Source organism: Rhizobacter sp. (assembly GCF_032229685.1).
Lineage (GTDB): Bacteria > Pseudomonadota > Gammaproteobacteria > Burkholderiales > Burkholderiaceae_C > LMDS01.
Genome location: NZ_JAVTWP010000031.1, coordinates 115,344 through 171,355, shown reverse-complemented (window position 1 = coordinate 171,355; position 56,012 = coordinate 115,344). Strand labels below are relative to the sequence as shown.

The window sequence follows — 56,012 nt, the reverse complement described above, 5'->3', positions numbered from 1 at the left end:
TGGATATTGCTCGCCAGAGGGCCATTGATCTAGCAGTGCGACTCGGCGGCTCTGGTGTGATGCCTGGAAAGAGGCTGCGCGTGCATTCGGTGATGCGAGCCAGGAAAGGAATTGTGTACTGCATGGGCAGCGCCATCAGACGTAATGAATCAAGCGATCCAGCTTTGAATGCAAAGAGCTGACGGACGGAGAATGGGTAGGTGTGTACATGCTGCGAGAGTTGCATAGTGACAGCGGTGTAGTAGTCGTGATCGACTTCTGCCGCAGCACACATTTCGCGCTGGCTCAGGTGGTAGGCAGGTGGCTCACCCTCTCGGACTTTCTTCTGTAAGTCCTTGCGCATGACGCCAAAGAACGAGTGGTCGATGAGCTTGGCTACGTATTCGTCTGCTTCGCGAAACAGTTGCGTGTTTCGAGAATCAGTGGAACCGATCGCCTTGAGCATCTTGGCTCGACGAGACTTGTCATGCGCTTCCCAAAGCAACACCCTAAAGCCAGCCTCATCAGCCTTACACTCCATGGCCGCGACATAGAAGAAGGCATCGTGCGCTTCGATCACGCACCTCGCAATTGCACTGATCGAGGGAACGTCCCACAGTTCTTGCGTGCGCGTGCGCGTCGGGTCAGGAGCTAGTTGGCGGACCACCAGGCAATGGGAAAGCGCTTTGACAAAGATTTGCTCAGCGTAAGACGCGTTGGTACTGGATGGGTTCTTGCCGACTAACGCGGCCGATACGGCCTTTGCGTGCTCCAAGACAGCATCGAATTCCCGGATCGCCGCGCGATAGTCGTCCCAAGAGTGCAGGCTTTGGCGCGGCATGGAGGTTTTGCAGCCTAAGTTCTTGAAGAGGGCAAGAGCTGTCCAGCTTCATCGCCGTTGACCTGCCATCGTAGCCGGTCGATCAACAACAACGTTGCCCTGATCGCTTCGCACTGAGGCACTGGCTTGCGAACGGTCCGTGGCGACGCTGGGCCCTCTCTACAGCCCGACCAGCGGCCTACCCCGTCAATCAACCCTTCTCCACCGGCCACACCAACTCAAAGTACTCCAACACCAATTCACTCCGCTCACTCACCTCGAACCCCTCCGCCTCGGCCCGCTCCGCAAAGTCCTGCCGATGCGCGGTGAGCCACCAGCGCAGCGTCAGATCCCCCTCACCCGCCTCGAACGCAAACGCATCGTCGATCTGGTTGAACAAGCGCTTCTCCACGTGCGTGCAGCGCACGATCGCACGGGCCGTTCCATCTCCGTCGAGCACCACGAGGTGGTCGCCGGGCTGGGGCAGGGGTTCGAGGTCTTTCTCGAAGTCACGCAGCAGTGTGGCGTGGGCGCGCTTCACGCCCGAGAGGATCAACTCGGCGAGCGTGTCGGCCACTTCGCGGCTGTGGCCGAGTGCGCTGGCCGAAAAGCCTTCGACCTTGACGTTTCGTGCGCGCTGGTAGGCGAGCCACAGCGCTTCGATGTCGGCCGCACGGCCGGGCAAGGGTTCGCGCACTGGCGACGCCTCAGTCGGCCGCGCGCAGCTGCGCGCGCAGCGCGGCGCCCACTTCGGGCTTCTGCGCGAAGGGGTCGGTCGGGTTGCGCAACGTGAGGATGTCTTCCATGCGCACCTGCACGTTGCCCAGCGCGCGCGGGTGGCTGAAGATGTAGAAGCTGCCCTCGGCCACGCCGTCGAACACGAACTGCGCCACCTGCGCGGCGGTGAGCTTGCCGCTGCTCACGGCCTTTTCGCTCATCGCCTGCGCAATGATCTGGCTCTTGGTCGGCTGGCCGTCGTTGGCCAGCTCGGCGGCGCGGTTGCGGCCGCTGTGAACGATCCCGGTCGGCACGAAGTACGGGCACAGCACCGAAGCGCGCACCTGGTCGGTGACGAGGCACAGGTCGTGGTACAGCGTTTCGCTCATCGCCACCACGGCCGCCTTGGTGGCGTTGTAGACGCTCGAACACGGCGGGTTCAGCAGGCCGGCCATCGAGGCGGTGTTGACGATGTGGCCTTCATAGGCCGGGTCTTTGGCGGCAGCTTCGAGCATCATCGGCGTGAACACGCGCATGCCGTGCGCCACGCCCATCAGGTTGACGCCGACGACCCATTCCCAGTCTTTGAGCGTCGTTTCCCAGATCAGGCCGCCGGCGCCCACGCCGGCGTTGTTGAACACGAAGCTCGGCGCGCCGAAGCGCTTGAAGGTGGCGGCGCCCAGTGCCTCGACTTCAGCGGCCTTGGCCACGTCGAGGCGGAAAGGCAGCACCTGGGCGCCCAGCGCTTCGATATCGGCCACCGACTTGTCGAGCGCGTCTTGCTGCACGTCGGCCATCACGACGTTCATGCCCAGCTTGGCGGCGATGCGCGAGGCTTCGAGGCCGAAGCCCGAGCCTGCGCCGGTGATGACGGCGGTGCCGCCCTTGAAGTTCTTCATGCGTTGGTCTCTTCGATGCTCGTTCAGTGAGCGGGTTGTTGCTTCTTGATCTGGAACGCGATGCGCGGAAAGTGCACGTGCAACTCGCCGGCACGCGCATCGCTGCGCGCGATGACCACTTCGTCGGTGCCCAGGCCGACCAGCCGGCCGGCCACCGCATCGTGTGCGTAGTCGGTGGGCGTCACGGTCACTTCGTCGCCTTCTTCGAGCCCGGGTTCGGCTTCGAACGACAGCGCGGCGTGCGAGCCCGAGGCGGCCACCTCGATCGCCTCAGCGCTCGTCATCGGCGTGGGCTGGCCGTGGCCGAAGGCGGTGACACGTTCGTACCAGGCCAGCAGGCGTGTGAACGGTTCCAGCACGGTGGCGACCGGCGGCGCGCGCTTGATGAACCAGACCGACTGCACGGTCGAGAAGTCGGCAATGCTGGGCAAGGCACCGAGCAGGAAGGGCCGGCCGTCGGCCAGCATGTGCTCGACGCGCGCAAAGTAGGTGTTGAGCGCCGCGGCGCCGTCGGCGAGCGTGGCGCGCCGCAGGTTCGGCGACATGGCGGCGCGGTCGGCGGCAAAGGCCTTCAGCGTGTCCATCGTGGCGCCGGGCATCAGGTGCATGGCACCGGCGGGCTGCATCGTGTAGGGCGCGGCGATCCAGAACAAGGCGCTGTCGGCCCACTGCGCCACGATCTCGGCGAGGCCGGCCACATCAATGGGGTACAGCGCCGGTGCGGGCTGCAGGCGGTCGATCACGCGGCACATCAGCGCGGTGTCGCAATAGATGTCGGCACCGATCTGCATGAAAGGCGTGCGGCGGTAGCCGCCGGTGAGCGCTACCACGTCGGGCTTGGGCAACACGCTCGGGATGTTGACCGAGCGCCAGGCCATGCCCTTGAAGCCGAGCACGAGGCGGGCCTTTTCAGAGAACGGCGAGATCGGGTAATGGTGCAGGATCAGTTCGGGCATGGTGGCCTTTGGGGTAAGCGTTGAAAGCCCGGTCAGTGCGGCATGGCGCGCTGCACGATCGGCTCGAAAGCGGTGTTGGGCGGCAGCGTGCCGAAGACCTGCGGGCCGCTGCCGGCCAGGCGCGAGCGGCAGAAAGCGTCGAACACACAATCGGGCGCGTGGCGGCGCAACAGCGAAGCCTGCACCGCGAGCGCCACGTCTTGCGCCAGGCGGCGGGCGCCGGCTTCGTCACCGCCGCCGTCGGCAGCGTCGGGGAAGCGGGCCAGCAGCGCGTCGGCGAAGCGGTCGTAGGTGCCCGCCGCGCCGCGCGCCGTGGCCAGCTCGGCTTCGAGCGCCTGCAGCACGTCGGCGTTGCGGCCGTCGCGTTTGCGCAGGGCGCGCAGCAGGTCGAGCGCCATGATGTTGCCCGCGCCTTCCCAGATCGAGTTGAGCGGCATCTCGCGGTAGATGCGCGCCATGCCGCCTTCACCGTGTTCTTCCACGTAGCCGTTGCCGCCCAGGCATTCCATGGCTTCTTGCGCCAGAAGCGAACCGCGCTTGCAGACCCAGAACTTGGCGACCGGTGTGAGCACGCGGCGCATCAACGATTCGAAGGGGTCGTCTTGTCTATCGACAGCGCGCGCCAGGCGCATCGCCAGCGCGGTGGCGGCTTCGCTTTCGAGCGCCAGATCGGCGAGCACGTTCTGCATCAGCGGCTGCTCGATCAGGCACTTGCCGAAAGCCTGGCGCTGCGCACAGTGGTGCAAGGCGAGCGACACCGCGCCGCGCATCAGCCCGGCCGTGCCGAGCGCGCAGTCGAGCCGCGTGAGCGTGCCCATCTCGAGGATCTGCGGCACGCCGCGCCCTTCTTCGCCGACGAGCCAGGCGAGCGCGCCGTTGAACTCGACTTCGGAGCTGGCGTTGGCGTGGTTGCCGAGCTTGTCCTTCAGGCGCTGGATCGCGATCGCGTTCAACGACCCATCGGGCAAGACGCGTGGCAGAAAGAAGCAGCTCAAGCCCGCCGGCGTTTGCGCGAGCACGAGAAAAGCGTCGCTCATCGGCGCCGAGAAGAACCACTTGTGGCCCACGAGCCGGTAGCAGCGGCCCCAGGGCGTGTCTTCCACATATTCAGCGCGCGTGGTGTTGGCGCGCACGTCGGAGCCGCCCTGCTTCTCGGTCATGCCCATGCCCATGGTCACGCCGCTCTTGTTGCCGACGAACGCGAGACGCGGGTCGTAGGCCGTGCTCGCGAGCTTGCCGAACCAGTCGCCGAACACGGCAGCGTTGCCGCGCAGCGCGGGCGTGACGGCGTAGGTCATCGACACCGGGCACAGCACCGAGGGTTCGAGCTGCGTGAACATCAGAAAGCCCGCCGCGCGCTCGATGTGCGCGCCCGCGCCTTTGGACCAGGGTGTCGCGTGCAGGCCGGCCTCGACCGCCGCTCCCAGCAGCGCGTGGTAGCTCGGGTGGAACTCGACGCTGTCACTGCGGTGGCCGAAACGGTCGTGCGTGTGCAGCGCCGGCTTGTGCAGGTTGGCCAGCCGTGCGTGCGTCTGCATGGCATCGCTGCCGAGCAACGCACCCAAGGCAACGCGCCCGCTGTCGTCAGCGCCGGGCGCATGAAAGGCCAGCGCGTCGCGCAACGCACGGTCGCCGCTGTAGACGTTGTGGCCGGTCAGCGCGGTGCTCTGGTTCAGCACCTCGTGCGTGGCGGCGGGTGCGTTCATCGCGGGCTCAGACGAGCTTGACGACCTGCTTGCCGAAGTTCTTGCCCTTCAGCAGCCCGAGGAAGGCCTCGGGTGCCGCCGCCAGCCCTTGCGCCACGCTCTCGCGGTACTTGAGCTTGCCGGTGGCGACCATGGTGCCAAGCTCCTTCAGCGCTTCGGGCCAGTGCTGCATGTGCTCGCTGACGATGAAGCCTTCGATCGTGAGCCGTTGCGTGAGCAGCAACTGCGGGTTCTTCATCGGGATCGGCTCGCCGTCGTAGCCGCTGATCATGCCGCACAGGGCGATGCGCCCGAAGGCGTTCATGCGCGCGAGCACGGCGTCGAAGACCGCGCCGCCCACGTTCTCGAAGCAGCCGTCCACGCCGTCGGGCGTGGCCGTCTTCAGCGCTTCGTAGAGCGCCTTCGGGTCTTTGTGCGCCTTGTAGTCGACGCAGGCGTCGAAGCCGAGTTCGTTCACCACATAGGCGCACTTGTCGGCACCACCGGCGATGCCCACCGCGCGGCAACCGCGCGCCTTGGCGAGCTGGCCGACCGCGCTGCCCACCGCGCCGCTGGCCGCGCTGACCACGATGGTCTGCCCCGGCATCGGCTTGCAGATCTGCGTGAGGCCGTACCACGCCGTCACGCCCGGCATGCCCACCGCGCCGAGATAGGCCGAGAGCGGGATGTGTGTGGTGTCGACCTTGCGCAGCACGCCCGGCGTGGCGGCGTCGGCCACGCTGTACTGCTGCCAACCGCCGAAGCCCACGACCTTGTCGCCGACCTTGTAGTGCTCGTTCTTCGAGGCCACCACTTCACCGACCGTGCCGCCCTGCATCACCGCGTTCAGCGGCTGCGGCACGGCGTAGCTCTTGGCGTCGTTCATGCGGCCGCGCATGTAGGGGTCGAGGCTCATGAAATGGTTGCGCACGAGCACCTGGCCGTCTTTCAACTCGGGCACGTCGGCTTCGACGAGCTTGAAGTTGTCGGCCGAGGCTTCGCCGCTCGGGCGCGAGACGAGGTGGATCTGCTGGTTCTTGGTCATCGTGGTTCCTTGGGGACTCTCAATCGGTGGACAGCGGCGGCACCTGTTGCGCGTTCGCGGCGCTGGCGCCCACCGGCAGGCGCTTCACGTACTTGAAGGTGCCGGTCGAATGCGAGCAGGCGCGGCCTTTCGCGTCGTAGACCGTGGCTTCGGTGAAAGCCATGGTCGCGGTGCGGTGCATCAGCCGGCCCTTGGCCACGAGCGGGCCGATCGCGGGTTGCATGAAGCTCGTCTTCATCTCGATGGTGACGACGCCCATGTCTTTCTGCACGCTGCGGGCCGCCACCGCCATGGTCACGTCGAGCAGCGTCATGCAGGCACCGCCGTGCGTCACCTGAAAGCTGTTCATGTGCTCGGGCAGCGCGGTGTAGTGAAGTTCCGACGCGCCGCCCTCGAAAACTTCGATCGTGAAACCGAGGTGCTCGACGAACGGGACGACGATGCCCGTGGTGATGCTCATGCTGCGCTCAAGCCGCGCCGAGCACGACGCTCACGCCACCGTCGACGGCCAGCCACTGGCCGGTGATGTGCTTGCCGGCCTCGCTGGCATACAGCAGTGTCAGGCCCTTCAGGTCGTCTTCGTCGCCCAGGCGGCCGAGCGGCGCCTTGGCGGCCATCTTGTCTTCACCCAGCTGGGTGATGAGGCCGGCGGCCATCTTCGTCATGAAGAAGCCGGGGCAGATGGCGTTCACGTTGATGTTGTACTTGCCCCATTCGGCGGCCAGCGTCTGCGTGAAGCCGATGACCGCGGTCTTCGAGGTGTTGTAGGCCAGCGTCTGCATCTCGGGCGGGTTGCCGTTCAGGCCGGCGATCGAGGCGATGTTGATGATGCGGCCGTGTTTCTTGGGGATCATCGCGATGCGCGCGACCTGCTGCGCCAGGATGAAATAGCCGCGCACGTTCAGGTTCATCACCTTGTCCCAGGCCGGCACCGGGTGGTCTTCGGCCGGAGCCCCCCAGCTCGCGCCGGCGTTGTTGACGAGGATGTCGATGCCGCCCAGGCGCTTGAGCGTTTCGTCGGCCAGCTTGCGGGTCTCGTCTTCCTTCGAGCAGTCGGCGGCGATCCACTGCGCGTCGATGCCAGCGGCCTTCAATTCGGCCGCGGCCTGTTCCAGGTCTTCGGCCTTGCGCGAGCTGAGCATCAGTTTCGCGCCGGCTTCGCCGAGCGCGTGGGCCATCTGCAGGCCCAGGCCGCGCGAGCCGCCGGTGATCAGCGCGGTCTGGCCGCTCAGGTCGAAGAGTTTCTTGATCGATGTGCTCATGGTGTCTTTTCCTTTTTTCAGTGCCCGTGCTCAGGCGTCGTCGTTCGCGCGCGAGCGCAGCCAGATCAGCACGACGCCGAGCGCGTCGAGCACGATGCCGGCCACCGTGATGCCCCAGCCGAGCGTGGCGTCGCTGCGCTGCACCGCCATGCCGATGCCGATCAGGATCAGGCCGAGGTAGACCAGTATCCAGACCCAGGCTTCGACACGTTGGTTGTTCATCAGAACCACGCCTCGTCCATGGTGCGGCAGGTCGCATCGCGTGTCTCGACCACCTTCAGCCAGGCGCCGATGCGCGGCAATTCGTAGTGGAAGAAGTAGCTGCAGGCGGCGAGCTTGCCGTTCAGCAGCGCGGCGTCTGCCCTCGCCTGGCCGAGCCGCGCCTGCGCGCACAGCGCCACGTCGAGCCACACCCAGGCCAGCACCGTGTGGCCGAAGGCCTGCAGGTAGGGCGTGGCATTGGCGAGCGCTTCTTCGGGGTTGCCGGTGGACCACGCGGCCTTCGTGGCAGCACCCAGCTCGGCGAGCGCGGTGGCCAGTGCGGCGGCATGCGCGGCGAGCGCCGGCACGGCCTTGGCGCGCGCGATGGTCGAGCCCACGGTGCGCGCCAGCAGTGCGAGGCCGGCGCCTTCCAGCATCACGACCTTGCGGCCCAGCAGGTCGAGGCCCTGGATGCCGTGCGTGCCTTCGTGGATCATGTTCAGGCGGTTGTCGCGCCAGTACTGCTCGACCGGGAAGTCGCGTGTGTAGCCGTAGCCGCCGTGCACCTGGATCGCCAGGCTGTTCGCTTCCAGGCACCACTCGCTCGGCCAACTCTTGGCGATGGGCGTGAGCATCTCCAGCAGCAGCGTGGCGTCGGCCGACGCTTCTTTCGTGCCGGTGTGCTGCTCGTCGACGAGCTTGGCGCAGTACAGCTCGAGCGCGAGCGCGCCTTCACAGTAGCTCTTCTGCGCCAGCAGCATGCGCTTGATGTCGGCGTGCTCGATGATGCGCACCTGCGGCTTGGCGGCGTCTTTGCCGCCCACACCGGTGGGCCGGCCCTGCGGCCGGTTCTTCGCATACTCGAGCGAAGCCTCGTAACCCGCGTAGCCGAGCATCGTGGCGCCCATGCCGACCGCGATGCGCGCTTCGTTCATCATGTGGAACATGCAGCGCAGGCCTTCGTGGGGCTTGCCGACCAGGTAGCCGATGGCGCCGGGCCCGCCACGCACCGGGAACTTGCCCTCGCCGAAGTTCAGCAGCGTGTTCGGGATGCCGCGGTTGCCGAGTTTGTGGTTCAGGCCGGCGAGTGCCACGTCGTTGCGCTCGCCCGTGAGTTCGCCGTCGGTGCCGACCAGCTTCTTCGGCACGATGAACAGCGAGATGCCCCGTGTGCCGGCGATCAGCTTGCCGTCGGGCCCGGGAATCTTGGCGAGCACGAGGTGGATGATGTTCTCGGTGAGCTCGTGCTCGCCGTTGCTGATCCACATCTTGTTGCCACGCAGGCGGTAGCGCGCACCGAGCGGGTCGGCTTCGAAATCGGCGCCATCGGGCGTGGCGCGGGTGGCCACGTCGGACAGGCTGGAGCCGGCCTGCGGCTCGCTCAGGCACATCGTGCCCGAGAAGCGACCGGCGAATTCCTGCTTGGCGAACACGGCTTGCTGCAACGGCGTGCCGTGCACCATCAGCAGGTTGGCGTTGCCGCTCGTGAGCATGGCGCCGCCGGCCACGTTGCCGCCGGCGTGCGCGAAGAAGCCGTTGGCGGCCATCTGCACCACGCAGGGCAGCTGCATGCCGCCGATCTCGTAGTCTTGCGCGGCCGCGAGCATGCCGGTCTCGGCGTAGGCGCGTGAGGCCTCGTGGCTCGCCTGAGGCAGGTGCACACGTTCGCCGTCGAAGCGAGGTTCTTCGGTGTCTGCTTGCCGGTTGAAAGGCGCGAATTTCTCGCGCGCCAGGCGTTCGCAGGTGTCGAACACCGACGCGAAGGTTTCGGCCGAGTGGTCGGCGAAGCGTTCGCGCTGCGTGAGCGACGACACGTCGAGCCAGTCGTCGAGCAGGAATTCGAGGGTCTTGCGGTAGCTCATGCCTTCGTTCCGTTCTGTTCGCCCAGCCGGGCGATCGTGCCCTGCGCGATCGCGCAGAGTTTTTCTTCAGTGCCGTTCACGGCGAACACCTCGCACTGGCACACCGCCTGCGAACGGCCCACGTGCACCGCACGGGCGCGTGCGACCAGCCGGTCTCCGACGCCCGGCCTCACGTAGTTGATCTTGAATTCTGCGGTCACCACCGGCACGTGCAGCGCGGTGCCACCGGCAAAGGTGAGCGCGTTGTCGGCGAGGTAGCTCAGCACACCGCCATGAGCGAAACCGTTTTGTTGCTTGACCTGTGCGGTGATCGGAACCTGAAGTTCGCAGCGCCCGGCCTCCAGCATCGACAGCTCTGCGCCGAGCAGCATGCTGAAGGGCTGGCTGGCCAGAGCCTCGCGGCCCATCTCGAGAAACAGTTTCGGATCGATGCTCACCATGGCTCCCGGCCGCGCCGCTCAGCGCAGCAATGCGTCATGCTCTGTCACCACGAAGCGCGCGCCCGTTTCGTGCTGCACCGTGATCGGCAGCGTGACCCGCGCGGCCACGCGATAGCGCGGGTCGGCAGGCGCCATGCGCAGCAGCGCCTGCGCCACGGCTGCGTCGATCGCGCGATCGATGGGGCGCGCCAACCCTTCGGTCTTGGCGGCAGGCTCGCCGGTGAAGCGCCAGCCGATCTTGCCGGGGCGCTGCGTATCGGCCTCGATGGCCAGGCTCAGCGCCAGGCCTGCCGGCCATTCTTCTTGCGGGTAGCGCAGTTGTTCGAGCGACGCAGCGATCAGCGTGTAGGCCAGGCCGATGGAGTAGTCCCAGGGCTCGATGCGCTCGTCGCTCGCGCCCTTGCCCGCCAGCCAGGCACCGGCGTTCGCGTAACTCTGAGGCACACCGCGGCCCGCACCGAACAGCAAGGCGAGGCGGCGTGCCGCGGCGGCGTTGCCGCTCCGCGCGGCCTGGCCGTAGAACTGCGCAGCCCGCGCGTCGTTGCGCAGCACGCACTCGCCGGACTCGAGCATCTGGCCCACGGCCAGCAGGTCTTCGGGCCGGGGCTGGCCGGCGCCGCGGTTGACCTGCTCGAGCTTCGCCGCGCAGTGTGCCGGCGCTCCCCAAACAGGCTCGAGAAACCGCACCGGCGGGGGCACCTGCGCGCGCGACTCGGCAGCGATCGCGCCCACCAGCAGGGCAAGCGCCGACAAGTTGGCGAACCATCGCGGCATGACCCTGCCCTTGCGCCGTCACCTCACAGAACTTCGAACACGCCCGCGGCACCCATGCCACCGCCGATGCACATCGTGACCACGACCTTCTTCGCGCCGCGGCGCTTGCCTTCGATCAGCGCGTGGCCGGTCAAACGCTGGCCGCTCACGCCGTAAGGGTGACCGACCGCGATGGCGCCGCCGTTCACGTTGAGCTTGTCCATCGGAATGCCCAGCGTGTCGGCGCAGTACAGCACCTGCACGGCGAAGGCTTCGTTCAATTCCCAGAGGTCGATGTCGGCGACCGTCAGGCCGAGCTTCTTCAGCACCTTGGGCACGGCGAACACCGGGCCGATGCCCATCTCGTCGGGCTCGCAGCCGGCCACGGCGAAGCCGAGGAAGCGGCCGAGCGGCTTCAGGTTGCGCTTGGACGCGAGCGATTCGTTCATCAGCACGCAGGCGCCGCCGCCGTCGCTGAACTGGCTGGCGTTGCCGGCCGAGATCAGGCCGCCGGGCAGCGCGGAGCGCAGGTCTTTAATGCCGTCGTACGTGGTGCCGGCGCGGATGCCTTCGTCGTTCTTGATCGTGACTTCTTTCGAGCGCAGGCCGAGCTGCGCGTCGGCCACGCCGGCCATCACGGTGCAGGCCACGATCTCGTCGGCGAACTTGCCGGCTTCGAGCGCGGCCGCGGCTTTCTGCTGGCTGCCGGCGCCGTACTCGTCCATGCGCTGGCGCGAGATCTTGTAGCGCTTGGCGACCTGCTCGGCCGTCTGCAGCATGTTCCAGTAGATCTCGGGTTTGTGCTCCACGAGCCACGGGTCGGCGCCCATGTGGCGGTTGGCTTCGTTCTGCACGCACGAGATGCTCTCGACACCACCGGCCACGAGCACGTCGGACTCGCCGGCGATGATGCGCTGAGCGGCCATCGCGATGGTCTGCAAGCCGCTCGAGCAGAAGCGGTTCACGGTCATGCCGCTGGTGGTGATGGGCAGGCCGGCGCGCAACGCGATCTGGCGTGCGATGTTGCTGCCGGTGGCACCCTCGGGCGTGGCGCAGCCCATGATCACGTCGTCGACCTCGGCGGCTTCGATGCCGGCGCGCTCGACCGCGGCCTTCACGGCAAAGCCACCCAGCGTGGCGCCGTGTGTCATGTTGAAAGCGCCCTTCCAGCTCTTGGCGAGCGGTGTGCGGGCGGTGGAAACGATCACGGCGCTGGTCATGCTTTTTCTCCTGTCAGTCAAACGGTGGTGGCCGCCGCGCCCGAAACGGCGGTGGAAGCCTTGTAGATGCTGTTCTTCGGCTGCGCGAACACACGCCGCACCATCGGCTCGAACTCGCTCATCGGCAGCGTCTCGGCCTTCGCGTCGAAGGCCGGGTTGTCGTAGAGGTCGCAGAACTCGGCCGTGCGGTCGAAGTGCGCGTGGCCCTTGAACTGGTCACGCAGGTTGCGGTCGAGCCCGATGTGGTGGAAGAAGTAGTAGCCCTGGAAGATGCCGTGGTTCTGCACCATCCAGAGGTTCTCTTCGCTCACGAAGGGCTTGAGGATCGCCGCGGCGATGTCGAAGTGGTTGTAGGTGCCGAGCGTGTCGCCGATGTCGTGGAACAGCGCGCACACCACGTACTCTTCGTCGCGGCCGGCGCGCAGCGCGTTGGTGGCGGTCTGCAGCGAGTGGGTGTAGCGGTCGATCGGGAAACCGCCGTAGTCGCCTTCGAGCACTTTCAGGTGCGCCATCAGGCGGTCGGGCAGCCGGCTCGCGAACGGCATGAATTCACCGCCGATCTTCTGCCAGTCGGCCTGGGTACTGGCTTCCATGCGCGTAAAGGTGGCGCGGTCGTTCATGGCGAGACTCCTGCAATGGGTGGGGCGTGCAATGTCAAGAAGTGGCCTGCGAGACCAGCCGGTGATAGAAGCGGATCAGCTCGGCCAGGTTGGCGGTGGTGATGCGCTCGTTGGTGCCGTGAAAGCGTGGCAGGTCTTCGGCCTTGGCGCGCACCGGCGAGAACTTGTAGATGTGGTCGGCCACGATCTCGTAGTGCTGCGAATCGGTGCCGCCGATCATCAGCCCCGGTGCCACGATCGTGCCCGGGAACAGCTCGCGCACCGTGCGTTCGACCAGGCGGTACGAAGCACTGTCGGTGGGCGCCACTTTCGACGGCTCGGTCGCGCCCGACAGCATCTTCACTTCGACCTTGTCGTTCGCGACCGTCTGCTTCACGTGCGCCATCACGCTCTCGCGGCTGTCGCCCGGCAGCAGCCGAAAGTTCACGGTGGCCTCGGCGCGTCCGGGCAGCACGTTTTCCTTGTTGCCCGCGTTCACGATCGTCAGGGCGGTCGTGGTGTGCATCATGGCGTTGGTGCTGGCGCCGGCTTCGAGCTGCTTGCGCACGATGGGGCCGAACAGCCACAGGTTCGACAGCGCCACGCGAGAGAAGCCGCTCATCTCGGGCGCCACGGTCTCGAACATCTCGCGCGCCACACCCTGAATGCGGGCCGGGAACTGGTTGTCTTCGAGCCGGCTCAGCGCCGCGCTCATCACGGCGATGGCACTCGTGCCACGCGCCGGCGGCATCGAAGAATGCCCGGGCGTGGCCGGCACGCCGAGCGCCACCGACATGTAGCCCTTCTCTGCAATGCCGACGATCGCAGCCGGCGCCTTCAGGCCCGGCAGCACGCCTTCGGTGATGAGCAGGCCTTCGTCGATGACAAAGTCGAGCTTGACCTGGCGCTCGGCCAGCAGCTGGGCGGTGGCCTTGGCACCCCGCAGGCCACCCACTTCTTCGTCGGCGCCGAAGGCGAGGTAGACCGTGCGCTTGGGCTTGAAGCCGGAAGCGACCAGCATCTCGATGGCTTCCATCTGCGAGACGAGGTTGGCCTTGTCGTCCCAGGCGCCGCGGCCCCACACGAAGCCGTCGCGGATCGTGCCGGCGAAAGGCTCGGCCTGCCAGTCGGCTTCGGTGCCGGGCGCGACGGGCACCACGTCCTGGTGCGCCATCAGCAGGATCGGCTTGGCGGCCGGGTCGCTGCCGGGCCAGGTGTAGAGCAGGCTCAGGCCCGCCACCACTTCGCGCTTCAGGGTGGCGTGCAGCTTCGGATAACGCGCCTGCAGGTGGGCGTGAAGCGCCTCGAACTGGTCGGCATTGAGCGTGGCATCGGTGGCCGACGAAATCGTCTTGGCCCGCACCGCTGCCGCCAGCGACTCGCCGGCGGCTTTTTCGTCGACCGCGATCGGTGCGAGCGCCGGCACGTCGACCTGGCGCGAGCCCTGGCGCCAGGTGTTGATGGCCACGGCCAGCACCAGCACCCCGACCAGCGCGAACAACCCGATCAATGCACGCTTGAGCACAGCGGCGCTTCGTTCAGCTGAACGACTTGCCTTCGGCGGCCAGCTTGGCCAGCAGCGGCGCCGGCTGCCAGAAAGAAGCGTCGTCGAGCGGGTTGGCGGCGAAACGTTTCATGGCGCCGACCACGTTGAACAGGCCGACCGTGTCGGCGTAGTTCATCGGCCCGCCGCGGTGCAGCGGGAAGCCGTAGCCGGTGAGGTAGACCATGTCGATGTCAGAGGCGCGCATCGCGATGCCTTCTTCGACGATCTTGGCACCTTCGTTGACGAGCGCGAACACGAGGCGGTGAACGATCTCTTCGTCGCCGATCTTGCGCGGCGTGATGCCCAGGTCAGCACGGTGCTTCTCGATCATGTCGGTGACCACCTTGCTCGGGATCGCATCGCGCTTGCCCGGCACGTAGTCGTACCAGCCGGCGCCGGTCTTCTGGCCGAAGCGGCCCAGCTCGCACAGCAAGTCGGCGGTCTTGCTGTAACGCATGTTGGGTTTTTCGAGGTAACGGCGCTTGCGGATGAACCAGCCCACGTCGTTGCCGGCCAGGTCGCCCATGCGGAACGGGCCCATCGCCATGCCGAATTTTTCCATCGCCTTGTCGACCTGCGCCGGCGTGCAGCCTTCTTCGAGCAGGAAGCCAGCCTGGCGCGAGTACTGCTCGATCATGCGGTTGCCGATGAAGCCGTCGCACACGCCCGAGACCACGCAGGTCTTCTTGATCTTCTTGCCCAGGGCCATCACGGTGGCGAGCACGTCTTTGGCGGTGGCCTTGCCACGCACCACCTCGAGCAGCTTCATCACGTTGGCGGGGCTGAAGAAGTGCGTGCCGATCACGTCTTGCGGGCGCTTGGTGAAGGCTGCAATCTTGTCGACGTCGAGCGTGCTCGTGTTGCTGGCGAGAATGGCGCCGGGCTTCATGACCTCGTCGAGCGTCTTGAAGACCTTTTCTTTCACGGCCATGTCTTCGAACACCGCCTCGATCACCATGTCGGCGTCTTTCAGGTCGGCGTAGTTCAGCGTGGTGCTCAGCAGCGCCATGCGGGCGTCGAGCTTGTCTTGTTTGAGCTTGCCTTTCTTGACCTGGGCTTCGTAGTTCTTCTTGATGATGCCCACGCCCTTGTCGAGCGCTTCCTGCTTCATCTCGAGCATCACGACCGGCACGCCGGCGTTCAGGAAGTTCATCGCGATGCCGCCACCCATGGTGCCGGCGCCGATCACGGCGAGCTTCTTCACCTCACGCACGGGCGTGTCGGCCGGCACGTCGGGGATCTTGGTCGTGGCACGTTCGGCCATGAAGGCATGGCGCAGCGCCTTGCACTCCGGCGTGACCATCAGGCCGAGGAAGAGCTCGCGTTCAAGCTTCATGCCGTCGTCGAACTTCAGCTTGAGCGAACCGGCGACCGCTTCCACGCACTTCAGCGGCGCCGGGAAGTTCTTCGACATGCCGCCGACCATGTTCTTCACGAACTGCACGTAGGCATCGGCGCTCGGGTGGCTGACCTTCAGGTCGCGCACCAGCGGCAGCGGGCGCGCGTCGGCCACCTCGGCGGCGTAGGCCAGCGCACCGGCCATCAGGTCGCCTTCGATGATCTTCTGGAACAGCTTCTGGCCCGGCGCCATGGCCAGCATCTCGCTCTTCACCGGCTCGCCGCTGACGATCATGTTCATCGCGTTCTCGACGCCCAGCACACGCGGCAGGCGCTGCGTGCCGCCGGCCCCGGGGATCAGGCCGATCTTCACTTCGGGCAGCGCGACCAGCGTGCCGGGCGATGCCACGCGGTAATGGCAGCCGAGGGCCAGCTCCAGCCCACCACCCATCGCCACGCTGTGCACGGCGGCGACGATCGGCTTGGTGCTCGCTTCGAGCGCCAGGATCACGCTGATCAGGTTGGGCTCGGCCAGCGCTTTCGGCGAACCGAACTCGCGGATGTCGGCGCCGCCCGAAAACGCCTTGCCGGCGCCGGTGATCACGATCGCCTTCACGGCCGCATCGGCCAGCGCGCGCTCGAGGCCGGTCGTGATGCCGAGGCGCGTTTCGTGGCCCAGGCCGTTGACCGGCGGGTTGTTCATCGTGATGACGGCGACGTTGCCGCGAATCTCGTAGGTGGCGCTCATGCGTTTTCTCCGGAAAAGGTCTGCCGAATCACAAAAAAGAACGATCGTTCGATTCTAGGCTGCGACGAAAAAAGGGCGCTGTCCCGACCGCGACAACGCCCTGGGTGTCGGTGGTGCGTGGGCTCAGACTTCGAGCCACTCTTTCCGAATATAGGCGTCTGCGCGCAAGGCGGCAGGCGTGCCCTCGAAAACAATGCTGCCGTGGCCCATCACGTAACAACGCTCGGAAATCTGCAGCGCGATCGTGAGCTTCTGTTCCACCAGCAGCACCGACACGCCGCGCTCCTTCAGCGTCTTCAGGTATTCGGCGACGAGCTCCACGATCTTCGGTGCCAGGCCCTCGGTGGGCTCGTCGATCATGATCAGATCGGGGTCGCCCATCAGGGTGCGGCACAGCGTGAGCATCTGCTGTTCGCCGCCCGAGAGCACGCCGGCTTCGGTGTGCTCGCGCTCCTTGAGGCGCGGGAACATGCGGTACATGTCGTCGAACGACCAGCGCGGCTTCTTCTTGCCGCGCTTTTCACCGAGCTGCAGGTTCTGGTGCACCGTGAGCTTGGGGAAGATGTCGCGGTTCTCGGGCACGTAGCCGATGCCGCGGTGCGCGATGTCGAAGGTGTGCTGGCCAAGGATTTCCTGGTCGCGGAACTTGACCGAGCCTTCGCCCGTGACCAACCCCATGATCGACTTGACGGTGGTCGAACGGCCCGAGCCGTTGCGCCCGAGCAGCGCCACGATCTCGCCTTCGCCGACCTTCATGTCGACGCCGTGAAGGATGTGGCTCTTGCCGTAGTAGGCGTGCAACCCGCTGATTTGAAGCATCTTTCGACCCGGGCTCAGTGCCCGGCCTCCGCCGCCTGTTGATCGGCCAGCACCGAGCCGAGGTAAGCCTCTTGCACGCGCGCGTTGGCGCGCACCGCATCGGGCACGTCGAAGGCGATCACCTCGCCGTAGACGAGCACCGCGATCTTGTCGGCCAGGCCGAAGACCACACCCATGTCGTGCTCGACGGTGAGCAGCGTCTTGCCGACCGTGACTTCGCGGATCAGCTCGATGAAACGCGCGGTTTCGCTCTTGCTCATGCCGGCAGTGGGCTCGTCGAGCAGCACCACGTCGGCACCGCCGGCGATGGTCACGCCGATCTCGAGTGCGCGCTGTTCGGCGTAGGTGAGGTTCATCGCCAGCGTGTCGCGCTTGCGGCCGAGCTTGATCATTTCCATCAGCTGCTCGGCGCGTTCGTTGGCGTCGCGCAGGCCGGCCAGGAACTTCCAGAAGGCGTACTTGTAGCCCATGGACCAGAGCACCCCGCAGCGCAGGTTCTCGAACACCGACAGGCGCCCGAAGATGTTGGTGATCTGGAAGCTGCGCGCCAGGCCGCGGCGGCTGATCTCGTAGGGCGCCAGGCCGGCGATGTTTTCGCCGTTCAGCAAAATCTCGCCGCTGGTGGCGCCGAAGCGCCCGCTGATGAGGTTGAAGAGCGTCGACTTGCCGGCGCCGTTCGGCCCGATGATCGCAACGCGTTCACCGGGGGCCACGGCCAGGTTGGTGCCGCGGATGATCTCGGTCTTGCCGAAGGACTTGCGCAGGTCCTTCAGTTCGACTGCGTACTGGGCTGTGCTCATGCGGCCTCCCGAGCGCGGATCGCCGCTTCGATCTGGCCTTGCACTTCACCCCAGTGGCCGGCGAAGCGCCTGCGCACGAGCTCGAACAAGACGAAGCCGACCACGCTTAACACCAGTGCGCCGAGCCAGCTGGTGACCGACTTGGCGTCGAGGCTGACCCCCATGAAGCGCATCACCGGCCCCATCGCCTCGTTGAGTTGCAGGTGGTAGACCATCTCGATCATCGCGGCCACGCCGCAGAACGTGGCGAAGCCGGTCAGCGCCAGCAGCACGTACCAGCCGAGCAGGCCCTTCAACTTGCCGAACATGTAGACGCGCAGGTTCATCATGATCAGGCTGGCGATGCCGCCGGGCGCATACATCACCATCAGCAGGAACACGAGCCCGAGGTAGAGCAGCCAGGCCTTGGTGAATTCCGACAGCAGCACGAAGGCCACGATCATCAGCACCGCGCCGATGATCGGCCCGAAGAAGAAGGTCGCGCCGCCGAGAAAGGTGAACAGCAGGTAGGCGCCGGAGCGTGCCGCGCCCACGACTTCGGCGGTGGCGATCTCGAAGTTGAGTGCGTACATGCCACCCGCGATGCCGGCGAAGAAGCCGGCGATGATGAACGAGATGTAGCGCACCCGCTGCGTGTTGTAGCCGATGAACTCGACCCGCTCGGGGTTGTCGCGCACGGCGTTGAGCATGCGGCCGAGCGGCGTACGCGTGAAGGCGTACATCAGCGCGGTGCAGACGATGGTGTAGAGCGCGATCAGGTAGTACACCTGAATCTGCGGGCCGAAGGTGATGCCGGTCGTGCTCTTGCCGACCACGCGGTTCGCGGCCACGCCACCTTCGCCACCGAAGAACTCGGGGATCATCAGCGACATCGCGAACACCAGCTCGGCGATGCCGAGCGTGATCATCGCGAAGGTCGTGCCCGACTTCTTGGTCGTGACGAAGCCGAACAGCACTGCGAAGCCCAGGCCCGCCACGCCGCCGACCAGCGGGATCAGGCTCACCGGCACCGGGAAACTGCCCGCACCGGCCGCCTTGAGCGCGTGGATGGCCACGTACGAGCCCAGGCCCGAGTAGACCGCGTGGCCGAAGCTGAGCATGCCGCCCTGCCCCAGCAGCATGTTGAACGACAGGCAGGCCACGATGGCGATGCCGATCTGCGAAAGCATCGTGACCGCCAGGCCGCTGGTGAAGACCTTCGGCGCCGCCAGCAGCACGAGCGCAAAGACGCCCCAGATGACGAAGTCGCGTGGCCCGAGGGCGCCGAATTGTCTGGCTGATTTATTCATGTGTCAGCCCTCGCGCGTGCCCATCAGGCCCTTGGGCCTGAAGATCAGGATCAGCACCAGGAACAGGTACGGGAGGATCGGCGCCACCTGAGACAGCGTGAGCTTCAGGAAAGAGTTGTCGGCCGCAGCCGCCGAAAGCGTGAAGCCCACGCCCTTGAGCGCGCTGAGCACCGAATAGTCGAGTGCGACCGCGAAGGTCTGCAACACGCCGATCAGCAGCGAAGCGACGAAGGCCCCGGCCAGAGAACCCATGCCACCGACCACGACCACGACGAAGATCACCGAGCCCACGGTGGCGGCCATGGCCGGTTCGGTCACGAAGGTGCTGCCACCGATCACGCCTGCCAGACCGGCCAGGCCGGCGCCGGCGCCGAACACCAGCATGAACACACGCGGCACGTTGTGGCCGAGCGCCTCCACCATTTCAGGGTGCGTGAGCGCGCTCTGGATCACCAGACCGATGCGCGTGCGCGTGAGCATCAGCCACAGCGCCACCAGCATCACGAGCGCGATGAACATCATGAAACCACGCGTCGCCGGGAACGGCGAGCAGACGATGCGCACCGCGGCGTCGGCGCTCGAGCACATCGCAGAAGGTGCCGCGCCCCAGAGCAGGCGCATGCCGTCGACCGACGAGGTCACGAGCGTGAACAGCGGCCCGCGCAAGACCTCGGGCGGCTGGAACTCGACCGCGTTGCGGCCCCAGATCAGCTGCACCAGCTCGAGCACCACGTAAGACAGGCCGAAGGTGATCAGCAGCTCGGGCACATGGCCGAACTTGTGAACGCGGCGCAGGCAGTACTTCTCGAACGCTGCGCCGAGCGCGGCCACCACCAGCGGGGCGAGCACCAGCCCGGGCCAGAAACCGGTCAGCCGCGTGATCGAAAAGCCCACGTAGGCGCCGACCATGTAGAAGCTCGCATGGGCGAAGTTCAGCACCCCCATCATGCTGAAGATGAGCGTGAGGCCCGAACTCAGCATGAACAACAACAGCCCGTAGCTCAGGCCGTTGAGCATCGAAATCGTGAAGAACTCCATCGTGCGGGGCAGGTTCCGGGTCTGGTGACAAACAGGGCCCGCCGAGTCATCCCCGGCGGGCCCGATGCGCTTTCAGGAAGGGGCTGGGTCAGCCGCCGGCAGGCCGCGTCATCTGGCAGCTGGTCGGGGTGCTCGACACGTACGGGGCGTACTCGGCGACCGGCGCCAGCGTCATGCCGGTGTTTTCGGGCGAGTACGGATACTTCTTGTCAGCCTTCTGCCACACCGTCATGTAGAGCGTCTGCTGCAGTTGGTGGTCGCTCTTGCGCATCTCGATGTCGCCACCGAACGCGCTCTTCATCTTCAGGCCTTCGAGGGCGAAGGCCACCTTCACCGGGTCGGTCGACTTGGCCTTGAGCATGGCGGCACCCAGCGTCTCGTAGATGCGGATGATCGAACCGGTGTAGAAGTCGTCGTTGTTCTTGGCCTTGAATTCCTTGCCCCAGGCGTCCATCTGGCCACCCATGTTGTAGTGCACATAGGCCACCTGGAACACCTTGCCGGCGCCGTTGGCACCGAGCGCCGAAGGCGTGCCGGTCACGCCGGTGTAGTAGGTGAAGAACTTGCCCGTGTAGCCACCTTCATTGGCCGCCTTGACCAGCAGCGCCAGGTCGGAGCCCCAGTTGCCGGTGATCACGCTGTCGGCGCCCGAAGCCTTGATCTTGGCGATGTAGGGCGCGAAGTCACGCACCTGCGCGAGCGGGTGCAGGTCTTCGCCGACGATCTGGATGTCGGGGCGCTTGCGGGCCAGATATTCCTTGCCGTACTTCGCGACCTGCTGGCCGTGCGAGTAGTTCTGGTTCAACAGGTAGACCTTCTTGACGTCGGCCTGGTCTTTCATGAAGGTCGTCATCGCCTCCATCTTCATGGTGGTGTCCGCATCGAAGCGGAAATGCCAGAAGCTGCACTTGCTGTTGGTCAGATCGGGATCGACCGCCGCCTCGTTCATGAAGATGATTTCTTTGCCGGGGTTGCGCTCGTTGTGCTTGTTGATCGCGTCGACCAGCGCGAGCGCCACCGACGAGCCATTGCCCTGGATCACGTAGCGGATGCCCTGGTCGATCGCCGACTTCAGTGCGTTCAGGCTTTCGGTCGGGCTGAGCTTGTTGTCGACGGCGATCACGTCGAACTTCACGCCGGCCGGGTTCGAAGCGTTGAACTTCTCCTGGAAGAACTGCCAGCTCTTGTACTGGTTCGTGCCGACCGGGCCCATCAGGCCGGTGAGCGGGTCGATCCACATCATCTTGACAGTCTGACCTGCGAGCGGCTTGGCCTGCGCCAATGCGGAGCCGGCCGAGGCGACCAACGCGGCCCCCACGGTGAGGCTGAGAAGGCTGCGGGTCAGCAAGCTGGTCTTGAACTTCATGCGGTGTCTCCTGCGACAAAAAGTGAACGCCGCAACGGTAACGGATGCGCGATGCCGGGAGTTACAGGGACTACCCCGAAGGCTTGTCGCACCCGCGACAAGCCGGGAGCACACCGGCCTCCGACCCGGTTGCGCACAGGGGCATTGCGATGGCCAGACCCCACCCCGATCGGGCCGCGCAGCGATCGCTAAACTCGACCCGATGAGCATTGCCCTTCAAGCCGCCCCGATCCATACCGCCGGCGACGCTGTGGCGTGGCCCAACCGGTTCCTGGAACTCGGGCCAGCTTTCTTCACCGCCTTGCCCGCCGAACACCTTACCGAGCCGCACTGGGTGGCGCGCAGCGAGCACTGCGCCGAACAGCTCGGCCTGCCGGCCGACTGGTGGCAACGCGCCGACCTGAACGCGCTGCAGGTTCTGAGCGGCAACGGGCTCTGGCCCGGCATGCACCCGCTGGCCAGCGTCTACAGCGGGCACCAGTTTGGGGTGTGGGCCGGGCAGCTCGGCGACGGCCGCGCGCTCTGGCTCGGCGAGATGGCCACGCCCAACGGCCCGATGGAATGGCAGCTCAAGGGCGCGGGCCGTACGCCCTATTCGCGCATGGGCGACGGCCGCGCGGTGTTGCGCTCGTCGATCCGCGAGTTCCTTTGCTCCGAAGCGATGCACGGCCTGGGCATTCCGACCACACGCGCCTTGTGTGTCACCGGCTCGCCCTTGAAGGTGCGGCGCGAAGAGGTCGAGACCGCGGCGGTGCTGACCCGCGTGGCGCCGAGTTTCATCCGCTTCGGCCACTTCGAGCACTTCTCGCACCACGACCAGCACGGCAACCTGAAACGCCTGGTCGACTTCGTGATCGAGCACCACTGCCCGGGCTGCCTGGAGGCCGCACACCCGGTCGTGGCGCTGCTGGAACAGGTGACACGCCGCACGGCCGAGCTGATGGCCGGCTGGCAAGCGGTCGGCTTCTGCCACGGCGTGATGAACACCGACAACATGTCGATCCTCGGGCTCACGATCGACTACGGCCCGTTCGGCTTTCTCGACGCGTTCGACCCGGGCCACATCTGCAACCATTCCGACCACCAGGGCCGTTACGCCTGGGCGCGCCAGCCGAACGTCGGCTTCTGGAACCTGCACGCGCTGGCGCAGGCCTTGCTGCCGCTGATCGGTGATTCCGACCTGGCACTGGCGGCGCTCGAAACCTACAAGAGCGCGTATTCGCAGGCGATGCTGCAGCGCTGGTCGGCCAAGCTCGGCCTGCAGACCAGCGCGGCCGATGACCAGACGCTGGTCGACGACCTGCTCAAGCGCATGGCCGCCGACAAGGCCGACTTCACGATCACTTTTCGCCGCCTCGCTTCGTTCGACAGCACGCCCGGCGCGCCCAACACGGCGCTGCGTGACCTGTTCCTCGACCGCGAAGCCTTCGACGCCTGGGGCGCTCGCTACGCGGAACGTCTGCGCATCGAGGCAAGCAGCGATTCCGAGCGGGCCTTGCGGATGAACCGCATCAACCCCAAGTTCGTGCTGCGGAACCATCTGGCCGAAGTTGCGATCAAGAACGCCCAGGCGGGTGACTTCGCCGAGGTCCACCGCCTGCTGAAAGTTCTGCAGCGTCCTTTCGACGAATCTCCGGCCGGGGCGACCGAAAGCGACGCCGGCTTCCCGCCCGAATGGGCTCAGACGATCGAGGTGTCCTGTTCATCATGAGCGACTACAAAGTCAAGAAGACCGATGCCGAGTGGCGCGCCCAACTCGACCCGATGCAGTTCGAAGTGGCGCGCAAGGCCGCGACCGAGCGCCCCTTCACCGGCAAGTACTGGGACCACTGGAGCGACGGCAATTACAACTGCGTCGGCTGCGGCACGCCGCTGTTCAAGTCCGACACCAAGTTCGACGCCGGCTGCGGCTGGCCGAGCTATTTCGAGCCGATCAACAGCGAGGTCGTCGAACGTGTGGTCGACAAGACCCACGGCATGGTGCGTGTGGAAGTGCGCTGCAACAACTGCGGCTCGCACCTCGGCCACGTGTTCGAAGACGGCCCCGAGCCGACCGGCGAGCGCTTCTGCATCAATTCGGCCGCGATAGACTTCGCCCCGAAATGAGCTGCCGGGCGCCCCGGCGCCCGACCTGGCGAACCGCAAAACCAACATGAAGCTGCTGCTCGACTTCCTGCCCCTGCTGCTGTTTTTCGGCACCTTCAAGTACGCCGAAGGCCACAAGGACTGGGCCGCGACCTTCGCCACCGACCACTTCGGCGCGATCGTCTCCGGCGGCGTGGTCGGCCCCGACGAAGCGCCGGTGTTGCTGGCCACGCTGGTGGTGATCGTGGCCACGCTGGCGCAGATCGCGGTGATCTTCGCGCGTGGCAAGAAGCCCGACATGATGTTGTGGATCACCTTCGTGCTCGTGGTGGTGCTGGGCGGCGCGACCGTCTGGTTCCACAACGCGACCTTCATCAAGTGGAAGCCGAGCGTTCTGTACTGGGCGATGGGCCTGACCTTCTGGATCAGCCAGGCGTTCTTCCGCAAGAACCTGCTGCAGTCACTGATCGGCGACCAGCTCGAACTGCCCGCCGCGGTGTGGCAGCGGCTGAACTTCGCCTGGATCGGCTTCTTCGCTTTCATGGGCCTGCTCAACCTGTACGTGGCCTACAGTTTTTCGACCTCGACCTGGGCCACCTTCAAGGCCTTCGGCGCGACCGGCCTGATGCTGGTGTTCATGCTGGCCCAGGGCCTGTACCTGAGCCGACACATCAAGCCCGAACCCGAAGGCGCCACGGCGCCCGACCAGGCACCCTGAGGTGAGCACGATGAGCGTCTCTGCCGCACAGATCGAAGCCGAACTGAGCGCGGCGCTGCAGCCGGCTTCGCTCGACGTGCAAGACGACAGCCACCTGCACGCCGGCCACGCTGGCGCGCGTGAAGGCCGGCATTTCAGCGTGCGTGTCGTCAGCGCGCGCTTCAACGGTTTGTCACGTCTTGCCCGGCACCGCCTCGTATATGATTCGCTCGCATCGCTGATGCCACGCGGCATCCACGCACTCGCCATCGACGCCCGCGCGCCTGGCGACTCCTGAACTCTCCTCCCCACACCGCTCACACCATGAAGAAGACTCTTCTCGCCGTCGGCGCCGCCGTGCTGCTGTCTGCCACCTTCGCAGCCCAGGCACAGAACATCGCCATCGTCAACGGCAAGGCCGTGCCCAAGGCGCGCGCCGACGCGTTCATCAAGCAGATCCAGGCCCAGGCTGCGGCGCAGAACCAGCAGTTGCCGCCCGACCTCGACGTGCGGGTGCGCGACAAGCTCGTGATGGACGAAATCTTCACGCAAGAAGCCGAGCGGCGCGGCCTGGCCGGTTCGGCCGAGTACAAGCAGCAGATGGAACAGGCGCGCCAGGCCGTGCTGATGCAGGCGCTGATGGCCGACCAGGCGAAGAAGAACCAGATCACCGACGCCGAGATCAAGGCCGAGTACGACAAGTTCAAGGCGCAGTCGAGCGGCACCGAGTACCGCGCACGCCACATCCTGGTCGAGAAGGAAGAAGAAGCCACGGCGCTGATCAAGCAGATCAAGGCGGGTGGCAATTTCGAAGACCTGGCCAAGAAGAACTCGAAGGACACCGGCTCGGGCGCCAATGGAGGCGACCTCGACTTCGCGGCACCGGGCGGCTTTGTTCCCGAGTTCTCGCAGGCCATGGTCAAGCTCAAGAAGGGCGAGATGACACAAGAGCCGGTGAAGACGCAGTTCGGCTACCACATCATCAAGCTCGAAGACACGCGCGAAGCCACCTTCCCGCCGCTCGAAGAAGTGAAGGCGCAGATCAAGCAGCGCCTGGAACAGCAGAAGATGACCGCCTTCCGCGACGAGATTCGCGCCAAGGCCAAGACCGACTACAAGTTCAGTCAGTAGAGCCTGACGCTTCGAGAACCGAGCGCTTCGCTACTGCTACAAGGGCGCCGTTGGCGCCCTTGTTCTTTTGCTTCTACAAGAGCTGCTCTGTACCCAGGTCGACACGGCCGGCTTCGATCCGCAGTTGGCGGTCGCAGCGCGCCGCGATGCCGCGGTCATGGGTGACGAGCACGAGCGTGGTGCCGGCTTCGCGGTTCAGGTCGAACATCAGGCTCATCACGGTTTCGCCGGTCGCGAAGTCGAGGCTGCCAGTCGGCTCGTCGGCGAGCAGCACGGCGGGCTGCACGACGAAAGCGCGGGCCAGCGCCACACGCTGCTGCTCGCCGCCCGACAGCACCTTCGGGTAGTGGCGCAGGCGCTCGCCGAGGCCCACACGCTGCAACATCTCGGTGGCCATCGCGCGGGCGTCGTGGCGACCCTGCAGTTCGAGCGGCAGCATCACGTTTTCCAGCGCATTCAGGTTGCCGAGCAACTGGAAACTCTGGAACACGAACCCCACCTTCGCTGCACGCACGGCGGCGCGGGCGTCTTCGTCGATCGTGAACAGGTCGGTGCCGGCCAGCTTCACGGTGCCGGTGGTCGGCGTGTCGAGCCCGGCGATGATCGACAGCAGCGTGCTCTTGCCCGAGCCCGATGCGCCGACGATCGCGGCCGATTGCCGCGCCGCCAGGGTGAAATCGATCTCATGGAGAATGGTCAAGGTGCCGGTGGAGTCTTGCACTTGTTTGGTGACACGCTCGACCGCGATGATGGGTTCAGACATGGATGAAGTGGTGCTTTCTTCGAAGACCGCCGCGCGGCGCGAGGCCACGCGCAGGCAATGGCTGCTGCACTGTAGCGTGCTCGCCATGGCCGCGAGCCTGGCGCTGCCTCAGCCCTCACGGGCGCAGGCCAATGCAGCGGCAGCGCCTTCGACCGCAGGCAAGGTCGTGCTCGTCGTGGGCGACAGCCTGTCGGCCGAGTACGGCCTGGCGCGCGGCGCGGGCTGGGTCGCGCTGCTCGAAGCGCGCCTGGCGCAGAAGAAGATCGCGGCCCGCGTCGTCAACGCCAGCATCAGCGGCGACACCACGTCGGGCGGGCGCTCGCGCCTGCCGCAGTTGCTGAAGCAACACCGGCCCGCCGTGGTCGTGCTCGAACTTGGCGGCAACGACGCCTTGCGTGGCCTGCCCCTGGGCACCAGCCGCGACAACCTGGCGCTGATGGCACGCAGCGCCAAGGCGGCCGGGGCCAAGGTGCTGGTGCTGGGGATGCAGGTGCCGCCGAACTACGGGCGCCAGTACAGCGACGAGTTTTTTGCGCTGTTCGCGGCCGTCGCGAAGGCTGAAGGCACGGCGCTCGTGCCCTTCATGCTCAAAGGTGTGGCCGACGGGCCGCAGGCGACCGAGCTGTTCCAGGCCGACCGCATTCACCCGAAGGCCGAAGCCCACCCGTTGATCCTCGACAACGTGTGGCCGGCGCTGGAGCCGCTGCTGCGCTGAGGCCGTGCACCGCTGCCGTTGCGGCAGCGGCCTGGATCAGTCTTTCTTGTCGCCGCGGTCACGCGCGTCGTTGCGCCGCTCGTCACGGCGATCGTCGCGCACCGCTTCGGCACGCGCGCGCTGCGGCGGCTCGGGGCGGCGCGCGTCGGGCACCGCAGGTCGCTGCACTTCGGCCGCAGGCCGGGCAGGCGCCTCGACCGCCCTGGGCTGAACGGGCGCCGGCTCGGGGCGCTGTGGCGGCCGTGGTGCCGGTGGTTGTGCCTGTGGCTGCGGTTGCGGCTGCGGCTGCACTGCTTGACCGCCTGGTCGACGCCCCGGCGCGTCGGTGCCGGGCGCCTGATTGGCTGGCCGATCACCGGCATCGCGCTGCGGCGCGGGCCGATTCACGGGCGCCACCGGTGGTGGCGGGGCAACGGGCCGGGCCGGAGCCACGGCAGCAGGTGCCGGTGCCGGGGCAGCAGCGGGCGCAGGAATCGGCTCGCGCCCCGGGCCGCGCCGGTCGTCACCGGCACCCGACGGGCCTGGCCGGCGATCAGGGCCCGGTGCACCCGGGCGAGCACCGGCGTTGGCCGGCGGCGTGGCAGGCGTGCCCACGCTCGGCGCGGCGGGCGACACGGGCGACGGTGCCGCAGCACGGTTCGGCGGGCCCTCGGGGCGGCCTTCGTCGCGCTGGCCAGGCGGCCGGCGGTCGCTGCGGTCGCCACCACGGCCACCGTCTTGGGCTTGGCCCGGGCCACGGCCAGCATCGGCACCACGCGGCGGGAAGCTGTCACGCGCGGGGCGCGGGTTGCCGGCCACGCCGGGCGGCGGTGCGACCGGGCGGCGGTCGTTGGCCTGGGCACGCCCGGGCGCGACCGGCGCCGCGATCGGTGCCACGACCAGGGCCTCGCCGCGCCGCGGTTCACGACTCAGGTCACGCACCCACGGTGTGTTGCGCATCTGCGCGGCGGCGGGCGCGACCGGCTGTCGGGCGGTGAGCACGCTGCCCGGAACCACCGTCAGCGCATTCGGGAAGCGCCGGTTGCCGAAGTCACGCGGCGCACGCGGGTTGTTCACCACGGCGTTGATCGTGGTGATGTTGGTCACGTGCGTGATGTTGATGTTCTGCACGTAGCGCTGGCTGTAGCGGTACGAAGGCACATAGACCTCGCGCGGCGCGAGCGGGAACCAGCCGACCGCCGGCCCGCCGCCGATGTTGACCGACACGCTCACGTTCGGGCCGCCCACCCACGCCACGAGTGCCGGCGCATAGACCGGTCGCACCACGCGCGCGCCCGGCGCCCAGCCCCAGCGATCGCGGTGGTAGACCCAGCGGCCATAGTGGAAAGGCGCAAAGCCCCAGGGCGCGTCGTCGACCCAGGTCCAGCCCCAGGGGCGCACGTAGGCCCAGTGGCCGGTGCTGTAAGGCGCCCAGCCGACCGCCACGCCGCGCGGGTACCAGAGCGCGCCGTACTCGGTGTTCTGGTCCCAGTTGCCGTAGCGGTCGAGCTCTTCGACGCCGGTCATCTCGGCCGAGACATAACGCGGGGCCACCACGCGGTCGGCGGCGCGGTCACGCTCGCCGTTCCAGCCGGCAAAGTCGTCGTTGACGGGCGAGCTGAGGCTGTACTGGGCGGCGTTGCCGGAATCGAGCCAGAACTCGGCGCGCTGGCCGGCGGTGACGGTGAGCGCGCTGTTCGGCCCTTCGTACACGGCCTCACCGGTGTAGACCGTGAGGTGGCTCGCGGGCCGGTCGCGGTCGATGCGATAACGGCCAGCGCGTTGCAGCACGAAGCGGCCTTCTTCGGTCAGCACGTCGACCTCGCCGGCGTCGTTGAAGTTGCGAACACGGGCCGTCATGCTGCCGCCGTGCAGTTGCAGCGAGATGGTGTCGTCGTCGAGTTGCACCACCTCGAGCTCGGAAGCAGCGTCGAGGCGCAGGATCGTCGAGCCCACCTGCAGTTCGGCGCGCGCGCCGGGGTCGGTGGCCAAGCGGTCACCGCTGGTCAGCGGCCGGTTGCGATCAGCGGCGATCCATTCGGCGCTGTCGGGGCTGTAGAACCAGACCTGGCCGTTGAGGTCGGACAAGCGGGCCACACGGCCGGGCGGGTCGGCCTCAGGGCCGCTCTGGGCGCTGGCGCTGAACGTCGCCGCGAGGCCGGCCACGGCGATCAGCATCGACCCCAGGACGGCGAAGAACGGGCCGAAGAATCGTGGCGGTTTGAAGGTCATGGTGCTGTACTCCTGTGAGGCGCGGCGTGCGCTCTGCTTCTCGCAACGCCACCTTGCGGCAACATGCTGCCCTGCTTCAACGCCCCTGCCGATCATCCGGCCGACTCGGGCGGCGTAGGAGAAACGCCCGTTTACACAACAGCAACGTGCGGCTCAGTCGTCATCGCCGGCATCGAGCCCGGGGAAGAGCACGCTCGTGAAGCCGAAGCGGCTGAAGTCGCGGATGCGCATCGGGTAGAGCTTGCCGACCAGATGATCGCATTCGTGTTGCACCACGCGGGCGTGAAATCCCTCGGCTTCGCGCTCGATCGGGCGCCCTTGCGGGTCGAAGCCGCTGTAGCGGATGCGCGCGAAGCGTGGCACCACGCCGCGCAGCCCGGGCACCGAGAGGCAACCCTCCCAGCCCTCTTCTTCGGCGTCGCCCAGCGGCGTGATCACGGGGTTGATGAGCACCGTTTCGGGCACCGGCGGTGCGTCGGGGTAACGGGTGTTCTGCTTGAAGCCGAAGATCACCAGCGCCAGATCGACGCCGATCTGCGGCGCGGCCAGGCCGGCGCCGTTGACGGCATGCATGGTCTCGAACAGGTCATCGACCAAGGTATGCAACTCTGGCGTGTCGAACGCCCGCACCGGTTGCGCCACGCGCAGCAGGCGCGGGTCGCCCATCTTCAGGATCTCTCGAACGGTCATGGTCGGGCGCACAGTGGGTGGACGCCCCACTGTAGCGCCTGTGGTCAGCCCCAGTCCCCGGTGGCGGCCAGTTGCGGCGCGGGCTCGGGCGCCGACCAACGCAGCGGCAGCGCCTGCGGCCGCCACATTCCTTCGTCGACCCGAAAACGCAGCAGGCGCAAGGCGCCGGCAAAGCCTTCGAGCTCGGCGCCGCTCGTGATGACCTCGGCCATGCCAGTGAGCTGCAGCACGCCGCCCGACTCGTGGTCGACGAACAGCAACCCGGCAAGCGGGTTGGCGACGATGTTGCCGAGCGTGTTGAAAAAGAAGTTGCCGCGAAAGTCGGGCAGCGTCAGCTGCGTCGCGCCGTCGACCTCATCGACCCGAACGAAGCCGGGCTTGCCGCCGCGGTGCGACACGTCGGCGCCCTGGCCTGGCGCGGCGGTAGCGATGAACAAGGTGTCGGCCCGCACGATCAGCGCCGAAGCCTCGGCGGACAGCAGCGAGCCTTCGAGCCGCATTGCCGGCAGCTCGTCGGGCAGGCCGGCCCATTGCGGCGCACGGGCCTGGATGTACTGCGGGCAATTGCCGAAACTCTGGTCGACCTGCAGCTCGAAACCCCCTTCGTCGACCCGCACGACCGTCCCGTTCATGCGGTTGCGCCGGCGGGTCTGCGGCTCGATGCCGAGAAGCCCGAGCGCTGCCCCCACGTGCAGCTGCCCGCGCAGCGGATCGGCCGCAGACGGCAGCCCGTCCACCCGCAGGTGCTGCGCATCGGGCGTGTGAATGAAGCCCGGCAGCGCCGCGAGCATCGAAGCCCAGGGCCGCCCGCGTGCGTCGACGCTGCCGACCAGCAGCGTCGGCAGTTGCTCGAAGAACTCGCGGTGCTGCTCCGGCATGTGGTCGCGGATCACACGCGGGCCGATCTCCTGCATACGCTCGAACACGCCCGCGGCGCGTTGCAGCGCGAGCTCGCCCGCATGAAACGGTGTGGTGGTCATCGCAGCGCCCTCAGGCTGTCGCTTCCGGCACCGGGCTGCGCACCAGATCCACAAAACCCGGCAAGGCTTCGATGCGCGCGAGCCAGGCCCGCAGGCGCGGGTAAGGCGCGAGGCTGACACCGCCTTCGGGCGCGTGCGCGGTGTAGCTGTAGAGCGCCACGTCGGCAATAGTCGGGTGCGCGGCGGCCAGATGGTCCTGTGTCGAAAGGTGCTTTTCCATCACGACAAAAAGCCGCGCGGCGGCTTCGCGCTGCGCCTGGTCCACCGGCCGGCCGAACAGCACGCATACCCGCGCGGCCGCCGGCCCGTAAGCCAGCGGCCCGGCGGCGATGCTGAGCCAGCGCTGCACGTGCGCTGCGCCGACCGCGTCACGCGGCAGCCAGGTGCCGCTGGCGTCGTAAGTCAGGGCGAGGTAGGTCAGGATCGCGTTGCTGTCGGCAAGCACGAGATCACCGTCCTCGATCACCGGCAGTTGCCCGAACAGGTTCAGCGCAAGGAAGGCCGGGCTCTTGTGCTCGGCCTTCATGAAGTCGACCGGCACGCGCTCGAACGGCAGGCCGAGCAGCGACAGGAACAGTTCGACGCGGTGGGCGTGGCCCGACACCGGGTTCCAGTGGAGACGGATCGGGCGCGACGGAGAATGGGTGGGCGTGGGCGTGGGCATGGTGCAGCGGGCTTCGTTGACAAGGCCGCCAGCGTATCCGCCGCCAGTGCGCAGCGGAATCACCGCCACCGACACTTGAGTCTTGCAACCCGTGGAATGACAAGATGGACCATCTGGACTCGCTCAAGGTTTTTGTCGCCGTCGCAGAGGCGCAAGGCCTGGCGCCGGCAGCGCGCAAGCTCGGCCTCTCGGCGCCCGCGGTCACGCGTGCGATCAGCGCGCTCGAGCAGCGGCTGGGTGCGCAACTCCTGCAGCGCAGCACACGCAGCGTGCGGCTCACCGAGATCGGCGAGCGCTTTCTCGGCGATTGCCGGCGCATCCTGGCCGATCTCGACGAAGCCGAAGCCTCGGCCGGCGGCGCGCACGCAGCACCGAAAGGCGCACTCGCGATCACCGCTTCTTCGATGTTCGGGCGCTTGCACGTCGCCCCGATCGCGCTCGACTTCCTGGCGCTGCACCCCCAGGTCACGGTGCGTGGCATGTTCGTCGACCGGGTCGTCAACCTGATGGACGAGGGCTTCGACGTCGCGGTGCGCATCGCACGCCTGCCCGACTCGGGCATGACGGCGGTGCGCGTCGGTGCGATCCGTGTCGTCGTGGTCGCGTCGCCCGCCTATCTGGCCGAGCACGGCGTGCCGGCCCACCCCAGCGAACTGGAACGCCACGAAGCCTTCGGCTTCGCGCAGACCGGCCTGGCGCCGCCGACCTGGTCGTTCCGCGGCGTGAGCAGTGGCACGCAGCCCCGGATGCGCCTGGCCACCAATGCCAACGAAGTGGCGATCGACGCCGCCGTGCAGGGCCGCGGCCTCGCGCGAGCGATGCGCTACCAGGTGGACGCCGACGTGCGCGCCGGGCGCTTGCAGATCGTGCTCGAGGAGTTCGAGCCCGAGCCCATTCCAGTGCATCTCGTGCACGTGGCCGGGCGCATGGCGCCGGCCAAGCTGCGCGCGTTCATCGACTTCGCGGTCGAGCGCCTGCGCAGCGAGCCCGTGCTCAGGTCGTAGTTCAGCTCAGCGCGGCGATCACCTCGGCCGGCGCCTGCACGAGTTCGATCAACACCCCTTCGCCACCGACCGGGAACTCGTCGTTGCTCTTGGGGTGCACGAAGCAGATGTCGAAGCCGGCCGCGCCCTTGCGGATGCCGCCCGGGGCGAAGCGCACGCCGTTGGCCGACAACCACTCGACCGCTTTCGGCAGGTCGTCGATCCACAGGCCGATGTGGTTCAGCGGCGTGGTGTGCACCGCCGGTTTGCCATTGGGATCGATCGGTTCCATCAGGTCGACCTCGACCTTGAACGCGCCCTTGCCCATGGCGCAGATGTCTTCATCGACGTTCTCGCGCTCGCTGCGAAAGTTACCAGTGACCTCGAGCCCGAACTTCTCGACCCACAACGTGCGCAAGCGCTCCTTGCTCGGGCCGCCGATCGCCACCTGCTGGATGCCCAGCACCTTGAACGGGCGCGCACTTTCCAAAGCGCTCATGCGGCCTCCGAGCGTTCGAATTCCATGATGACCTGATCGACCGCCAGGCTCTCGCCCTTGCTCGCCATGACCCTGGCGACCACACCGTCGCGCAAGGCAACGAGGATGTTCTCCATCTTCATGGCCTCGATCACCGCGAGCTTCTCGCCGGCGCGGATGGCCTGGCCCGGCTGCACCGCCACATCGACCAGCAAGCCCGGCATCGGCGAGAGCAGGAACTTCGACAGATCGGGCGGCGCCTTGAAGGGCATCAGCGCGTTCAGTTCGGCGGCGCGCGGCGAGAGCACGCGCACCTCGACGGTGGAACCGTGGTGCGTGACGCGGTAGGCCAGCATCAGCCGTTCGATCTGCGCGCTGAAGGCCTTGCCGTTGACGGTGCCGTTCACGGCCACGTCGCGCAAGTCGCCCTCGAAACGGATCGCATACGTCTTGCCGCCGATCACCACGTCGAGTGCCTCGCCGTGCAGCGCCACCGTGGCCGGCGTGTGCTCGCGTGCGCCGGCGGCGTCGGTCTGCACGACGACGAACTCGCTGCCGATCTGCAGCTCATGCCCGCGCAACTGGCCGCTGATGCCGGCCGAGCGCGCCAGCACGCGGCGGTTCAGCGCCACCGCGAGCGCAAGCAGGAAGTTCGGCTCCTCGTGTTTCACCGAAGCGAGCGTGAAGCCCTTCGGGTACTGCTCGGCGATGAAGCCGGTGTTGAAGTCGCCCGCAACGAACTTCGGGTGCGCCAGCAACGCCGCCTGGAACGGGATGTTGCTCGAGATGCCGCGGATCACGAACGCGTTGAGTGCCTCGCGCATCTTTCGGATCGCGTCCAGCCGGTCGCTGCCGTGCACGATCAGCTTGCAGATCATCGAGTCGTAAAACATCGGGATCTCGCCGCCTTCGTACACGCCCGTGTCGACGCGCACGCCGCCTTCCGCGGGCACCGGCTTCGAGGCCTCCATCGTGGTCGCCGGCGGCTCGAAGGCGATCAGCCGACCGGTGCTCGGCAGGAAGCCACGCAGCGGGTCTTCCGCATTGATGCGGCACTCCATCGCCCAGCCGTTGCGCGGGATCTGGCTCTGCGTGAACGCGAGCTTCTCGCCGGCCGCGACAAGGATCATCTGCTCGACCAGGTCGAGCCCGGTGATGCACTCGGTGACCGGGTGCTCGACCTGCAGCCGCGTGTTCATCTCGAGGAAGTAGAAGCTCTGGTCCTTGCCGACGACGAACTCGACCGTGCCGGCCGACTGGTAGTTCACCGCCTTGGCCAGCGCCACGGCCTGCGCGCCCATCGCGGCGCGCGTCGCCTCGCTGATGAAGGGCGATGGCGCCTCCTCGATCACCTTCTGGTGGCGGCGCTGGATCGAGCATTCGCGCTCGTGCAGGTAGACGCAATTGCCGTGCGCGTCGCCCAGCACCTGGATCTCGATGTGGCGCGGCTCCTCGACGAACTTCTCGATGAAGACGCGGTCGTCGCCGAAGCTGTTGCGGGCCTCGTTGCGGCACGAGCCGAAGCCATCGAACGCTTCCTTGTCGTTGTACGCGACGCGCAAGCCCTTGCCGCCGCCGCCGGCCGAGGCCTTGATCATCACCGGGTAGCCGATGCCCTTGGCGATCTCGACCGCCTGCTCGGGCGTGTCGATCGCCGCGTTGTAGCCGGGGATGGTGTTGACCTTGGCCGCGCCGGCGAGCTTCTTCGACGCGATCTTGTCGCCCATCGCCGCGATCGACGCGTGCTTGGGGCCGATGAAGACGATGCCTTCTTCTTCCACACGCTTGGCGAACGCCTCGTTCTCGCTCAGGAATCCGTAGCCCGGGTGCACGGCCTGCGCGCCGGTCTGCTTGCACGCAGCGATGATCTTGTCCATCACGAGGTAAGACTCGCGGCTGGGCGGCGCGCCGATGCAGACGGCCTCGTCGGCCAGTTCCACGTGCAGCGCATCGCGGTCGGCGTCGGAATAGACAGCCACCGTCTTGATGCCCATCTTCTTCGCCGTCTTGATGACACGGCAGGCAATCTCGCCTCGATTCGCGATCAGGATCTTTGTGAACATCTTCAACCTTTCAACCAACGCAACCGGGCGCGCGAAGCGCGGCCCGCCATCAAGCTACCAACGCGGAGCCGGCTTTGCCGGGCCGCCGTTGGGCGCCCCTTGGGGGCAAGAGCGAAGCGACAGGGGGGCCTCATAACGGGATGTTGCCGTGCTTGCGCCACGGGTTGTCCATCTTCTTGTCGCGCAGCATCACCAGCGAGCGGCAGATGCGTTTGCGTGTCTCGTGCGGCTGGATCACATCGTCGATGTAGCCGCGTGCACTCGCCACGAACGGGTTCGCGAACTTGGCCTTGTATTCGGCCTCGCGCGCCGCCAGCTTGGCCGGGTCGCCCTTCTCTTCGCGGAAGATGATCTCGACAGCGCCTTTCGCGCCCATCACCGCGATCTCGGCGTTCGGCCAGGCAAAGTTCACGTCGCCGCGCAGGTGCTTGGAGCTCATCACGTCGTAGGCGCCGCCGTAGGCCTTGCGCGTGATCACGGTGATCTTGGGCACGGTGCACTCGGCGTACGCATAGAGCAGCTTCGCGCCGTGCTTGATGATGCCGCCGTACTCCTGGCTCGTGCCGGGCATGAAGCCAGGCACGTCGACGAATGTCAGCACGGGGATGTTGAAGGCATCGCAGAAGCGCACGAAACGCGCCGCCTTGATGCTGCTTTTGATGTCGAGGCAACCCGCCAGCACCAGCGGCTGGTTCGCGACGATGCCGACCGCCTGACCGTCCATGCGGGCGAAGCCGATGATGATGTTTTTCGCGTAGTCGGGCTGCAGCTCGAAGAAGTCGCCGTCGTCGACGGTCTTCGCGATCAGCTCCTTCATGTCGTACGGCTTGTTCGGGTTGTCGGGCACCAGCGTGTCGAGCGACAGGTCGGTTCGCTCGGCCGGGTCGCTGCTCGGCCGCACGGGGGCTTTCTCGCGGTTGTTCAGCGGCAGGTAGTTGAAGAAGCGGCGCAGCATCGCGAGCGCATCCACGTCGTTGTCGAAGGCCAGGTCGGCGACGCCGCTCTTGGTGGTGTGCGCCGAAGCGCCACCGAGGTCTTCGGCCGTCACTTCCTCGTGCGTCACCGTCTTCACCACCTCGGGGCCGGTGACGAACATGTAGGAGCTGTCGCGCACCATGAAGATGAAGTCGGTCATCGCCGGCGAGTACACCGCACCGCCGGCGCACGGGCCCATGATCATGCTGATCTGCGGCACCACGCCGCTGGCCATCACGTTGCGCTGGAACACCTCGGCATAACCGCCGAGCGAAGCCACGCCTTCCTGGATGCGGGCGCCGCCGGAATCGTTCAAGCCGATCACCGGCGCGCCGACCTTCATCGCCTGGTCCATCACCTTGCAGATCTTCTCGGCGTGCGCCTCGGAGAGCGCGCCGCCGAAGACGGTGAAGTCCTGGCTGAACACGAACACCAGGCGGCCGTTGATCATGCCGTAGCCGGTGACCACGCCGTCGCCCGGCGGCCGGTTGTCCTGCATGCCGAAGTCGTGGTTGCGGTGCTCGACGAACATGTCCCACTCTTCGAACGTGTCGGCGTCGAGCAGCAGCTCGATGCGCTCGCGCGCTGTGAGCTTGCCCTTGCCGTGCTGCGCGGCGATGCGCTTCTCGCCGCCGCCCAGGCGCGCCTTGGCGCGCTTGGCTTCGAGCTGCTGGATGATGTCGTGCATGGTCGGTCTACCTCGTTGGATTTTCGAAAAGGTTCAGCAAAGCGCGCGCGGCCGACGACGGCGCCACGCGCGCTTCGGTCACGTCTTGCATGGTGCGTGGCAGCGCGTCGCGCACGGCGGCGTGCTGGCGAAAGTCGGCATTCAGGCGGGCATGAACGATGTCCCACATCCAGGCCAGCGCCTGCTGCTGGCGGCGTGTGTCGAACTCGCCGGTGGCGCGCCGTTTGTGGTGGAACTCTTCGACCTGCTGCCAGAAGGCGTCGATGCCTTGCGCCTTCAGCGCGCTCAGCCGCATGACACGCGGCGACCAGTGCGTGTCGTCGCCATGGCCGCCGAAGAGGCGCAGCGAACTGCGGATGTGCGCCTCGGCGCGCGCTGCCGCGTCGGGGTCGATGTCGGCCTTGTTGATGACGACCAGGTCGGCCAGTTCCATCACGCCCTTCTTGATCGCCTGCAGGTCGTCGCCGGCGTTCGGCAACTGCAGCAGCACGAACATGTCGGTCATGCTGGCCACAGCCGTTTCGCTCTGGCCGACGCCGACGGTTTCGACGATCACCACGCTGTAACCCGCCGCTTCGCACACCAGCATCGCCTCACGCGTTTTTTCGGCCACGCCGCCGAGCGTGCCCGAGGCCGGGCTCGGCCTGATGTAGGCCGCCTCGTTGATCGACAGCATTTCCATGCGGGTCTTGTCACCCAGGATTGAGCCGCCCGACAAACTCGACGACGGGTCGATGGCGAGCACCGCGACGCGGTGGCCGGCCTCAATCAGCGCCTGGCCGAGCACTTCGATGAAGGTCGACTTGCCCACGCCGGGCACACCCGAGATGCCCAGGCGCATCGCCCGGCCGGTGTGCGGCAGCAAGGCGTTGAGCAAGGCGTCGGCGCGCGCGCGGTGGTCGGCGCGGGTCGACTCGAGCAGCGTGATGGCCTTGGCCAGCGCGCGCCGCTCGCCGCGCCGCACGCCGTCTGCCAGAACCTGATCGACGGGGGTCGAGGTCACGGCGAAATCAGGCCTTGGCGACGCTGGCCTTGATCTGTTCGAGCACGTCTTTTGCGCTCGCCGGGATGGGTGTGCCCGGCCCGTAGATGCCCTTCACGCCGGCGGCATACAGCATGTCGTAGTCCTGGCGCGGGATCACGCCGCCGACGAAGACGATGATGTCGTCGGCGCCTTGCGCCTTCAGCGATTCGATGATCGCCGGCACCAGCGTCTTGTGCCCGGCGGCGAGCGTGCTCACGCCGACCGCATGCACGTCGTTCTCGATCGCCTGGCGTGCACATTCTTCGGCCGTTTGAAACAGCGGCCCCATGTCGACGTCGAAGCCCAGGTCGGCGAACGCGGTGGCCACCACTTTGGCGCCACGGTCGTGGCCGTCTTGGCCCAGCTTGGCGATCATCACGCGCGGGCGGCGGCCCTGCGCTTCGGCAAACTCGTTGATCTCGACCTTGAGCTTGTCCCAACCCTCGGCGCTGTCATAGGCTGCTGCGTACACACCGGTCACCTTTTGTGTATCGGCGCGGTGGCGCCCCCAGACCTTCTCGAGCGCGTCGGAGACCTCGCCCACGGTGGCGCGCAAACGCACCGCCTTGATGCTCAGGTCGAGCAGGTTGCCTTCGCCGCTTTCGGCGCAGGCCGTCAGCGCGTCGAGCGCGGCCTGCGTCTTCACCGCGTCGCGCTCGGCGCGGAGCTTCTTCAGCCGCGCGATCTGGTTGTCGCGCACCATCACGTTGTCGATGTCGAGCGTCTCGATCGCCGCTTCGCTGGCAAGCTTGTACTTGTTGACGCCGACGATCACGTCCTTGCCCGAATCGATGCGCGCCTGCTTCTCGGCTGCGCTGGCTTCGATCTTCAGCTTGGCCCAGCCGCTGTCGACGGCCTTCACCATGCCGCCCATCGCGTCGACTTCTTCGATGATGGCCCAGGCCTTGTCGGCCATGTCCTGCGTGAGCTTCTCCATCATGTAGCTGCCGGCCCAGGGGTCGACCACGTTCGTGATGTGGGTCTCTTCCTGGATGATGAGCTGCGTGTTGCGCGCGATGCGCGCGCTGAACTCGGTGGGCAGCGCGATCGCTTCGTCGAGCGCGTTGGTGTGCAGGCTCTGCGTGCCGCCGAACACCGCCGCCATCGCCTCGATGGTGGTGCGCACGACGTTGTTGTACGGGTCTTGCTCGGTCAGGCTCCAGCCCGAGGTCTGGCAATGCGTGCGCAGCATCAGGCTCTTCGGGTTCTTCGGGGCGAACTCCTTCATGATCTTCCACCACAGCAGCCGCGCCGCGCGCATCTTGGCCACTTCGAGGTAGAAGTTCATGCCGATGGCCCAGAAGAAGCTCAGGCGGCCGGCGAAGTCGTCGACATCCAGCCCTTTGGCGAGCGCCGCCTTCACGTACTCGCGCCCGTCGGCCAGCGTGAACGCGAGTTCGAGCGCCTGGTTCGCGCCGGCCTCCTGCATGTGGTAACCCGAGATCGAGATCGAGTTGAACTTCGGCATGTTCTTCGCCGTGTACTCGATGATGTCGCCGATGGCGCGCATGCTCGGCTCGGGCGGGAAGATGTAGGTGTTGCGAACCATGAACTCCTTGAGGATGTCGTTCTGGATCGTCCCCGAGAGTTTGTCCTGCGACACGCCCTGCTCTTCGGCCGCCACCACGTAGCCCGCGAGCACCGGCAGCACCGCGCCGTTCATGGTCATGCTCACGCTCACCTTGTCGAGCGGGATGCCGCCGAACAGGATCTTCATGTCTTCGACGCTGTCGATCGCCACGCCGGCCTTGCCCACGTCGCCGGTCACGCGCGGGTGGTCGCTGTCGTAGCCGCGGTGCGTGGCCAGATCGAACGCCACGCTCACGCCCTGCGCGCCGGCAGCCAGCGCCTTGCGGTAGAAGTCGTTCGAGGCTTCGGCGGTGGAGAAGCCGGCGTACTGGCGGATCGTCCACGGCCGCACCGCGTACATCGTGGCCTGCGGGCCGCGCACGAAGGGCGCGAAGCCGGGCAAGGTGTCGGTGTAGTGCAGCCCCTGCAGGTCAGCCGCCGTGTAGAGCGGCTTGACCGCGATGCCTTCGGGCGTGACCCAGTTCAGCGCGTTCACATCGGCGCCGGGTGCCGATTTGGCCGCCGCCTTTTGCCAGGCGGCCAGCGATTCGGAATTGAGCAGAGAGTCGTTTGCCATGGTGCCCCTTTCGGGCCTGTGAGGATGCGCGCAGGAGCGGCACCGCGTCAATTGGTTCGAGTGCGCAGGGCTGGACGAGAGCAGCGGCCTCAGCTATAATGCAAAATTGAATTATATCTTCAGGTGGATTGTCAGGCCAGTGGCTTTCGCCGAGCTTGCATCGACACCCGAAAACTGCCAACCCAACCGATGGCCGCACCCAGAGCACAGACCGCAGCACCGGCCGCACCGCGTGGCACGGCCGCTGCCGTGCGCCTGCCGCAGGGTGCGCTGTACGAACAGGTGGCCGAACAGTTGCGCTCGCGGATCATGTCGCACAGCCTGGCACCCGGCAGCTGGATCGACGAGCAGCTGCTCACGGCCGAATTCGGCATCAGCCGCACGCCGCTGCGCGAAGCGCTGAAAGTGCTGGCCTCGGAAGGCCTGGTCACGATGAAGCTGCGGCGCGGCGCGTATGTCACCGAGGTGTCTGAGCGTGACTTGGCCGAGGTCTACCACCTGCTCGCGCTGCTCGAAAGCGACGCGGCGGTCGTGGTGGCCTCCCTCGCCACCGAATCGCAGCTCGCCGAGCTCGAAGCTTTGCACCAGAAGCTCGAAGCGAGCGTGGCCGACCGCGACCGCTTCTTCGCTGCGAACGAACGTTTCCACCTGCGGCTGCTCGAGATCGCCGACAGCCGCTGGCGCATGCAGCTCGTGGCCGACCTGCGCAAGGTGATGAAGCTGAACCGCCACCACTCGCTCTTCAAGCAGGGCCGGCTCGAAGCCTCGCTGAAAGAACACCGCCAGATCATGGCGGCGCTGAAGGCCCGCAACGGCCCGCGGGTGCTGCAGCTGATGCAGCAGCATTTCGCGCGCGGCCGCGAGGCCGCTTCGCCGGGCTGAACAGCGTCGGGCGGCGCTGCCACAATCGTGGCCATGAACCGCCCTGCCCTCAGCCTGATCGCCGCCGTCGCCCGCAATGGCGCCATCGGCAAGAACAACCAGCTGCTCGTGCACCTGCCCGGCGACCTGCCACGCTTCAAGAAACTCACGCTCGGCCACCCGGTGATCATGGGGCGCAAAACCTGGGACTCGATCGGCCGGCCGCTGCCGCAGCGCCGCAACATCGTGATCACGCGCAACGCCGGGTGGCAAGCTGACGGCGCCGAAGTGGCGGCTTCATTGAACGATGCGCTCGCCCGCGTGGCCAGTGAGCCCAAGGCTTTCGTGATCGGCGGTGCGCAGATCTACGCGCTGGCCCTGCCGCTGGCCGATGAACTCGCGCTGACCGAGATCGATGCCGACTTCGAGGGCGACGCCTTTTTCCCCGAATGGAACCGCGCCGGCTTCCGGCAGGCTTCGCGCGAAGACCACAGCACGCCCGAAGGCCTGCGCTACAGCTACATCCACTACAACAAGATCTGAGGAGACCCCCATGTCATCCGGCGGCTTTCACGTGCACGGCCCGCACGACCACGAACTCGAACACGCAGCCCAGCACGAACCCGGTGGCACGGCCGGGCAGCTGGCGGTCGTGACCGCGGTGCTGGCCACGGTGGGCGCGATGTTCTCGTACATGGGTGGCGCCACCCAGGCCGACGCCGGCCTGCTGAAGAACGACGCGGCCATCCGCAAGACCGAAGCGTCGAACCAGTGGAACTACTACCAGGCCAAGAGCAGCAAGCAGAACCTGTCGGAACTGGCCGTCGAGCTCGCCCCCGAGGCACGCAAGACCTTCTACCTCGACGAGATCAAGCGCTACAAGACCGAGAAGGCCGAGATCAAGGCGGCCGCCGAGAAACTCGAAGCCGAGTCGGTCGCTTTCGACAAGCAGAGCAGCGAGAAGATGCACCAGCACCACCGCTGGGCCCAGGCCACCACCGCGTTGCAGATCGCCATCGCGATGGCCGCGATCGCGCTGCTGACCAAGAGCAAGGGCCTCGAAAAAGGCGTGCTCGGCGTGAGCGTGGTCGGCCTCGTGCTCGGCGTGCTGGCCTGGCTGCACATCTGAGCGCGGGCCTGTTCGAGCTACATCCCTCAAACTTCGGTTTCACCATCTTTCAGGAGCCCCGCATGGCCGACCTCTTCGACAACCCGATGGGCTTGATGGGCTTCGAGTTCGTCGAGTTCGCCGCCCCCGTGGCGGGCACGCTCGAGCCCGTGTTCGAGCAACTCGGCTTCAGCCTCGTGGCCAACCACCGCTCCAAAGACGTGGCGCTGTACCGCCAGGGCGAGATCAACTTCATCGTCAACCGCGAACCGCGCAGCCCCGCCGGCTACTTTGCTGCCGAACACGGCCCCTCGGCCTGCGGCCTGGCCTTCCGGGTGCGTGACTCGCACAAGGCCTACGAACTGGCCCTGTCGCGCGGCGCCCAGCCGGTCGAGATGAACACCGGCCCGATGGAGCTGCGCCTGCCCGCCATCAAGGGCATCGGCGGCGCGCCGCTCTACCTGATCGACCGCTTCGAAGAAGGCAAGTCGATCTACGACATCGACTTCGAGTTCATCGAAGGCGCCGATCGCCGCCCGGTGGGCCACGGCCTGACGCTGATCGACCACCTGACGCACAACGTCTACCGCGGGCGCATGGCCTACTGGGCCAGCTTCTACGAACGCCTGTTCAACTTCCGCGAGATCCGCTACTTCGACATCAAGGGCGAGTACACCGGTCTCACCTCGAAAGCGATGACGGCGCCCGACGGCAAGATCCGGATCCCGCTGAACGAAGAGTCATCGCGGGGCGCGGGGCAGATCGAGGAATACCTGATGGCCTTCAACGGCGAAGGCATCCAGCACATCGCGCTCTTCAGCGACGACCTGCTCAAGAGCGTGGACAGCCTGCGCGCGGCGGGGGTGCCGCTGATGAAGGCGCCACCGGCCACCTACTACCGCATGCTCGAAGAACGGCTCCCCGGGCATGGCGAGAACCCGGCTGAGCTGCAGGCACGCGGGATCCTGCTCGACGGCAGCACGGCGAACGGCAGCCAGCGCCTGCTGCTGCAGATCTTCTCGGGCACGATGCTCGGGCCGGTGTTCTTCGAGTTCATCCAGCGCAAGGGCGACGACGGCTTCGGCGAGGGCAACTTCAAGGCGCTGTTCGAGTCGCTGGAGCGAGACCAGATCGAGCGCGGCGTGCTCGACGTGCCGGCCTCGCAGTGAACGTGCCGGGCCTGCGCTCCGGTTGCGCCGCACTGCTGGCCTGCCTGCCGTTGCTGGCGGCAGCGCAGACCGCGGTCGTGAGCACGCCGCACATGCGGGCCGAGTTGCTCGCCCACGCGCCGCAGGGTGTCGGCCCCGGCAAGCCGCTGTGGCTCGGCCTCTCGCTGCAGCACGCGCCGCATTGGCACACCTACTGGAAGAACGCCGGCGACTCCGGTCTGCCCACCACGATGAGCTGGCAGCTGCCGAGCGGCGTGCAGGCCGGCGAGATCGCGTGGCCGACGCCGAAGCAGCTCAAGGTCGGCCCGTTGATGAACTACGGCTACGAAGACACCGTGCTGTTGCCGGTGCCCGTCACGTTGCCGGATGGCTTCTCTTCGCCGACGCTGAACGTGACGCTGCGCGCCGACTGGCTGGTGTGCCGTGAAGTGTGCATACCGGAATCGGGCGAATTCAGCCTCACCTTGCCGAGCGCTGCGGCCACCACGAGCCAGGAGGCGGCGTTCGCCGCAGCGCAGGCCCGGGTGCCACGGCCGGCGGGCGATGCGGTGGCGACCGGCCGCGTCGAAGGCCAGGCACTCGTGATCGAGGTGAACGGCCTGGCCGCCGGCGTGCAGGGCAAGACGCTGCAGTTCTTTCCGGAAACCGGTGGCGTGATCGAACCGGCTGCGCCGATCGAACAGGCCTGGAGCGGCAGCCGCTGGACGGCGCGGGTGCCCTTGTCGGCGCAGCGCAGCGAAAGCCCGTCGCAGATGCAGGCGGTGCTGGTCGCCGGGCCGGGTGCCGGCATTCAAGTCGGCATGGATGTTCAAGGCCCGTGGCCAGGTGAGGCGCCCGTCGCCGCCACGGGCCAGGGAAGCCCGGCACCGCTGCCCGCCGAAGACCCGACACCGCTGCTGGCCACGCTGGGCCTGGCCTTGCTTGGCGGTCTGCTGCTGAACCTGATGCCGTGTGTGTTTCCGGTGCTGTCGCTCAAGCTGTTGAGCTTCGCGCAGCCCGGCCAGCGTCGCCGCGACCGCGTGGGTGCGGGTCTGGCCTACACGGCCGGCGTGCTCGTGTCGTTCGTCGCATTGGCCGGCTTGCTGCTGGTCTTGCGGGCCGGCGGTGAACAGCTCGGCTGGGGTTTTCAACTGCAGTCGCCACCGTTCGTGGCGGCGCTCGCGCTGCTGTTCACGCTGATCGGTTTGAACCTGGCCGGCCTGTTCGAATTGCGCGGCGGTCTGCCCGGCAACCTGGCCGCCGTGCGTACACGGCACCCGCTGGCCGACCACGCCTTGACCGGCGCACTCGCGGTGGCGGTGGCGTCGCCCTGCACCGGCCCGTTCATGGGCGTCGCGCTCGGCAGCGCGTTGGCCATGCCAGCAGCGCAGGCGCTGATGGTGTTCGCCGCGCTCGGGCTCGGCATGGCCCTGCCTTATCTGGCGATCGCGCTGCTGCCCGGTGTCGCGCAACACCTGCCCCGGCCGGGCGCGTGGATGCAGCGCTTCAAGGTGGCCATGGCCTTCCCGATGTTCGCCACCGTGTTGTGGCTGGTGTGGGTTCTCGGGCAGCAGGTCGGCATCGACGGCGCCGTCGGCGTGCTCGCGGTGTTGCTCGCGACCGCGCTGGTGGGCTGGGTCGTCGGCATGGCGGGCATCGGCGGCCGTGCGCGCGGCGTCGGGGCGGTGCTGACCGCCGTGCTGTGGCTGGCCACCCTCGCCTGGGCCTGGCCGGCGCTGCGCGAAACCGCGCCAACCGCCTCTGCCGCGTCGGGTGCTGCACCGATCACGGCCTCTGCCTGGCAACCTTGGTCGGCCGATGTCGTGGCCCGCGCCCGCGCGCAGGGCCGGCCGGTCTTCGTCGACTTCACGGCCGCGTGGTGCGTGACCTGCCAGTACAACAAGCGCAGCGCGCTGGCCGACGCCGGGGTGCTGGCCGACTTCGGCGCGCGCAACGTGCTGCTGCTGCGCGCCGACTGGACAAGACGCGACCCGGCCATCACGCTGGAGCTGGCGCGCCTCGGGCGCAGCGGCGTGCCGGTGTACGCGCTGTATGGCCCTGGCGCCGACACGCCCACCCTGCTGCCGGAGATACTCGCTGCTGGCGTCCTGCGACGGGCTCTCGCCAGCCTGCCTTCAGGCGCGCCGCGTCCCGCCCTTCCCCCTGTCTGACCGAAGGAGAACGAACATGAACCGCATTTTCTCGAGCCTGGCGTTCGGCGCCGCGTTTCTCGGCAGCGGCCTGTGCATGGCAGCGGCCACGGTGGGCCAGCCGGCGCCCGCGTTCAGCGCCACCGACACGGCCGGCAAGACCGTGACGCTGGCCGACTTCAAGGGCAAGTACGTCGTGCTCGAATGGACCAACCCCGGCTGCCCCTTCGTGCAGAAGCACTACGACAGCGGCAACATGCCGGCCACGCAGAAAGAGGCCACCGCGAAAGGGGCGGTCTGGCTCTCGATCAACACCACCGCCAAAGACGCCGGCGACTATCTGCCCCCGGCCGAGCTGCAAGGCTGGGTGAAGTCGAAGAACGGCGCCCCCACCGCCACGCTGATGGACACCGACTCGAAGGTCGGTCGGGCCTACGGCGCGCGCACCACGCCGCACATGTACATCGTCGACCCGCAGGGCAAGCTGGTCTACGCCGGCGCGATCGACAGCAAGCCGACCGCGAACCCGGCCGACATCAAGACCGCCACCAACTACGTGACGCAGGCGCTCGGCGAAGCCATGGCCGGCAAGGCCGTGAGCCGCGCCACCACGCAGGCCTACGGTTGCTCGGTGAAGTATTCGAACGCGGGCTGAGCGCGCTGCCGCGGAAACAAGCGCGCCTGTCGGCGGAGCAGATGCACTGACTTCCGACGGATGCCCTGCCCTTGCGGACACATTCCGAAGACCCGCGCGCACTAGAGAATGAACAAGGCCGCGGCCACTGCCGTGGGCAGCAGCGCGCCGAGCAACAGCCCGCCGGCCCCGATCGATTCGTCTTCGAAACCCTGCTTGAGCAGGGCCACCCCGGCAGGGTTGGGCGCGTTGGCAATGACCGTCAGGCCACCGCCGGCCACTGCACCCGCCACCAGCATGTATTTGGCCGGGTCGGAAATGCCTTCGATCAGCGAGCCGAGGTAGGTCAGCGCGGCGTTGTCGGTGATCGCTGTCAGCCCGAGCGCGCCGAAGAACAGCGCCGTGGGTTCGAGGCTCGAAACGATCGGCTGCAGCCACCATTGCTGCAGGCCACCCAGCACGACGAGCCCCGCCAGGAAAAAGCCGACGAGGAGCGCCTCTTTCAGGATCAGCGGCGTCTGGTAACGCTCGTAAGCCTGCGCGAAGCCGAGAAACATCAGGAACACGCCCAGGAAGATGACCGGGTGGTGAGCGAAGGCGACCACGGCAGCGAGAAATGCCAGGTGGATGACGCTCACGATCTGCGGCACGGGCAAGGCCTTGGTTGCCGCGTCACCGGGCGCCGGATCACGCAATGCCTTGTTCAAAAGCAAGGTGATCGCGGTCGCATTGATCAGCACCGCCAGTGCGGCTTTCCAGCCGAAGTTCGCCGCCATGAAAGCGCTGTCCCAGTTCCAGGTGCTCGCCACCATCAAGACGGGCGGCGCCGCAAACGACGTCAACGTGCCGCCGATCGAGATGTTCACGAACAGCACACCCAGGGCGCCGTACTTCAGCCGCTCCGGAATGCCGGGCCGGAACACCAGCGGCGCCAGCATCAGCGCCGCCAGCGTCATGGCGGCCGGTTCGGTGATCAACGAGCCGATCAGCGGCACGAGGGCCAGGCAAAGCCAGGTTTCGGCGACCACGGTGCGCAGCGGGATCAGACGCGCGAGCAAAGCCACCAGTGCCTTGATGGCTTCGAGCACCGGCCGCGACCCGGCCACGACCATGATCACGAACACGAACAGCGGCTCGGTGTACTGGCGTGATTCCGCATAGTCGATCGCCTTGGCACCGCCATCGACGCTTGCCATGACCACGATCAGCACAGCGGCCCAGAAGCCGAAAACCACCTCGACCTCGCCGAGCAGATGGAACAGGCCCGCGTGCCGAGGCTTGTAGTGCGCCAGGCGCTCGAAGAATTTGGTCGAGAAGGTGTGCACCAGCGCGATGGCGAAGATGACGGCGGCGATGACTTCCATGGTCCGGGCTCCGGGTGATGACTGGCCCGGTGTAGTGCCGGCCCTTGACGTGTGTTGGGGCAAGTTTGACCGCTTCCGCAGCGGCGCTTGCTGAAACGGCTGCGAATGGCGCCTACTGAAGGCTCTTCAGGGCGCCAGCCCAGGGCGAAAACGAAACCTCGGCGGCAAGCTCGGGCGTGGCCACTCCGCGGATCGGGCTGGCCCAGAGCGCACACGCATGGGCCTGCGCTGCCGCGGCGTCGAGCCACGGGTCGAAGCCTTGAATGGCCTGGGCACACCGCCGCACCCAGTCATCACGAAGCGTCGCGGGCGTCGCCGCCTCCCCGGGAACGGCCTGCAACCGGCGCCGAAGCATCCCCGGGCTCATCCGGCCGTCGGTGACCCCGTGGCGGCGGCCGGCATGTGGATCTTCAGTTGCGGGAACGGAATCTCGATGCCTTGCGCGTCGAACGCCCGCTTCAACCTGCGCAGGTAGTCGCGGCGCACGGTCCACTGCTCCAGCGGCGCGACACGAAAGCGTGCGCGAATGATCACGGCCGAATCGGCCCACTTCTCGACACCGGCGATCTCGAGTCCGTCGAGAATGCGATCGGCGTGAACGGGGTCGTTCCGCATCTCGCGACCCACGTCGCGCATCACGTCCATCGCGCGGTCGAGGTCTTCGCCGTAACCCACGCCGATGTCGACCACTGCCTGGGCGTGGCCCCGACTCATGTTGATCACGGTCGAGATCGTGCCGTTGGGCACGAAGTGAACGTTGCCGTCGTAGTCGCGCAACTGCACGTAGCGCAAGGTCACCTCTTCCACGAGCCCCGCGTGGTCACCGAGCTTGACCACATCGCCCTGACGGATCTGGTTCTCGAGCAGCAGGAACAGTCCGTTGAAGTAGTCCTTGACCAGGCTCTGCGCGCCGAAGCCGACGGCCAACCCCACGACCCCGGCTGCTCCCAGGATGGGCGCGACCGAGACACCGAGTTCGGACAGCACCAGCATGCCCGCCACCAGCGTGATCACGACCGCTGCCGCATAGCGGAAGACGCGCCCCAGCGTTTCGGCGCGTTTCACCGCCTCGCGGTCTTCGAACCGGTTGGCGATCCGGATCCGCAGCGACCGGATGCTGCGCTGGGACATCAGGATCGCAAGCCAGGCGACGATCAGGATCACGACGATGCGAGCGCCCGCCGCGGCCAGCCCGCCGAAGCTCTGCCATGCACCAGCGAGGGAATGCAGCAGTTCGTCGCTCATCGAATGGCCTCCGTTGTCAGACCGCCTCGTCCCACCGGGCCGAGAGCCGCACCGCACCGTTGATGATTCCGACCATCGAATAGGTCTGCGGGAAATTGCCCCACAGTTCGCCGGTGGTCGGGCTCAGGTCTTCCGACAGCAGCCCCACATGGTTGCGACGCGCGAGCAAGGCCTCGAAGCATTCGCGCGCACGGTCCCTTTCGCCGATGCGTGCGAGCGCATCCACACGCCAGAACGAGCAGACATTGAATGCCGTCTCGGGCCGTCCGAAGTCGTCTTCGGCTTCGTAGCGGCGCATGTAGGGCCCGTCGCAGAGCGCGGCCTCCAGCGCCAGCACCGTGCTTCTGAAACGCGCGTCTTGCGGCGGCAGGAAACCGACTTCGGCCATCAGCAGCACGCTGGCGTCGAGATCGTGGCCGCCGAAGCTCTCGGCGTAGGACTGGCGCTTCTCGCTCCAGGCCTGCGCGAGGATCTTGGCGCGGATGGTCTCGGCCCGCTCGTTCCAGAACGCCACGCGTTGCGGGTCATTGCGCGTGCGCGCGATCTTCGCCAGGCGGTCGCAGGCGGCCCAGCTCATCAGCACCGAAGACGTGTGCACCCGGGCGCGCGTGCGCAGCTCCCACATGCCGGCATCGGGCTGGTCGTGCAGCAACCAGGCCTGTTCGCCGGCCAGTTCAAGCGCGGCAAAATCCGCCGCATCGCCACGACGGAAGAGGCGGTGGTCGTGAAAGGCCTGCGCCGCGCCGAGCACGATGTTGCCGTACACGTCGTGCTGAAAGTGCTCGTGTGCCTGGTTGCCCACGCGCACCGGGCCCATGCCTCGGTAGCCCGCCAGGCCGGGCACGATCGACTCGGGCAGGCTTCTTTCGAGGCCGATGCCATAGAGCGGCTGCACATGGCCGGCACCCGAACTTCTCAGCACGTCGTGCAGCCAGCGCAAGTAGTCTTCCATCGTGCCGACCTCGGACAGGCTGTTCAGCGCACGCACGACGAAGAAGGCATCGCGCAGCCAGCAAAAGCGGTAGTCCCAGTTGCGCGCACTGCCCGGCGCTTCCGGGATGCTGGTGGTCATGGCCGCGACGATCGCACCGGTCTCCTCGTACTGGCACAGCTTGAGCGTGATCGCCGCGCGGATCACCGCGTCTTGCCATTCGAGCGGGAGCGCGAGGCGGCGCGTCCAGTGCTGCCAGTACAAGGTGGTCTGCTCCTCGAAGTCGCGCGCCGTCTCTTCCACGCCGGCCGTGAGCGTCTCGTCCGGACCGAACAGCAGGCTCACCGGCGCGTAGAGCGAAAACCAGGTCGCATCAGCCACGTAGGTCGGCGGTGCATTCGTCGTGAGCCGGAACGTACCGGTCGGCAAGGTGTAGCGAAGATGGTTGCTGCCGCGTGTCATGGCCGGCTCGGCGCTGCCCCATTCGCCGCGCGGGCGCACGACAAATCGCACCCGGGGGTGGCCGACCAGCGGCCGCACGCGTCGCACCAGTTGCGCCGGCCGGAACACGCGGTCACGGTTCAGGAAACGCGGCGCGAAGTCGATGATTTCGATGCCCTGGCCGGCCGCGTCGTAGAGGCAGGTTCGCAGGACCGCTGTGCCGGGCAGATAGGCCTGCTCGGTTCGAACCATGCCTTCGAGCTCGACCGCCAGGCTGCCCGCCTGGGGCAAACCTTCGCCCGAGTCCAGCAGTGCATGGAACACCGGATCGCTGTCGAAGCGTGGCATGCAACACCACACGATCGCCGCCTCGCGATTCACCAGGGCGCCGATGGCGCAGTTGCCGATCAGGGCCAGATCGAGCGAGGCCGGGGCGCCGCGCGCAGGATCATTCCGGGAAGGTGGCATGCCTTGGTCTGCCGGCGCAAATCACCGGCGTGTTCAGTGGACGAAGGGGTATGTACATTTGTCCGAATATACATTGATACACTCGCCGCACTGTCAATGCCCCCATTCCCGCGCCCTTGAGAATCCTCAACCTTCAGCTCCGCTTCCTGATACCTCTGGGGGTGACACTTGTCGTGGCGGCCTACCTGGCCTTGCCGCTGATGGACCAGCTGACGCTGCGCTGGTTTGCGCGCGACCTCAACACCCGCGGTGTGCTGGTCACGAACGCGCTTTCCGACTCCATCAGCGAGTCGTTGGCCGAAGCCAGGGGTGCACGCCTCCAATCGGTCTTCGACCGCGCCGTGCAGGACGAACGTCTCGTCGCCATCGGTCTGTGCTCGCTCGATGGCAAGCTGCTGCGCCAGACCGCGAGCTACCCGAAGACCTTGACCTGCGCCAATGCGGCGACAGAAGCCGAGCGCCCGGAACCACGGCTCAACCTGCAGAGCGGCGCAGTGCACGTGGGCATGCACGACGTGGTGGCCGAGTCAGGACCGATCGCCAGGCTGGTGGTGCTCCACGACCTGAGCTTCATCGAACGCCGCAGCCTCGACACACGCCGCTACCTGGTCGTTTTCATCGCCGCGCTTGGCCTGACGATCGCGCTGATCACGGTGGTGGTGGCACAGCTCAGCTGGCGCGGCTGGGTTGCGGGCGTGCGCGGCATCCTTCGTGGTGAAGGCCTCGTGCGGCCGTTGTTGTCGACACCCGAACTGATGCCGTTCGCCGCCGACCTGCGGGCCCGCATGCGCGATCTCGAAGACGAGTACCGAAGAGCGCAGGGGCCGCAGGCCGAATGGACCCCGGACCGGCTGCGCGCCTTGCTGCACACCCAGCTGCGCGGCGACCAGGTGATCGTGGTCTCGAACCGCGAGCCTTACATCCATGAAAATTCTGGCTCCGGCGTCGTGGTCAAACGACCGGCGAGCGGGCTGGTCACGGCCGTGGAGCCGGTGATGCGCGCCTGCTCCGGCACCTGGATCGCCCACGGCAGCGGCAGCGCCGATCGGCAGGCGGTAGATCGCCACGACCGCGTTGGCGTGCCGCCGGGGCGCGACGACTACGTTCTGCGCCGGGTCTGGCTCACCGAACAGGAAGAGAAGGGCTACTACTACGGCTTCGCCAACGAAGGCATGTGGCCCTTGTGCCATGTGGCTCACGTGCGGCCGGTGTTCCGGGAGTCGGACTGGGAGGCCTACCGGGCCGTGAACCAGCGCTTCGCCGATGCGGTGGTGGCCGAGGCGCGCAGCGACGATCCGGTGGTGCTGGTGCAGGACTACCACTTCGCGCTGCTTCCCGCGATGATCCGGGCAAAGCTGCCGCGCGCAACGATCCTGACCTTCTGGCACATCCCCTGGCCGAACCCCGAGTCCTTCGGCATCTGCCCGTGGCGGCGCGAGATCCTCGAAGGCATGCTGGGCAGCACGATCCTCGGGTTTCACACCAACTTCCACTGCAAGAACTTCATCGAGACCGTCGACCGCTTTCTCGAAGCGCGCATCGAACACGAACACTCGACGATCCGGTTCCGTGACAAGGAGACGCTGGTCGAGAGTTACCCGATCTCGATCGAGTGGCCCGCCGACGACCTGCGCTCCGCCTGGCCGTCGGTCGAGGAATGCCGCAGCGCGGTCTTCGAGCGACTCGACTTGCGGGCCGACACCTGCCTGGCCGTCGGCGTGGACCGGTTCGACTACACCAAGGGCATCCTCGAGCGGCTGCACGCCGTCGAGCGCCTGCTGGAAAAACGGCCTGAGTGGGTGGGCCGTTTTGTCTTCGTGCAGGTCGCAGCGCCAACGCGCACGTCGCTCGACGAATACCGCTCGTTCCAGGAACGGATCGAGCGGCTGACGCTGCGCATCAACGAACGTTTCGGTGGGCCGAACTACCAGCCGGTGCACTTGCTCGCGCAGCACCACGAGCACGACGCGGTGAACGAGTTGTTCCGTGCGGCCGACATCTGCGTCGTGACCAGCCTGCACGATGGCATGAACCTGGTCTGCAAGGAGTTCGTCGCGACACGCGACGATGAAAGGGGCGTGCTGATCCTCAGCCGCTTCGCAGGGGCGGCGCGCGAACTGCCCGAAGCCCTGATCGTGAACCCCTACCATGTGGAAGAGACGGCCGATGCCCTGCACCGCGCCGCGACCATGCCGCTGGCGGAGCAGCGCGAACGCATGGCCAGCCTGCGCATGACGGTGCGTGAGTTCAACGTCTTTCGCTGGGCCGGCCGGATGCTCGCCGACGCCGGCCGGTGGCGGCTTCGCGAGCGCATCGAGGCGCGTGTGAAACGCCACCGATTCGAATGACATGAAACATCTGTTCTCCGCGGAAGGCACCGCTGCACTGGCCGCGAGCATCGCCACACGGCCCTTGCTGGCCTTCGACTTCGACGGCACGCTGGCACCGATCGTCACACGCCCTGACGACGCCCGCGTCCCCTTGGCAGTGGCCCGCCGGCTGCAACGAATCTCGACATTGCTGCCGGTGGCCATCGTGACCGGCCGGACCGTGGCCGACGTCCGTGATCGCCTGGACTTTTCGCCACGTTTCGTGATCGGGGGCCATGGTGCCGAGGATCCCGATTCCGACTCCGGCGCCATCGGCCCGATCTTCGACAGTTTGCGAGCCCGCCTCCAGGGCCGACGCGCGGAACTGCTGGCTGCGGGTGTCAGCGTCGAAGACAAGGGCCACTCGATGGCGCTGCACTATCGGCTTGCCCGTGACCTGGATCGGGCACTCGAAACGATCTCCCGCCTGCTCGAGGGGCTGGGCTCCGACCTGCGCGCCTACGGTGGCAAGCGTGTGGTCAACGTCGTCGCCGCGCAGGCGCCCGACAAGGCCGCGGCGGTTGCCAGCCTCGTCGAACGATGCGGCGTGGGCAGCGCCATCTTCGTCGGCGACGACATCAACGACGAGCCGGTCTTCGCGCGCGGCGAAGCGTCCTGGTTGACGGTGCGGATCGGCCGTGAAGACCCGGCCACCCGCGCGATGTTCTGCATCGACACGCCGCAAGAGGTCACCATCATGCTGGACCGGATGCTCGTGCTGCTCTCGCCACCCGTGGGCGCCCCCGGCGGTGATTCGCAACAGCCCGCCTGATGCAGACCATGGGCGAGCCCCTGGAGCGGGTGTCCGCTCGACGAGCCACGCCTACAGTTGGCCCAGCGGAATGTTGGCGCCGCGCTCGTCGGCATTCAGCGCCGTGATCAGCAAGGCCAGGTCGGCATCGAGCCGAGCCAGCGCCTTGTCATCGAGGCTGGCCAGCGCCTGCGGCAGCACGCCGGTCAGTGGCCCCGGCGCGCGGCGCAAGACCCGGGCACCCGCCGCGGTCAGCCTCAGCTGCACCGTGCGTCGGTCGATCCCGTCTTTCGTGGCCACGACCAGCTCGCGCTCGACGAGCGACTTCACGAGGTTGCTGGCGGTCGACTGGTGCACGTCCATGGCACGTGCCAGACCGTTGACACCGATGTCCGCGCTGGCCCGGATGATGCTCAAGGCCCAGAGTTGGGCCCCGCCGACACCGGCCTTTTTCTCGACCTGCTGAAAATGCGTCTTGACGGCATTGAACACCAGGCGGAATCGCCGCAGCACGCGCGCCGCAGGTTCGCCGATGTCGCTGCCCGTGGGTTTGGCTTGCGCAGTTGGCGCAAGGCCCGTTGTTGCTTTTCGCTTGACCATGAGGGTGATGATATGGGAGCACCAATGCTCGTAGCTTGCACCGAAGCCAGCCCGCCGGGTACCGCAGCGGCACCTCGCCAGAGATGAAAGCCGACCCACGCATCGCGGCTGCATTGCGCCGCGAGTTGTCGGACTGGCGCGTCTGGCTGGCGCGCGCCATCGTGATCACGTTCGCCGCGATCGCGGGCCTGACGGTCGTTGGATTCACCTGGATCACCGAGCGCGCCATTCACGCGTTCTTTGCGGTCCACGCGCTCTGGTGGTGGAGCCCGCTGCTCATCACGCCGATCTGCACCGTTGCCATCGTGTGGGTCACCCGCCGCTACTTTCCGGGCGCGGCCGGTTCCGGCATTCCGCAAGTCATGGCGGCACTCGAGCCGGCGGTCGAGCCGGAACAACGTGGCCTCTTCGTCTCGATGAAGCTCACCGTGGCGAAGATCATCCTCACGGCCTCGGGCCTGCTGGCCGGGCTGTCACTCGGACGTGAGGGCCCCTCCGTTCAGATCGCCGCCGGCATACTGCACTCCGCCCGACGCTGGCTGCCCAGGCGTTCGGCCGTCACGCCGCACGGGCTGTTGGTCGCCGGTGGCGCAGCCGGTATCGCCGCGGCCTTCAACACACCCCTGGCCGGCGTCATGTTCGCCATCGAGGAGCTGTCTCGCACACCCGAGCGGCGCAACAGCGGCCTGATCATTTCGGCGATCGTGCTGGCCGGTCTGGTCGCCGTGTCGATCTATGGGAATGCCACCTACTTCGGCGTGATCCGGGTTCCGGCGATCGACATTTCCCTGCTCGGGCCGGGCCTGTTCACCGCACTGGCCAGCGGCGTCGCCGGAGGCCTGTTCGCACGGCTGCTGATCGCATCGCTGGGCGGCCAATCGGCCGACGTGTTCAGCCGCTGGCGACGGTGCAAGCCGGTCTGGTTTGCCGGCGGATGTGGCCTGGCCGTGGCGGTGATCGGGGTCGTGACCCATGGTGCGACCTTCGGCAGCGGCTACGACCACACCCGTTCGATGCTGGAAGGCACCCAGGACACGCCGCTGATGTACCTGCTGTTCAAGTTCATCGCGACCTGGCTGACCACGTGGGCCGGGGTGCCGGCCGGTCTGTTCGCGCCGTCACTGGCCATCGGCGCAGCGTTGGGCAGCGATGTCGCCGTGGTCACGAGTTACCCGCACGCCGCCACGCTCATCGCGCTGGGCATGGCGGGATTCCTGGCCGCCGTGACGCAGGCGCCGCTCACCGCCTTCATCATCGTGATGGAAATGGTGGACGGCCACGCCATGGTGCTGAGCCTGATGGCTTGTGCGCTGATCGCGAGTGCCGTGTCGCGGGTGCTGAGCCACCCGCTGTACTCGACTCTGGCGCAGTTGCAGCTCGCCCGGCTGCCAACGGCCGCGCCCGCCGATCCCGAACCCGCGGCGGTTCGAGCGCACGAAGAAAAGGAGCCCCACGAAGGGGGCTCCAAACGAGAACACGATTGAATGCCGGCAACCCGCTTCCTGGTCAACCGGCCAGGGCATTCTACATTTGTTCAAATGCTCTTTGCATCTCGTCACCTGCACAGCTCAACGACGTGGCGACGAGTGGCAACACGGTTGCACACGCAAAGTATCTTTGTTCAAATGTTCATGCGGGAGCCGTTCGGCACCGACGCAGCAGGTCTTGAAGCAGTGAGATGGAGCGAGGATTGAAACGGGCACTTTCTGTCGTGGCGACGGTGGTGGCGCTGGGGCTCATCGCTCTGGCTGCGTGGCTGTGGTGGTCGGGAAAATCCTCGCCGCAAGAGACAGCCCCGCCCGTAGCCGCCGCTTCGGTGCCGGCCGCGAGTGCGGCTGCCTCTGCCACCGAACCCGCCATTCGCTATCCGGTGGAACTGCCCGCTGAACCCGCCACCAGCACGGCACCCGACGTCGACACTCTGCTCGCGGAGCTGTTCGGCAGCAAGGCCCTGAGATCGATGTTTCAGACGAAGGACTTTGCGCGCCGCTTTGTCGCCACCGTCGACAACCTTGGCCGGGCCGACGCGCCCGCCGGCCTGTGGCCGGTCAACCCCACGGGCGGACGCTTCACGGTCGAGAAGCGCGACGGTGCCGAGGTCATCAGCGCCGACAACGGCTTGCGCTACACGCCTTTCGTGCTGTTGATCGAAGGCCTGGACCTTCGCCAGGCGGTCAGCGTGTACGCCCGCCTGTACCCGATGTTCCAGCAGTCCTACCAGGACCTCGGCTACCCGGGTCGCTACTTCAACGACCGCTTGGTCGAGG

At 67.0% G+C, this 56,012-nt stretch carries 52 protein-coding genes (2 of these 52 cut by a window edge); 17 read left to right on the top strand and 35 right to left on the bottom strand.

Features of this window, described 5'->3' with window-relative positions; all coding sequences use genetic code 11:
- The 21 genes from AC30PD_RS12495 to AC30PD_RS12395 form a co-directional block, all read right to left on the bottom strand.
- Positions 1-820, bottom strand: partial view of a hypothetical protein gene (locus AC30PD_RS12495; RefSeq protein ID WP_489535982.1) — the 5' portion only. 26 nt of this gene lie to the left of the window's left edge; the window shows 820 of its 846 coding nt (coding positions 1-820); its start codon is at positions 818-820; the stop codon falls past the left edge of the window.
- Between the two features lie 190 nt (positions 821-1,010).
- Entirely contained in the window at positions 1,011-1,496 is a 486-nt protein-coding gene (locus AC30PD_RS12490; RefSeq protein WP_489535981.1) for an ASCH domain-containing protein, read from the bottom strand.
- A 10-nt stretch (positions 1,497-1,506) separates the two neighbouring features.
- Positions 1,507-2,415: an SDR family oxidoreductase gene (locus AC30PD_RS12485; protein WP_489535980.1), complete on the bottom strand. Its 909-nt coding sequence runs from the start codon at positions 2,413-2,415 to the stop codon at positions 1,507-1,509.
- A gap of 23 nt (positions 2,416-2,438) precedes the next feature.
- Positions 2,439-3,371, bottom strand: coding sequence for a glutathione S-transferase family protein (locus tag AC30PD_RS12480; protein ID WP_489535979.1), 933 nt, complete (start codon positions 3,369-3,371; stop codon positions 2,439-2,441).
- A 32-nt stretch (positions 3,372-3,403) separates the two neighbouring features.
- Positions 3,404-5,077 (bottom strand): isovaleryl-CoA dehydrogenase, encoded by a 1,674-nt coding sequence (locus tag AC30PD_RS12475; RefSeq protein ID WP_489535978.1) that lies wholly within the window; start codon positions 5,075-5,077, stop codon positions 3,404-3,406.
- Between the two features lie 7 nt (positions 5,078-5,084).
- Positions 5,085-6,101, bottom strand: a complete 1,017-nt coding sequence (locus tag AC30PD_RS12470; RefSeq protein WP_489535977.1) for an NADP-dependent oxidoreductase — start codon at positions 6,099-6,101, stop codon at positions 5,085-5,087.
- A 19-nt stretch (positions 6,102-6,120) separates the two neighbouring features.
- Positions 6,121-6,561 (bottom strand): PaaI family thioesterase, encoded by a 441-nt coding sequence (locus AC30PD_RS12465; protein WP_489535976.1) that lies wholly within the window; start codon positions 6,559-6,561, stop codon positions 6,121-6,123.
- Positions 6,562-6,568: 7 nt separating this feature from the next.
- The gene (locus AC30PD_RS12460) at positions 6,569-7,363 is read right to left on the bottom strand and encodes an SDR family oxidoreductase (RefSeq protein WP_489535975.1); all 795 of its coding nucleotides are present in this window, start codon (positions 7,361-7,363) and stop codon (positions 6,569-6,571) included.
- Between the two features lie 30 nt (positions 7,364-7,393).
- Positions 7,394-7,585: a hypothetical protein gene (locus AC30PD_RS12455; RefSeq protein WP_489535974.1), complete on the bottom strand. Its 192-nt coding sequence runs from the start codon at positions 7,583-7,585 to the stop codon at positions 7,394-7,396.
- Entirely contained in the window at positions 7,585-9,426 is a 1,842-nt protein-coding gene (locus tag AC30PD_RS12450) for an acyl-CoA dehydrogenase (protein WP_489535973.1), read from the bottom strand. Before AC30PD_RS12450 ends, AC30PD_RS12455 begins: the two co-directional genes overlap by 1 nt.
- Positions 9,423-9,833, bottom strand: a complete 411-nt coding sequence (locus AC30PD_RS12445; RefSeq protein WP_489536333.1) for a PaaI family thioesterase — start codon at positions 9,831-9,833, stop codon at positions 9,423-9,425. The genes AC30PD_RS12450 and AC30PD_RS12445 overlap by 4 nt, the downstream gene beginning before the upstream one ends.
- 51 nt (positions 9,834-9,884) lie before the next feature.
- Positions 9,885-10,640, bottom strand: a complete 756-nt coding sequence (locus tag AC30PD_RS12440) for a hypothetical protein (protein ID WP_489535972.1) — start codon at positions 10,638-10,640, stop codon at positions 9,885-9,887.
- Between the two features lie 23 nt (positions 10,641-10,663).
- Positions 10,664-11,839: an acetyl-CoA C-acyltransferase gene (locus tag AC30PD_RS12435; protein WP_489535971.1), complete on the bottom strand. Its 1,176-nt coding sequence runs from the start codon at positions 11,837-11,839 to the stop codon at positions 10,664-10,666.
- A 17-nt stretch (positions 11,840-11,856) separates the two neighbouring features.
- Positions 11,857-12,459, bottom strand: a complete 603-nt coding sequence (locus AC30PD_RS12430; RefSeq protein ID WP_489535970.1) for an HD domain-containing protein — start codon at positions 12,457-12,459, stop codon at positions 11,857-11,859.
- Positions 12,460-12,493: 34 nt separating this feature from the next.
- The gene (locus tag AC30PD_RS12425; protein ID WP_489535969.1) at positions 12,494-13,963 is read right to left on the bottom strand and encodes a M20 family peptidase; all 1,470 of its coding nucleotides are present in this window, start codon (positions 13,961-13,963) and stop codon (positions 12,494-12,496) included.
- Positions 13,964-13,976: 13 nt separating this feature from the next.
- Positions 13,977-16,070 carry a 3-hydroxyacyl-CoA dehydrogenase NAD-binding domain-containing protein gene (locus AC30PD_RS12420; RefSeq protein ID WP_489535968.1) on the bottom strand — a complete coding sequence of 698 codons (2,094 nt, stop codon included), beginning with the start codon at positions 16,068-16,070 and terminating at the stop codon, positions 13,977-13,979.
- A gap of 123 nt (positions 16,071-16,193) precedes the next feature.
- Complete coding sequence (locus AC30PD_RS12415; protein WP_489535967.1) at positions 16,194-16,889, bottom strand: ABC transporter ATP-binding protein; 696 nt, start codon at positions 16,887-16,889, stop codon at positions 16,194-16,196.
- A 14-nt stretch (positions 16,890-16,903) separates the two neighbouring features.
- On the bottom strand, positions 16,904-17,689 hold the full coding sequence (locus tag AC30PD_RS12410) for an ABC transporter ATP-binding protein (protein ID WP_489535966.1): 786 nt from the start codon (positions 17,687-17,689) through the stop codon (positions 16,904-16,906).
- A complete protein-coding gene (locus tag AC30PD_RS12405; protein WP_489535965.1) occupies positions 17,686-18,978 on the bottom strand; it encodes a branched-chain amino acid ABC transporter permease in 1,293 nt (430 codons plus the stop codon). The genes AC30PD_RS12410 and AC30PD_RS12405 overlap by 4 nt, the downstream gene beginning before the upstream one ends.
- 3 nt (positions 18,979-18,981) lie before the next feature.
- Positions 18,982-20,016: a branched-chain amino acid ABC transporter permease gene (locus AC30PD_RS12400; protein ID WP_489535964.1), complete on the bottom strand. Its 1,035-nt coding sequence runs from the start codon at positions 20,014-20,016 to the stop codon at positions 18,982-18,984.
- Positions 20,017-20,104: 88 nt separating this feature from the next.
- Positions 20,105-21,382, bottom strand: a complete 1,278-nt coding sequence (locus AC30PD_RS12395; RefSeq protein WP_489535963.1) for a branched-chain amino acid ABC transporter substrate-binding protein — start codon at positions 21,380-21,382, stop codon at positions 20,105-20,107.
- A 202-nt stretch (positions 21,383-21,584) separates the two neighbouring features.
- On the opposite strand from AC30PD_RS12395, the gene AC30PD_RS12390 reads away from it, so the two are divergent.
- The 5 genes from AC30PD_RS12390 to AC30PD_RS12370 are packed head-to-tail and all read left to right on the top strand — an operon-like array spanning position 21,585 to position 25,295.
- Positions 21,585-23,093, top strand: a complete 1,509-nt coding sequence (locus AC30PD_RS12390; RefSeq protein ID WP_489535962.1) for a protein adenylyltransferase SelO — start codon at positions 21,585-21,587, stop codon at positions 23,091-23,093.
- Positions 23,090-23,488, top strand: coding sequence for a peptide-methionine (R)-S-oxide reductase MsrB (gene msrB, locus AC30PD_RS12385; RefSeq protein ID WP_489535961.1), 399 nt, complete (start codon positions 23,090-23,092; stop codon positions 23,486-23,488). Before AC30PD_RS12390 ends, msrB begins: the two co-directional genes overlap by 4 nt.
- A gap of 46 nt (positions 23,489-23,534) precedes the next feature.
- Complete coding sequence (locus AC30PD_RS12380) at positions 23,535-24,185, top strand: septation protein A (RefSeq protein ID WP_489535960.1); 651 nt, start codon at positions 23,535-23,537, stop codon at positions 24,183-24,185.
- Between the two features lie 10 nt (positions 24,186-24,195).
- The gene (locus AC30PD_RS12375; RefSeq protein WP_489535959.1) at positions 24,196-24,462 is read left to right on the top strand and encodes a BolA family protein; all 267 of its coding nucleotides are present in this window, start codon (positions 24,196-24,198) and stop codon (positions 24,460-24,462) included.
- A 26-nt stretch (positions 24,463-24,488) separates the two neighbouring features.
- The gene (locus AC30PD_RS12370) at positions 24,489-25,295 is read left to right on the top strand and encodes a foldase protein PrsA (protein ID WP_489535958.1); all 807 of its coding nucleotides are present in this window, start codon (positions 24,489-24,491) and stop codon (positions 25,293-25,295) included.
- Positions 25,296-25,368: 73 nt separating this feature from the next.
- Here AC30PD_RS12370 and AC30PD_RS12365 read toward each other — a convergent pair whose 3' ends face one another.
- Positions 25,369-26,058 (bottom strand): ABC transporter ATP-binding protein, encoded by a 690-nt coding sequence (locus AC30PD_RS12365; protein WP_489535957.1) that lies wholly within the window; start codon positions 26,056-26,058, stop codon positions 25,369-25,371.
- Positions 26,059-26,143: 85 nt separating this feature from the next.
- Here AC30PD_RS12365 and AC30PD_RS12360 point away from each other — a divergent pair, with 85 nt between their 5' ends.
- Positions 26,144-26,773, top strand: a complete 630-nt coding sequence (locus AC30PD_RS12360; RefSeq protein WP_489536332.1) for an arylesterase — start codon at positions 26,144-26,146, stop codon at positions 26,771-26,773.
- Positions 26,774-26,809: 36 nt separating this feature from the next.
- On the opposite strand, the gene AC30PD_RS12355 is transcribed toward AC30PD_RS12360, so the two are convergent.
- From AC30PD_RS12355 to AC30PD_RS12340, 4 genes are all read right to left on the bottom strand, one after another.
- The gene (locus tag AC30PD_RS12355; RefSeq protein ID WP_489535956.1) at positions 26,810-28,984 is read right to left on the bottom strand and encodes a DUF6600 domain-containing protein; all 2,175 of its coding nucleotides are present in this window, start codon (positions 28,982-28,984) and stop codon (positions 26,810-26,812) included.
- 153 nt (positions 28,985-29,137) lie between these two features.
- Entirely contained in the window at positions 29,138-29,674 is a 537-nt protein-coding gene (def, locus tag AC30PD_RS12350; RefSeq protein ID WP_489535955.1) for a peptide deformylase, read from the bottom strand.
- Between the two features lie 44 nt (positions 29,675-29,718).
- Positions 29,719-30,654: a pyridoxamine 5'-phosphate oxidase family protein gene (locus AC30PD_RS12345; protein ID WP_489535954.1), complete on the bottom strand. Its 936-nt coding sequence runs from the start codon at positions 30,652-30,654 to the stop codon at positions 29,719-29,721.
- 10 nt (positions 30,655-30,664) lie between these two features.
- Positions 30,665-31,318: a glutathione S-transferase family protein gene (locus AC30PD_RS12340; protein WP_489535953.1), complete on the bottom strand. Its 654-nt coding sequence runs from the start codon at positions 31,316-31,318 to the stop codon at positions 30,665-30,667.
- Positions 31,319-31,422: 104 nt separating this feature from the next.
- On the opposite strand from AC30PD_RS12340, the gene AC30PD_RS12335 reads away from it, so the two are divergent.
- The gene (locus tag AC30PD_RS12335) at positions 31,423-32,322 is read left to right on the top strand and encodes a LysR family transcriptional regulator (RefSeq protein WP_489535952.1); all 900 of its coding nucleotides are present in this window, start codon (positions 31,423-31,425) and stop codon (positions 32,320-32,322) included.
- Position 32,323: 1 nt separating this feature from the next.
- Here AC30PD_RS12335 and AC30PD_RS12330 read toward each other — a convergent pair whose 3' ends face one another.
- The 5 genes from AC30PD_RS12330 to scpA form a co-directional block, all read right to left on the bottom strand.
- Positions 32,324-32,800 carry a VOC family protein gene (locus tag AC30PD_RS12330; RefSeq protein WP_489535951.1) on the bottom strand — a complete coding sequence of 159 codons (477 nt, stop codon included), beginning with the start codon at positions 32,798-32,800 and terminating at the stop codon, positions 32,324-32,326.
- Positions 32,797-34,842 (bottom strand): acetyl-CoA carboxylase biotin carboxylase subunit, encoded by a 2,046-nt coding sequence (locus AC30PD_RS12325; RefSeq protein ID WP_489535950.1) that lies wholly within the window; start codon positions 34,840-34,842, stop codon positions 32,797-32,799. The genes AC30PD_RS12330 and AC30PD_RS12325 overlap by 4 nt, the downstream gene beginning before the upstream one ends.
- A 130-nt stretch (positions 34,843-34,972) precedes the next feature.
- Complete coding sequence (locus AC30PD_RS12320) at positions 34,973-36,505, bottom strand: acyl-CoA carboxylase subunit beta (protein WP_489535949.1); 1,533 nt, start codon at positions 36,503-36,505, stop codon at positions 34,973-34,975.
- A 7-nt stretch (positions 36,506-36,512) separates the two neighbouring features.
- Complete coding sequence (gene meaB, locus AC30PD_RS12315; RefSeq protein WP_489535948.1) at positions 36,513-37,508, bottom strand: methylmalonyl Co-A mutase-associated GTPase MeaB; 996 nt, start codon at positions 37,506-37,508, stop codon at positions 36,513-36,515.
- A gap of 7 nt (positions 37,509-37,515) precedes the next feature.
- Positions 37,516-39,675, bottom strand: a complete 2,160-nt coding sequence (gene scpA / locus AC30PD_RS12310) for a methylmalonyl-CoA mutase (protein WP_489535947.1) — start codon at positions 39,673-39,675, stop codon at positions 37,516-37,518.
- A 189-nt stretch (positions 39,676-39,864) separates the two neighbouring features.
- On the opposite strand from scpA, the gene AC30PD_RS12305 reads away from it, so the two are divergent.
- From AC30PD_RS12305 to AC30PD_RS12280, 6 genes are all read left to right on the top strand, one after another.
- Positions 39,865-40,557 (top strand): GntR family transcriptional regulator, encoded by a 693-nt coding sequence (locus tag AC30PD_RS12305; RefSeq protein ID WP_489535946.1) that lies wholly within the window; start codon positions 39,865-39,867, stop codon positions 40,555-40,557.
- 33 nt (positions 40,558-40,590) lie between these two features.
- Positions 40,591-41,079 (top strand): dihydrofolate reductase, encoded by a 489-nt coding sequence (locus tag AC30PD_RS12300; RefSeq protein WP_489535945.1) that lies wholly within the window; start codon positions 40,591-40,593, stop codon positions 41,077-41,079.
- Between the two features lie 10 nt (positions 41,080-41,089).
- Positions 41,090-41,665, top strand: a complete 576-nt coding sequence (locus tag AC30PD_RS12295) for a DUF4337 family protein (RefSeq protein ID WP_489535944.1) — start codon at positions 41,090-41,092, stop codon at positions 41,663-41,665.
- Positions 41,666-41,727: 62 nt separating this feature from the next.
- On the top strand, positions 41,728-42,813 hold the full coding sequence (gene hppD, locus AC30PD_RS12290; protein ID WP_489535943.1) for a 4-hydroxyphenylpyruvate dioxygenase: 1,086 nt from the start codon (positions 41,728-41,730) through the stop codon (positions 42,811-42,813).
- A 92-nt stretch (positions 42,814-42,905) separates the two neighbouring features.
- On the top strand, positions 42,906-44,963 hold the full coding sequence (locus AC30PD_RS12285; RefSeq protein ID WP_489536331.1) for a protein-disulfide reductase DsbD family protein: 2,058 nt from the start codon (positions 42,906-42,908) through the stop codon (positions 44,961-44,963).
- Positions 44,964-44,979: 16 nt separating this feature from the next.
- Positions 44,980-45,597, top strand: coding sequence for a thioredoxin family protein (locus AC30PD_RS12280; protein WP_489535942.1), 618 nt, complete (start codon positions 44,980-44,982; stop codon positions 45,595-45,597).
- A gap of 101 nt (positions 45,598-45,698) precedes the next feature.
- Here the strand turns inward: AC30PD_RS12280 and AC30PD_RS12275 are convergent, their stop codons facing one another.
- The 3 genes from AC30PD_RS12275 to AC30PD_RS12265 all read right to left on the bottom strand — a co-directional run bounded on the left by AC30PD_RS12275 (position 45,699) and on the right by AC30PD_RS12265 (position 50,025).
- On the bottom strand, positions 45,699-46,940 hold the full coding sequence (locus AC30PD_RS12275; RefSeq protein ID WP_489535941.1) for a putative Na+/H+ antiporter: 1,242 nt from the start codon (positions 46,938-46,940) through the stop codon (positions 45,699-45,701).
- 363 nt (positions 46,941-47,303) lie between these two features.
- Positions 47,304-48,185, bottom strand: a complete 882-nt coding sequence (locus tag AC30PD_RS12270) for a mechanosensitive ion channel family protein (protein ID WP_489535940.1) — start codon at positions 48,183-48,185, stop codon at positions 47,304-47,306.
- Between the two features lie 16 nt (positions 48,186-48,201).
- On the bottom strand, positions 48,202-50,025 hold the full coding sequence (locus AC30PD_RS12265) for a glycoside hydrolase family 15 protein (protein WP_489535939.1): 1,824 nt from the start codon (positions 50,023-50,025) through the stop codon (positions 48,202-48,204).
- Between the two features lie 161 nt (positions 50,026-50,186).
- Between AC30PD_RS12265 and AC30PD_RS12260 the strand changes: the two genes are divergently transcribed.
- Both AC30PD_RS12260 and otsB read left to right on the top strand, forming a co-directional pair.
- Positions 50,187-52,373, top strand: coding sequence for an alpha,alpha-trehalose-phosphate synthase (UDP-forming) (locus tag AC30PD_RS12260; RefSeq protein WP_489535938.1), 2,187 nt, complete (start codon positions 50,187-50,189; stop codon positions 52,371-52,373).
- A gap of 1 nt (position 52,374) precedes the next feature.
- Positions 52,375-53,166, top strand: coding sequence for a trehalose-phosphatase (gene otsB, locus AC30PD_RS12255; protein ID WP_489535937.1), 792 nt, complete (start codon positions 52,375-52,377; stop codon positions 53,164-53,166).
- Between the two features lie 51 nt (positions 53,167-53,217).
- Here otsB and AC30PD_RS12250 read toward each other — a convergent pair whose 3' ends face one another.
- On the bottom strand, positions 53,218-53,745 hold the full coding sequence (locus tag AC30PD_RS12250) for a MarR family winged helix-turn-helix transcriptional regulator (RefSeq protein ID WP_489535936.1): 528 nt from the start codon (positions 53,743-53,745) through the stop codon (positions 53,218-53,220).
- An 83-nt stretch (positions 53,746-53,828) separates the two neighbouring features.
- On the opposite strand from AC30PD_RS12250, the gene AC30PD_RS12245 reads away from it, so the two are divergent.
- Both AC30PD_RS12245 and AC30PD_RS12240 read left to right on the top strand, forming a co-directional pair.
- Positions 53,829-55,229, top strand: a complete 1,401-nt coding sequence (locus AC30PD_RS12245; RefSeq protein ID WP_489535935.1) for a chloride channel protein — start codon at positions 53,829-53,831, stop codon at positions 55,227-55,229.
- A gap of 206 nt (positions 55,230-55,435) precedes the next feature.
- Positions 55,436-56,012, top strand: the 5' portion of a protein-coding gene (locus AC30PD_RS12240) for a DUF3014 domain-containing protein (protein ID WP_489535934.1). The gene runs 245 nt beyond the window's last position; only the first 577 of its 822 coding nucleotides appear in the window; its start codon is at positions 55,436-55,438; the stop codon falls past the right edge of the window.

Bases quoted from the DNA above. Each gene is read 5' to 3' on its own strand.
- AC30PD_RS12295 (WP_489535944.1), top strand. From the start codon at position 41,090: ATGTCATCCGGCGGCTTTCACGTGCACGGCCCGCACGACCACGAACTC.
- AC30PD_RS12365 (WP_489535957.1), bottom strand. From the start codon at position 26,058: ATGTCTGAACCCATCATCGCGGTCGAGCGTGTCACCAAACAAGTGCAA.
- hppD (WP_489535943.1), top strand. From the start codon at position 41,728: ATGGCCGACCTCTTCGACAACCCGATGGGCTTGATGGGCTTCGAGTTC.
- AC30PD_RS12275 (WP_489535941.1), bottom strand. From the start codon at position 46,940: ATGGAAGTCATCGCCGCCGTCATCTTCGCCATCGCGCTGGTGCACACC.
- AC30PD_RS12460 (WP_489535975.1), bottom strand. From the start codon at position 7,363: ATGAGCACATCGATCAAGAAACTCTTCGACCTGAGCGGCCAGACCGCG.
- AC30PD_RS12360 (WP_489536332.1), top strand. From the start codon at position 26,144: ATGGCCGCGAGCCTGGCGCTGCCTCAGCCCTCACGGGCGCAGGCCAAT.
- AC30PD_RS12405 (WP_489535965.1), bottom strand. From the start codon at position 18,978: ATGAATAAATCAGCCAGACAATTCGGCGCCCTCGGGCCACGCGACTTC.
- AC30PD_RS12480 (WP_489535979.1), bottom strand. From the start codon at position 3,371: ATGCCCGAACTGATCCTGCACCATTACCCGATCTCGCCGTTCTCTGAA.
- AC30PD_RS12330 (WP_489535951.1), bottom strand. From the start codon at position 32,800: ATGAGCGCTTTGGAAAGTGCGCGCCCGTTCAAGGTGCTGGGCATCCAG.
- AC30PD_RS12475 (WP_489535978.1), bottom strand. From the start codon at position 5,077: ATGAACGCACCCGCCGCCACGCACGAGGTGCTGAACCAGAGCACCGCG.
- AC30PD_RS12245 (WP_489535935.1), top strand. From the start codon at position 53,829: ATGAAAGCCGACCCACGCATCGCGGCTGCATTGCGCCGCGAGTTGTCG.
- AC30PD_RS12335 (WP_489535952.1), top strand. From the start codon at position 31,423: ATGGACCATCTGGACTCGCTCAAGGTTTTTGTCGCCGTCGCAGAGGCG.
- AC30PD_RS12430 (WP_489535970.1), bottom strand. From the start codon at position 12,459: ATGAACGACCGCGCCACCTTTACGCGCATGGAAGCCAGTACCCAGGCC.
- AC30PD_RS12370 (WP_489535958.1), top strand. From the start codon at position 24,489: ATGAAGAAGACTCTTCTCGCCGTCGGCGCCGCCGTGCTGCTGTCTGCC.
- AC30PD_RS12445 (WP_489536333.1), bottom strand. From the start codon at position 9,833: ATGGGCCGCGAGGCTCTGGCCAGCCAGCCCTTCAGCATGCTGCTCGGC.
- AC30PD_RS12300 (WP_489535945.1), top strand. From the start codon at position 40,591: ATGAACCGCCCTGCCCTCAGCCTGATCGCCGCCGTCGCCCGCAATGGC.
- AC30PD_RS12455 (WP_489535974.1), bottom strand. From the start codon at position 7,585: ATGAACAACCAACGTGTCGAAGCCTGGGTCTGGATACTGGTCTACCTC.
- AC30PD_RS12440 (WP_489535972.1), bottom strand. From the start codon at position 10,640: ATGCCGCGATGGTTCGCCAACTTGTCGGCGCTTGCCCTGCTGGTGGGC.
- AC30PD_RS12265 (WP_489535939.1), bottom strand. From the start codon at position 50,025: ATGCCACCTTCCCGGAATGATCCTGCGCGCGGCGCCCCGGCCTCGCTC.
- AC30PD_RS12390 (WP_489535962.1), top strand. From the start codon at position 21,585: ATGAGCATTGCCCTTCAAGCCGCCCCGATCCATACCGCCGGCGACGCT.
- AC30PD_RS12280 (WP_489535942.1), top strand. From the start codon at position 44,980: ATGAACCGCATTTTCTCGAGCCTGGCGTTCGGCGCCGCGTTTCTCGGC.
- AC30PD_RS12420 (WP_489535968.1), bottom strand. From the start codon at position 16,070: ATGAGCGCCACCTACGAGATTCGCGGCAACGTCGCCGTCATCACGATG.
- AC30PD_RS12465 (WP_489535976.1), bottom strand. From the start codon at position 6,561: ATGAGCATCACCACGGGCATCGTCGTCCCGTTCGTCGAGCACCTCGGT.
- AC30PD_RS12485 (WP_489535980.1), bottom strand. From the start codon at position 2,415: ATGAAGAACTTCAAGGGCGGCACCGCCGTCATCACCGGCGCAGGCTCG.
- AC30PD_RS12285 (WP_489536331.1), top strand. From the start codon at position 42,906: ATGCGGGCCGAGTTGCTCGCCCACGCGCCGCAGGGTGTCGGCCCCGGC.
- AC30PD_RS12400 (WP_489535964.1), bottom strand. From the start codon at position 20,016: ATGGAGTTCTTCACGATTTCGATGCTCAACGGCCTGAGCTACGGGCTG.
- AC30PD_RS12395 (WP_489535963.1), bottom strand. From the start codon at position 21,382: ATGAAGTTCAAGACCAGCTTGCTGACCCGCAGCCTTCTCAGCCTCACC.
- AC30PD_RS12340 (WP_489535953.1), bottom strand. From the start codon at position 31,318: ATGCCCACGCCCACGCCCACCCATTCTCCGTCGCGCCCGATCCGTCTC.
- AC30PD_RS12270 (WP_489535940.1), bottom strand. From the start codon at position 48,185: ATGAGCGACGAACTGCTGCATTCCCTCGCTGGTGCATGGCAGAGCTTC.
- AC30PD_RS12250 (WP_489535936.1), bottom strand. From the start codon at position 53,745: ATGGTCAAGCGAAAAGCAACAACGGGCCTTGCGCCAACTGCGCAAGCC.
- AC30PD_RS12435 (WP_489535971.1), bottom strand. From the start codon at position 11,839: ATGACCAGCGCCGTGATCGTTTCCACCGCCCGCACACCGCTCGCCAAG.
- msrB (WP_489535961.1), top strand. From the start codon at position 23,090: ATGAGCGACTACAAAGTCAAGAAGACCGATGCCGAGTGGCGCGCCCAA.
- def (WP_489535955.1), bottom strand. From the start codon at position 29,674: ATGACCGTTCGAGAGATCCTGAAGATGGGCGACCCGCGCCTGCTGCGC.
- AC30PD_RS12325 (WP_489535950.1), bottom strand. From the start codon at position 34,842: ATGTTCACAAAGATCCTGATCGCGAATCGAGGCGAGATTGCCTGCCGT.
- AC30PD_RS12345 (WP_489535954.1), bottom strand. From the start codon at position 30,654: ATGACCACCACACCGTTTCATGCGGGCGAGCTCGCGCTGCAACGCGCC.
- AC30PD_RS12375 (WP_489535959.1), top strand. From the start codon at position 24,196: ATGAGCGTCTCTGCCGCACAGATCGAAGCCGAACTGAGCGCGGCGCTG.
- AC30PD_RS12410 (WP_489535966.1), bottom strand. From the start codon at position 17,689: ATGAGCACAGCCCAGTACGCAGTCGAACTGAAGGACCTGCGCAAGTCC.
- AC30PD_RS12450 (WP_489535973.1), bottom strand. From the start codon at position 9,426: ATGAGCTACCGCAAGACCCTCGAATTCCTGCTCGACGACTGGCTCGAC.
- otsB (WP_489535937.1), top strand. From the start codon at position 52,375: ATGAAACATCTGTTCTCCGCGGAAGGCACCGCTGCACTGGCCGCGAGC.
- scpA (WP_489535947.1), bottom strand. From the start codon at position 39,675: ATGGCAAACGACTCTCTGCTCAATTCCGAATCGCTGGCCGCCTGGCAA.
- AC30PD_RS12355 (WP_489535956.1), bottom strand. From the start codon at position 28,984: ATGACCTTCAAACCGCCACGATTCTTCGGCCCGTTCTTCGCCGTCCTG.
- AC30PD_RS12305 (WP_489535946.1), top strand. From the start codon at position 39,865: ATGGCCGCACCCAGAGCACAGACCGCAGCACCGGCCGCACCGCGTGGC.
- AC30PD_RS12470 (WP_489535977.1), bottom strand. From the start codon at position 6,101: ATGACCAAGAACCAGCAGATCCACCTCGTCTCGCGCCCGAGCGGCGAA.
- AC30PD_RS12380 (WP_489535960.1), top strand. From the start codon at position 23,535: ATGAAGCTGCTGCTCGACTTCCTGCCCCTGCTGCTGTTTTTCGGCACC.
- AC30PD_RS12320 (WP_489535949.1), bottom strand. From the start codon at position 36,505: ATGCACGACATCATCCAGCAGCTCGAAGCCAAGCGCGCCAAGGCGCGC.
- AC30PD_RS12415 (WP_489535967.1), bottom strand. From the start codon at position 16,889: ATGCTTCAAATCAGCGGGTTGCACGCCTACTACGGCAAGAGCCACATC.